56 protein-coding genes, 1 tRNA gene and 1 riboswitch (2 of these 58 only partly in view) are annotated in these 56,449 nt (G+C 58.2%); of the genes, 26 read left to right on the top strand and 31 right to left on the bottom strand.

Annotated features, from left to right (window positions below):
• The 3 genes from VOI23_RS02615 to VOI23_RS02605 all read right to left on the bottom strand — a co-directional run.
• Positions 1–599 carry the 5' portion of an acetyl-CoA C-acyltransferase family protein gene (locus VOI23_RS02615; RefSeq protein WP_323781106.1) on the bottom strand. It extends 577 nt beyond the left edge of the window, so only the first 599 of its 1,176 coding nucleotides appear in the window; it begins with the start codon at positions 597–599; the stop codon falls past the left edge of the window.
• Positions 600–695: 96 nt separating this feature from the next.
• Positions 696–1,424 carry a metallophosphoesterase family protein gene (locus VOI23_RS02610; RefSeq protein ID WP_323781104.1) on the bottom strand — a complete coding sequence of 243 codons (729 nt, stop codon included), beginning with the start codon at positions 1,422–1,424 and terminating at the stop codon, positions 696–698.
• Positions 1,425–1,457: 33 nt separating this feature from the next.
• Positions 1,458–2,423 (bottom strand): LysR family transcriptional regulator, encoded by a 966-nt coding sequence (locus VOI23_RS02605; RefSeq protein ID WP_323781102.1) that lies wholly within the window; start codon positions 2,421–2,423, stop codon positions 1,458–1,460.
• 209 nt (positions 2,424–2,632) lie between these two features.
• On the opposite strand from VOI23_RS02605, the gene VOI23_RS02600 reads away from it, so the two are divergent.
• Complete coding sequence (locus VOI23_RS02600) at positions 2,633–3,157, top strand: hypothetical protein (protein ID WP_323781099.1); 525 nt, start codon at positions 2,633–2,635, stop codon at positions 3,155–3,157.
• Between the two features lie 59 nt (positions 3,158–3,216).
• Here the strand turns inward: VOI23_RS02600 and serA are convergent, their stop codons facing one another.
• Entirely contained in the window at positions 3,217–4,812 is a 1,596-nt protein-coding gene (gene serA / locus VOI23_RS02595) for a phosphoglycerate dehydrogenase (protein ID WP_323781096.1), read from the bottom strand.
• A gap of 105 nt (positions 4,813–4,917) precedes the next feature.
• Complete coding sequence (locus VOI23_RS02590) at positions 4,918–6,063, bottom strand: phosphoserine transaminase (protein WP_323781093.1); 1,146 nt, start codon at positions 6,061–6,063, stop codon at positions 4,918–4,920.
• A 157-nt stretch (positions 6,064–6,220) separates the two neighbouring features.
• Between VOI23_RS02590 and serB the strand changes: the two genes are divergently transcribed.
• On the top strand, positions 6,221–7,099 hold the full coding sequence (serB, locus tag VOI23_RS02585) for a phosphoserine phosphatase SerB (protein WP_323781091.1): 879 nt from the start codon (positions 6,221–6,223) through the stop codon (positions 7,097–7,099).
• Between the two features lie 476 nt (positions 7,100–7,575).
• Entirely contained in the window at positions 7,576–7,890 is a 315-nt protein-coding gene (locus VOI23_RS02580) for a hypothetical protein (protein WP_323781089.1), read from the top strand.
• A gap of 67 nt (positions 7,891–7,957) precedes the next feature.
• On the opposite strand, the gene VOI23_RS02575 is transcribed toward VOI23_RS02580, so the two are convergent.
• Entirely contained in the window at positions 7,958–8,392 is a 435-nt protein-coding gene (locus VOI23_RS02575; RefSeq protein WP_323781086.1) for a 6,7-dimethyl-8-ribityllumazine synthase, read from the bottom strand.
• Between the two features lie 73 nt (positions 8,393–8,465).
• Positions 8,466–8,615: riboswitch (FMN riboswitch) on the bottom strand.
• A 31-nt stretch (positions 8,616–8,646) separates the two neighbouring features.
• A complete protein-coding gene (locus tag VOI23_RS02570; protein WP_323781083.1) occupies positions 8,647–9,936 on the bottom strand; it encodes a lytic murein transglycosylase in 1,290 nt (429 codons plus the stop codon).
• 133 nt (positions 9,937–10,069) lie between these two features.
• Between VOI23_RS02570 and VOI23_RS02565 the strand changes: the two genes are divergently transcribed.
• Complete coding sequence (locus tag VOI23_RS02565) at positions 10,070–10,465, top strand: DUF1801 domain-containing protein (RefSeq protein WP_323781080.1); 396 nt, start codon at positions 10,070–10,072, stop codon at positions 10,463–10,465.
• A 4-nt stretch (positions 10,466–10,469) separates the two neighbouring features.
• Here VOI23_RS02565 and rnr read toward each other — a convergent pair whose 3' ends face one another.
• Both rnr and VOI23_RS02555 read right to left on the bottom strand, forming a co-directional pair.
• Positions 10,470–12,725 (bottom strand): ribonuclease R, encoded by a 2,256-nt coding sequence (gene rnr / locus VOI23_RS02560; protein ID WP_323781076.1) that lies wholly within the window; start codon positions 12,723–12,725, stop codon positions 10,470–10,472.
• A gap of 111 nt (positions 12,726–12,836) precedes the next feature.
• Entirely contained in the window at positions 12,837–13,496 is a 660-nt protein-coding gene (locus VOI23_RS02555) for a TetR/AcrR family transcriptional regulator (RefSeq protein ID WP_323781073.1), read from the bottom strand.
• 132 nt (positions 13,497–13,628) lie between these two features.
• Between VOI23_RS02555 and VOI23_RS02550 the strand changes: the two genes are divergently transcribed.
• The 5 genes from VOI23_RS02550 to VOI23_RS02530 are packed head-to-tail and all read left to right on the top strand — an operon-like array spanning position 13,629 to position 18,274.
• The gene (locus tag VOI23_RS02550; RefSeq protein WP_323781070.1) at positions 13,629–14,687 is read left to right on the top strand and encodes a C4-dicarboxylate TRAP transporter substrate-binding protein; all 1,059 of its coding nucleotides are present in this window, start codon (positions 13,629–13,631) and stop codon (positions 14,685–14,687) included.
• Positions 14,684–15,220, top strand: a complete 537-nt coding sequence (locus VOI23_RS02545) for a TRAP transporter small permease (protein ID WP_323781067.1) — start codon at positions 14,684–14,686, stop codon at positions 15,218–15,220. Before VOI23_RS02550 ends, VOI23_RS02545 begins: the two co-directional genes overlap by 4 nt.
• Complete coding sequence (locus VOI23_RS02540) at positions 15,220–16,521, top strand: TRAP transporter large permease (RefSeq protein ID WP_323781064.1); 1,302 nt, start codon at positions 15,220–15,222, stop codon at positions 16,519–16,521. Before VOI23_RS02545 ends, VOI23_RS02540 begins: the two co-directional genes overlap by 1 nt.
• Positions 16,522–16,547: 26 nt before the next feature.
• Positions 16,548–17,333 (top strand): cyclase family protein, encoded by a 786-nt coding sequence (locus VOI23_RS02535; protein WP_323781061.1) that lies wholly within the window; start codon positions 16,548–16,550, stop codon positions 17,331–17,333.
• Positions 17,330–18,274, top strand: a complete 945-nt coding sequence (locus tag VOI23_RS02530; protein WP_323781058.1) for a fumarylacetoacetate hydrolase family protein — start codon at positions 17,330–17,332, stop codon at positions 18,272–18,274. Before VOI23_RS02535 ends, VOI23_RS02530 begins: the two co-directional genes overlap by 4 nt.
• Positions 18,275–18,371: 97 nt before the next feature.
• Here the strand turns inward: VOI23_RS02530 and VOI23_RS02525 are convergent, their stop codons facing one another.
• From VOI23_RS02525 to dapE, 4 genes are all read right to left on the bottom strand, one after another.
• On the bottom strand, positions 18,372–18,998 hold the full coding sequence (locus VOI23_RS02525) for a hypothetical protein (RefSeq protein ID WP_323781055.1): 627 nt from the start codon (positions 18,996–18,998) through the stop codon (positions 18,372–18,374).
• Positions 18,999–19,177: 179 nt separating this feature from the next.
• The gene (locus VOI23_RS02520) at positions 19,178–19,765 is read right to left on the bottom strand and encodes a TIGR04282 family arsenosugar biosynthesis glycosyltransferase (RefSeq protein WP_323781838.1); all 588 of its coding nucleotides are present in this window, start codon (positions 19,763–19,765) and stop codon (positions 19,178–19,180) included.
• A complete protein-coding gene (locus VOI23_RS02515) occupies positions 19,765–20,187 on the bottom strand; it encodes a GNAT family N-acetyltransferase (RefSeq protein ID WP_323781051.1) in 423 nt (140 codons plus the stop codon). Before VOI23_RS02515 ends, VOI23_RS02520 begins: the two co-directional genes overlap by 1 nt.
• Positions 20,184–21,344, bottom strand: coding sequence for a succinyl-diaminopimelate desuccinylase (gene dapE, locus VOI23_RS02510; protein WP_323781048.1), 1,161 nt, complete (start codon positions 21,342–21,344; stop codon positions 20,184–20,186). Before dapE ends, VOI23_RS02515 begins: the two co-directional genes overlap by 4 nt.
• Positions 21,345–21,642: 298 nt before the next feature.
• Between dapE and VOI23_RS02505 the strand changes: the two genes are divergently transcribed.
• Together VOI23_RS02505 and VOI23_RS02500 are read left to right on the top strand one after the other, a co-directional pair.
• The gene (locus VOI23_RS02505) at positions 21,643–23,358 is read left to right on the top strand and encodes a Hint domain-containing protein (protein ID WP_323781045.1); all 1,716 of its coding nucleotides are present in this window, start codon (positions 21,643–21,645) and stop codon (positions 23,356–23,358) included.
• Between the two features lie 129 nt (positions 23,359–23,487).
• Positions 23,488–24,456, top strand: coding sequence for a Hint domain-containing protein (locus tag VOI23_RS02500; RefSeq protein WP_323781042.1), 969 nt, complete (start codon positions 23,488–23,490; stop codon positions 24,454–24,456).
• A gap of 62 nt (positions 24,457–24,518) precedes the next feature.
• Here VOI23_RS02500 and VOI23_RS02495 read toward each other — a convergent pair whose 3' ends face one another.
• From VOI23_RS02495 to VOI23_RS02480, 4 genes are all read right to left on the bottom strand, one after another.
• Positions 24,519–24,860: a hypothetical protein gene (locus VOI23_RS02495; protein WP_323781039.1), complete on the bottom strand. Its 342-nt coding sequence runs from the start codon at positions 24,858–24,860 to the stop codon at positions 24,519–24,521.
• A gap of 142 nt (positions 24,861–25,002) precedes the next feature.
• On the bottom strand, positions 25,003–25,830 hold the full coding sequence (gene dapD / locus VOI23_RS02490) for a 2,3,4,5-tetrahydropyridine-2,6-dicarboxylate N-succinyltransferase (protein ID WP_323781036.1): 828 nt from the start codon (positions 25,828–25,830) through the stop codon (positions 25,003–25,005).
• Positions 25,831–26,010: 180 nt separating this feature from the next.
• A complete protein-coding gene (locus VOI23_RS02485; protein ID WP_323781033.1) occupies positions 26,011–26,592 on the bottom strand; it encodes a biotin transporter BioY in 582 nt (193 codons plus the stop codon).
• Positions 26,593–26,708: 116 nt separating this feature from the next.
• A complete protein-coding gene (locus tag VOI23_RS02480; protein WP_323781030.1) occupies positions 26,709–27,332 on the bottom strand; it encodes a GntR family transcriptional regulator in 624 nt (207 codons plus the stop codon).
• Between the two features lie 142 nt (positions 27,333–27,474).
• On the opposite strand from VOI23_RS02480, the gene VOI23_RS02475 reads away from it, so the two are divergent.
• A complete protein-coding gene (locus tag VOI23_RS02475) occupies positions 27,475–28,320 on the top strand; it encodes a TIGR00730 family Rossman fold protein (protein ID WP_323781027.1) in 846 nt (281 codons plus the stop codon).
• A 45-nt stretch (positions 28,321–28,365) separates the two neighbouring features.
• Here the strand turns inward: VOI23_RS02475 and VOI23_RS02470 are convergent, their stop codons facing one another.
• The 3 genes from VOI23_RS02470 to VOI23_RS02460 form a co-directional block, all read right to left on the bottom strand.
• Positions 28,366–28,581 carry a hypothetical protein gene (locus VOI23_RS02470; RefSeq protein WP_323781024.1) on the bottom strand — a complete coding sequence of 72 codons (216 nt, stop codon included), beginning with the start codon at positions 28,579–28,581 and terminating at the stop codon, positions 28,366–28,368.
• A 168-nt stretch (positions 28,582–28,749) separates the two neighbouring features.
• Entirely contained in the window at positions 28,750–29,943 is a 1,194-nt protein-coding gene (gene rlmN, locus VOI23_RS02465; RefSeq protein ID WP_323781020.1) for a 23S rRNA (adenine(2503)-C(2))-methyltransferase RlmN, read from the bottom strand.
• 124 nt (positions 29,944–30,067) lie between these two features.
• Complete coding sequence (locus VOI23_RS02460; protein WP_323781017.1) at positions 30,068–30,595, bottom strand: invasion associated locus B family protein; 528 nt, start codon at positions 30,593–30,595, stop codon at positions 30,068–30,070.
• Positions 30,596–30,770: 175 nt separating this feature from the next.
• On the opposite strand from VOI23_RS02460, the gene VOI23_RS02455 reads away from it, so the two are divergent.
• Positions 30,771–31,766 (top strand): asparaginase, encoded by a 996-nt coding sequence (locus tag VOI23_RS02455; protein WP_323781014.1) that lies wholly within the window; start codon positions 30,771–30,773, stop codon positions 31,764–31,766.
• A 114-nt stretch (positions 31,767–31,880) separates the two neighbouring features.
• On the opposite strand, the gene VOI23_RS02450 is transcribed toward VOI23_RS02455, so the two are convergent.
• The 7 genes from VOI23_RS02450 to VOI23_RS02420 form a co-directional block, all read right to left on the bottom strand.
• Complete coding sequence (locus VOI23_RS02450; RefSeq protein WP_323781011.1) at positions 31,881–32,363, bottom strand: RNA pyrophosphohydrolase; 483 nt, start codon at positions 32,361–32,363, stop codon at positions 31,881–31,883.
• 141 nt (positions 32,364–32,504) lie between these two features.
• Entirely contained in the window at positions 32,505–33,842 is a 1,338-nt protein-coding gene (locus VOI23_RS02445) for a S41 family peptidase (protein ID WP_323781008.1), read from the bottom strand.
• Between the two features lie 3 nt (positions 33,843–33,845).
• Positions 33,846–34,979, bottom strand: a complete 1,134-nt coding sequence (locus VOI23_RS02440) for a peptidase M23 (RefSeq protein ID WP_323781005.1) — start codon at positions 34,977–34,979, stop codon at positions 33,846–33,848.
• Complete coding sequence (gpmI, locus tag VOI23_RS02435) at positions 34,976–36,493, bottom strand: 2,3-bisphosphoglycerate-independent phosphoglycerate mutase (RefSeq protein ID WP_323781003.1); 1,518 nt, start codon at positions 36,491–36,493, stop codon at positions 34,976–34,978. The genes VOI23_RS02440 and gpmI overlap by 4 nt, the downstream gene beginning before the upstream one ends.
• Positions 36,494–36,552: 59 nt before the next feature.
• Positions 36,553–37,023: a 23S rRNA (pseudouridine(1915)-N(3))-methyltransferase RlmH gene (gene rlmH, locus VOI23_RS02430; RefSeq protein ID WP_323781000.1), complete on the bottom strand. Its 471-nt coding sequence runs from the start codon at positions 37,021–37,023 to the stop codon at positions 36,553–36,555.
• Entirely contained in the window at positions 37,023–37,388 is a 366-nt protein-coding gene (rsfS, locus tag VOI23_RS02425) for a ribosome silencing factor (protein ID WP_323780997.1), read from the bottom strand. Before rsfS ends, rlmH begins: the two co-directional genes overlap by 1 nt.
• 208 nt (positions 37,389–37,596) lie before the next feature.
• Complete coding sequence (locus VOI23_RS02420) at positions 37,597–38,934, bottom strand: mechanosensitive ion channel family protein (protein ID WP_323780994.1); 1,338 nt, start codon at positions 38,932–38,934, stop codon at positions 37,597–37,599.
• Positions 38,935–39,155: 221 nt separating this feature from the next.
• On the opposite strand from VOI23_RS02420, the gene leuC reads away from it, so the two are divergent.
• From leuC to VOI23_RS02400, 4 genes are all read left to right on the top strand, one after another.
• A complete protein-coding gene (gene leuC, locus VOI23_RS02415) occupies positions 39,156–40,562 on the top strand; it encodes a 3-isopropylmalate dehydratase large subunit (protein ID WP_323780991.1) in 1,407 nt (468 codons plus the stop codon).
• 12 nt (positions 40,563–40,574) lie between these two features.
• Positions 40,575–41,180 carry a 3-isopropylmalate dehydratase small subunit gene (leuD, locus tag VOI23_RS02410; protein WP_323780989.1) on the top strand — a complete coding sequence of 202 codons (606 nt, stop codon included), beginning with the start codon at positions 40,575–40,577 and terminating at the stop codon, positions 41,178–41,180.
• A 368-nt stretch (positions 41,181–41,548) separates the two neighbouring features.
• Positions 41,549–42,376, top strand: a complete 828-nt coding sequence (locus tag VOI23_RS02405) for a hypothetical protein (protein ID WP_323780987.1) — start codon at positions 41,549–41,551, stop codon at positions 42,374–42,376.
• 11 nt (positions 42,377–42,387) lie between these two features.
• On the top strand, positions 42,388–43,401 hold the full coding sequence (locus VOI23_RS02400; protein WP_323780984.1) for an endonuclease/exonuclease/phosphatase family protein: 1,014 nt from the start codon (positions 42,388–42,390) through the stop codon (positions 43,399–43,401).
• Positions 43,402–43,404: 3 nt separating this feature from the next.
• Here the strand turns inward: VOI23_RS02400 and VOI23_RS02395 are convergent, their stop codons facing one another.
• Complete coding sequence (locus tag VOI23_RS02395; RefSeq protein ID WP_323780982.1) at positions 43,405–44,307, bottom strand: epimerase; 903 nt, start codon at positions 44,305–44,307, stop codon at positions 43,405–43,407.
• Positions 44,308–44,400: 93 nt separating this feature from the next.
• Here VOI23_RS02395 and VOI23_RS02390 point away from each other — a divergent pair, with 93 nt between their 5' ends.
• Positions 44,401–45,294: a LysR family transcriptional regulator gene (locus VOI23_RS02390; protein ID WP_323780979.1), complete on the top strand. Its 894-nt coding sequence runs from the start codon at positions 44,401–44,403 to the stop codon at positions 45,292–45,294.
• A gap of 57 nt (positions 45,295–45,351) precedes the next feature.
• A complete protein-coding gene (gene leuB / locus VOI23_RS02385) occupies positions 45,352–46,458 on the top strand; it encodes a 3-isopropylmalate dehydrogenase (RefSeq protein ID WP_323780976.1) in 1,107 nt (368 codons plus the stop codon).
• 85 nt (positions 46,459–46,543) lie between these two features.
• Here the strand turns inward: leuB and VOI23_RS02380 are convergent, their stop codons facing one another.
• Together VOI23_RS02380 and VOI23_RS02375 are read right to left on the bottom strand one after the other, a co-directional pair.
• Positions 46,544–48,712: an ATP-binding protein gene (locus VOI23_RS02380; RefSeq protein ID WP_323780973.1), complete on the bottom strand. Its 2,169-nt coding sequence runs from the start codon at positions 48,710–48,712 to the stop codon at positions 46,544–46,546.
• A gap of 127 nt (positions 48,713–48,839) precedes the next feature.
• Positions 48,840–51,023 carry an ATP-binding protein gene (locus VOI23_RS02375; RefSeq protein ID WP_323780970.1) on the bottom strand — a complete coding sequence of 728 codons (2,184 nt, stop codon included), beginning with the start codon at positions 51,021–51,023 and terminating at the stop codon, positions 48,840–48,842.
• 303 nt (positions 51,024–51,326) lie between these two features.
• Between VOI23_RS02375 and VOI23_RS02370 the strand changes: the two genes are divergently transcribed.
• The 3 genes from VOI23_RS02370 (at position 51,327) to VOI23_RS02360 (ending at position 52,813) form a co-directional block, all read left to right on the top strand.
• Positions 51,327–51,403: transfer RNA gene (locus tag VOI23_RS02370), tRNA-Pro, on the top strand.
• Between the two features lie 425 nt (positions 51,404–51,828).
• Positions 51,829–52,443 carry a TetR/AcrR family transcriptional regulator gene (locus VOI23_RS02365; RefSeq protein ID WP_323780968.1) on the top strand — a complete coding sequence of 205 codons (615 nt, stop codon included), beginning with the start codon at positions 51,829–51,831 and terminating at the stop codon, positions 52,441–52,443.
• A complete protein-coding gene (locus VOI23_RS02360; protein WP_323780965.1) occupies positions 52,436–52,813 on the top strand; it encodes a hypothetical protein in 378 nt (125 codons plus the stop codon). Before VOI23_RS02365 ends, VOI23_RS02360 begins: the two co-directional genes overlap by 8 nt.
• 248 nt (positions 52,814–53,061) lie before the next feature.
• On the opposite strand, the gene VOI23_RS02355 is transcribed toward VOI23_RS02360, so the two are convergent.
• Positions 53,062–53,478: an Rrf2 family transcriptional regulator gene (locus VOI23_RS02355; protein ID WP_323780963.1), complete on the bottom strand. Its 417-nt coding sequence runs from the start codon at positions 53,476–53,478 to the stop codon at positions 53,062–53,064.
• Positions 53,479–53,796: 318 nt separating this feature from the next.
• Between VOI23_RS02355 and VOI23_RS02350 the strand changes: the two genes are divergently transcribed.
• The 4 genes from VOI23_RS02350 to VOI23_RS02335 form a co-directional block, all read left to right on the top strand.
• Complete coding sequence (locus VOI23_RS02350) at positions 53,797–54,162, top strand: hemerythrin domain-containing protein (protein WP_323780960.1); 366 nt, start codon at positions 53,797–53,799, stop codon at positions 54,160–54,162.
• A gap of 46 nt (positions 54,163–54,208) precedes the next feature.
• On the top strand, positions 54,209–54,916 hold the full coding sequence (locus VOI23_RS02345) for a 5-formyltetrahydrofolate cyclo-ligase (protein ID WP_323780957.1): 708 nt from the start codon (positions 54,209–54,211) through the stop codon (positions 54,914–54,916).
• 261 nt (positions 54,917–55,177) lie between these two features.
• Positions 55,178–56,386 carry an NnrS family protein gene (locus VOI23_RS02340; RefSeq protein WP_323780954.1) on the top strand — a complete coding sequence of 403 codons (1,209 nt, stop codon included), beginning with the start codon at positions 55,178–55,180 and terminating at the stop codon, positions 56,384–56,386.
• An 11-nt stretch (positions 56,387–56,397) separates the two neighbouring features.
• Positions 56,398–56,449, top strand: the 5' portion of a protein-coding gene (locus VOI23_RS02335; RefSeq protein ID WP_323780951.1) for an NnrU family protein. Its footprint extends 617 nt past the window's final position; the window shows 52 of its 669 coding nt (coding positions 1–52); it begins with the start codon at positions 56,398–56,400; its stop codon lies off the right edge, out of view.

Here is a 56,449-nt window from a genome sequence, read left to right as displayed (position 1 = left end):
ACGATCTGCGATTTGAAATACCCCGCCTTGATGGCGGCGGCCGCGCGGTTCTGACTTTCCATGGCGAAGGCGTCCATGTCTTCGCGGCTGACAGCGTGTTCATCGGCAACGTTTTCCGCGGTGACGCCCATATGACCGGTGCCGAACGGGCAGTTCAGTGTTCCCAGCATCATGTCGAGTGTCTGAATGTCGCCCATCTTCTGACCCCAGCGTTGCGCAGGCACGATATAGGGGGAGCGGCTCATATTCTCGGCACCGCCCGCGACGGCGAAATCGGCGTCGCCCAGCATCAGGCTTTGGGTTGCCGATACGATCGCCTGCGCGCCGGATCCGCAGAGCCGGTTCACGTTCATCGCCGGGGTACTGTCGGGAATACCGGCCTCCATCGCTGCGACGCGACTGAGATACATGTCGCGAGGTTCGGTGTTGATCACATGGCCAAAGACCACGTGACCAATCTGCGCAGGGTCTACACCGGCGCGCGCCAGCGCTTCGCGGGTCGCGATGGCCCCGAGTTGGGTCGGGGGAACACCGGCCAGCGATCCGCCAAAAGTGCCGATAGCGGTGCGTGCACCGTCCAGGATTACGATGTCGGTCATTGTTTTTCTCCAACAGAATTTTGTGGCAAGGCTAACGGATCAGAGGCGCAATGACAGCGAAAACGTTCCGTCAAGTTGTGGCTTTGGTCGTTCTAATTAGGATGTCAGTTTTTCACGACCGAACGGCGTCAGGGTCCAGGCTTTGCGTCCTTCGAGCACGGCGGCGGTGATCGGGCGGCCATAGCCCGCCCCGCTGTCGAGGTTGATCCGGTTGCCGCGATGTTCGGCGGTCGGCCGATGGGTGTGGCCATGCACCACCAACCAGGGATGCGGATCGGTGAAGTCAAGAAATTCGTTGCGAATCCAGATCAAATCCTGGGGATCTTGTTGGCCAAGCGGACATTCAGGGCGTATGCCGGCGTGAACGAAGAGAAGATCCCCCACTTCGAGGCTGAAGGAGAGGGATTTCAAGAATTCCAGATGCCGATGCGGGACGCGTCCCAAACTGTCCTTCCACAAAGCCTTGAGCGGGCGTTGCAGGTCTTCCACCCCATAAGACGCCAAAGTGGCGAGCCCGCCGATCCGTTCGCTGGGCCAAGTGATGCCGGAGCGGATGCGATAATGTTCCCCGGTTCCGGTTTCGAGAAAATTCATGAACATCTCGTCGTGATTCCCGCGCAGCACGGTCCAGTTCCGGCCCGCTGCTATACCGGCCATCAGGCGATCGATCACTTTGCGGCTGTCAGACCCCCGGTCTACCAGATCCCCAAGGAAGACAACCTGCGCATTCTTCCCGCCGTCTTTTTCGATCAGGTCGAGGGCCCAATCAAGCTGATCGAGATAACCGTGGATATCGCCAACGGCGTAGATCGGGGTGTCTTGCATGTCCTGTCCTTCGCGCTCGATTTATGCCGGACGCTAACTTGGTTTTTTCTGATCTGAAAGGGCGGGCGGCGAAGACTTGTTTTGCAATAGCTGAGCAATCTGATTGCGCAGCCAGATATGGGCCGGGTTGTGACTGGATCGGCGGTGCCAAACCATGCAAATTTGCGCCCGTCGGACCGGCATTGGCGGTGGGTAGAGGGCGAGATCAAGACGGGGCGCGACCCTGCGGGCCAATTGTTCCGGAATCATGGCAATCAGATCGCTGTTGGCGACCGCGTTATAGACGCCTGAAAAAACCGGCATGGTCATGACCACCCGTCGTGATCGTCCCACCGCAGCCAGTGCCGTGTCGCCCATGCCTTTGAGGTTTCCCTCGGGTGAAAAGAGGATGTGACCCATGTCGCAGAACAGGTCGATGGGAATATCGTCGCCTTCGTGCAAACCTATTCGGGCGAAGCGTTGGTTGCCTTTGTGCGCAATAATGGTGAACCGCGAGGTTAAGACCTGTTGATGATCTGCCCATAATGGGAAATCCATTTTGGGTATCAACGCGATATCAATGTTATAGCGGCCCAGCGTATCGAGATAGTTATCGGGAACAAGATCGACCAGTTGGACCCGCATTAGTGGAGCATGCCGGGATAAATGGTCGGCCAGTTCCGGCATCAATAATTCCGCAAAGAAATCGGACGCTGAGAGTTTGAAGCTCAAATCCGATTTCAAAGGGTCGAAATGATCATTTCCTGCCAGAAGGGTTTCCAGTTTTTCCAAGCTTTGCCGCAGCGGATCGCGGATCGCTAGCGCATAGTCTGTGGGGTGCAGACTGCGCCCTTGCCGTATCAGGATCGGATCGCCCAAATGGGTGCGCAGACGCGATAAAGCGGCTGAGACAGCGGGTTGCGACATCCCGAGTGCCTTTGCTGCTGCAACAGTAGATCCGTTTTTCAACAGAGCGTCCAGCACGCGCAACAAGTTAAGATCGAGGGTTCTGAAATTCACCAGGCTGATATTAGAGATATTATCTATCTATTTCAAATATTGAGCTGTCCCTGTCAGTCTGAAGTTGAAACAAAAGAGGAAGGTGGAGAGGATCCAATTGGTGGGCCTGTATGCAATGCCTGGGGCGATGACGCGTTTGGCAGGGTCGGTACCATTTACCGGGTTGTTCGATTTTCTGACCAAACGTTGCAGCGTCAGGACTTCGTCTGGTGCGTGCCTCGCCCAGTGGGACACCCCGGCATATCTTCGGTGATGAGGAAGAAAGTATCGTTATTTTGTCGCGAGAGGTAGAATTGGCCATCCAGTCACTGAAGATGGAGGTCAAATCAGATAACTTTTTTCACAAGGAGGGAACGCGAATGAAAGGTATATCGGCTTATTTTATGGTGCTGGCGGTTTTGTCAGTGACGATTGGCATGACATGGGGGATTCAAATGTCGGCATCGCATAATCACATATTGTCGCCAGCCCATGCTCATTTGAACTTGATTGGCTGGGTCACCATGTCGATCTTTGCATTCTATTATCATTTGGTGCCCGGGGCGCAGGACGGGATATTGCCTAAGCTGCATCTGACGGTTGCTGTTTTGGGATTGATTACCATTGTTCCGGGGATCGTCATGGCGATCCGTGAAAGCGGTGAAACTCTGGCCAAAGCAGGTTCGATGCTGACCCTGTTGTCGATGTTGTTGTTTTTGGCGGTTGTGCTGAAATCCGTGCGCGCCAGGGCGTGAACGGATAAGGGCACCGCTTGGTGATAAGCGGTGCCCTGAGTTTTCAATCCAGCTACAGATCAGGCTACGTCGAAGGACAATGGCTTGATCTGCTTGAACAGGCCGGTCGCGGCCAGTTCGTCCAGAACTTTCTGTTCCACTTCACCGTCGACATAGAGCAGGGCGATGGCTTCGCCACCCGCCTGCGCCCGGCCGAGGGTGAAGTTGGCGATGTTCACGCCGTTGTCGCCCAGCACCCGGCCCAGCGTGCCGATGATGCCCGGCACATCTTCGTTGGTGGTGTAGAGCATGTGGCTGCCAACTTCGGCGTCGATGTTGATGCCCTTGATCTGGATGAAGCGCGGCTTGCCATCGCTGAATACGGTGCCGGCAATCGACCGTTCGCGTTCCGGGGTAACGATTGTGACCTTGATGTAGCCATCAAAAGCGCCCGATTTGTCCTGATTGGTGGTCGATATCTGGATGCCGCGTTCTTTGGCGACGACCGGGGCCGACACCATGTTCACATCTGGGTTCACCTTCTTCATGATCCCCGCCACCACAGCGCAGTTCAGCGCCGGCAGGTTCATGTCCGATACAACGCCGTCATAAAGAATGTTGATTGCCTTGATCGGTTCATCGGTCAATTGACCGATATAGCTGCCCAGATGCCCGGCCAGAGCGACCCACGGGCCCATGACCTTGGCCTCTTCGGCGGTCATCGACGGCATGTTCAACGCGTTTTCAACCGCACCGTCCAGCAGGTAGTTTGCCATTTGCTCGGCCACTTGCAGCGCGACGTTTTCCTGTGCTTCGGTGGTTGCCGCGCCCAGGTGCGGGGTGCAGACCACGTTGGGCAGGCCAAACAACGGGTTTTCCTTTGCCGGTTCTTCCGAGAACACGTCAAAGGCGGCACCGGCCACATGGCCCGATTTCAACAGTTCGGCCAGCGCTTCTTCGTCGACAAGGCCACCGCGGGCACAGTTGATGACGCGCACGCCCTTCTTGGTTTTGGCCAGGTTTTCGCGGCTCAGAATGTTGCGGGTCGTATCGGTCAGCGGCACGTGCAGGGTGATGAAATCGGCGCGCGCCAGCAACTCGTCCAGCTCGACCTTTTCGACCTGCATCTTTTCGGCTTTTTCCTGGCTCAGGAAGGGGTCATAGGCGATGACCTTCATTTTCAACCCGCGGGCACGGTCGCAAACGATGCCGCCGATATTGCCGGCCCCAATCACGCCCAGCGTCTTGTTGGTCAGCTCGGTGCCCATGAATTTCGACTTTTCCCATTTGCCAGCATGGGTCGAGGCGCTGGCCTCGGGCAGTTGGCGGGCGGCGGCAAACATCATCGCGATGGCGTGTTCGGCGGTGGTGATCATGTTGCCGAACGGCGTGTTCATCACGATCACGCCTTTTTTGCTCGCGGCTTCCTTATCGACGTTATCAGTGCCGATCCCGGCGCGGCCGATCACCTTCAGCTTGTCAGCCTTTTCGAGGATGGCCGGTGTCACCTTGGTGGCCGAACGGATCGCAAGGCCATCATACTGACCGATGATTTCGGCCAGCTTTTCCTTGTCCTTGCCCACGTCGGGCAGGAAATCCACGTCGATGCCGCGATCGCGGAATATCTGGACGGCGGTTTCGGACAGCTTGTCGGAGACGAGTACTTTGGGAGCCATGGTTTAGGTCCTTTTCAAAGAATGTAAGGGGGGTGTTTGGCGGGCTGAAGCCCGCCCTACCAATTCTGTCATAGGCCGGGCATCCGCCCGGGGCATGTCGCGGGATTAAGCCTGAGCCTCGATCTCGGCCTGGAAGGCCCATTCGAGCCAGGGCAGCATCGCCTCGATATCCGAGGTCTCAACCGTGCCGCCGCACCAGATGCGCAGACCCGCCGGAGCGTCGCGGTACGCGCCGATATCCAGCGCCGCGCCTTCGGCTTCCATCCGCTTGGCCACCGACTTGGCAAACGCTGCGCCGTCCTTGATCCGCTCGTCAGTGAACTTCAGGCAAACGGAGGTGTTCGACACCGTGGCCGGGTCATGGGCCAGGAAATCGATCCAGTCGTGCAGTTCGACGAAATCGGCAATCGCCTTGGTGTTGGCGTTGGCGCGGCCAATCAGGCCCTGCAACCCGCCAACCGAACGCGCCCAGTCCAGCGCAACGAGGTAATCCTCGACCGCCAGCATCGAAGGCGTGTTGATGGTTTCGCCACGGAAGATGCCTTCGATCAGCTTGCCGCCCTTGGTCAGGCGGAAGATTTTCGGCATCGGCCATGCCGGGGTGTAGCTTTCCAGCCGTTCGACAGCGCGCGGGCTGAGGATCAGCATGCCGTGGGCCGCTTCGCCGCCCAGCACCTTCTGCCAGGAGAAGGTGGTCACGTCGAGCTTGTCCCAGGGCAGGTCCATCGCGAAAGCGGCCGAGGTGGCGTCGCAGATGGTCAGGCCTTCGCGGTCATCGGCGATCCAGTCGCCGTTTGGCACCCGCACGCCCGAGGTGGTGCCGTTCCAGGTGAACACAACGTCGTTATTGCAATCGACCGAAGCGAGGTCGACGATTTCGCCGTATTCGGCGGTTTTGACCTCGGCGTCGAGTTTCAGCTGTTTCACCACGTCGGTGACCCAGCCCGAACCGAAGCTTTCCCAAGCCAGCATCTCTGCCTTGCGTTCGCCCAGAAGCGACCACATGGCCATTTCGACCGCGCCGGTATCCGAGGCGGGAACGATGCCGATCTTGTAATCTGCGGGGATGCCCAGGATTTCGCGCGTACCTTCGATGGCCGCTTTCAGCTTGTCCTTGCCCACGGCGGCGCGGTGTGACCGGCCCAGTGCGGCATCGGAAAGCTTGTCCAGGGTGAATGTGGGGATCTTGGCGCAGGGGCCAGAGGAGAAACGCGGGTTTGCCGGCCGCGTTGCCGGTTGTTCAATAGCCATGAATGCTATCCTTCCAGATAAGCGCCTCTCGTTGGGGAGAGGTGTCCCGCTATCGGAAATAGTCGGGTTCTCACGCTTTCACAATGGTCAAAATGCCGCTATAGCGCCGCCTGACAGTCGAATTGCGACGCAAACAGCTACGATCGGAAACTTTCCCATGCATGTCGTGACCATCCTGAGCAGTCCCAATGAGCCGCATCTGGAGGCATCGTTGCTTGATTCTCTGCGCAATGCCTGGGGTGGCGGCGACGTGGTCTGGCTGGCCCCGGACGAGGCGGCGGAATTCGAAATTCCGCAGGTGCCGGATAACCGCTGGGACGTTTGGGAAGAGGTCCAGCGCATGGGACTGGACATGGTGGTGCAGCCGGTTGAGGGGCGGCAGAAAAAGATGCTGCTGGCTGATATGGACAGCACGATGATTCAGCAAGAATGCATTGACGAACTGGCCGACGAGGCTGGGGTGGGTGATCGGGTGGCTTCGATCACCGCGCGGGCGATGAACGGTGAGCTGGATTTCGAAGATGCGCTGTTGGAACGCGTGGGTTTGCTCAAGGGTTTGCGGGAAAGCGTCATCGACAAGGTTCTGGTCGAACGCATCACCTTCATGCCCGGCGGGCGCGAATTGATCGCGACGATGAAGGCGGCGGGCGGTTACGCGGCGCTGGTGTCGGGCGGTTTCACTGCTTTCACCCGGAAGGTCGCCAAGGAACTGAATTTCGACGAAAATCACGCCAATATTCTGCTGGTCGAGGACGGCATCCTGATCGGCGACGTGGCCCGCCCGATCCTGGGGCGCGAAGCCAAGGTCGAGGCGCTGGAACGGATTTCAAAGCATCTGCAGATCGAGGAAAGCGACGTCATCGCGGTGGGCGACGGCGCCAACGATCTGGGCATGTTGGGCCGTGCCGGAACCGGCGTGGCGCTGCACGCGAAACCCACTGTGGCGGCGCAATGCGATGTGCGGATCAATTTCGGAGACCTGACCTCACTGCTTTACGTACAAGGCTACGCCAAGTCCGAATTCATCGGCAGCTAGTGCTCAGTCATCGCGATAAGCGGTGAAAATGCTGACGGTTGCAGCAAAGGCGATCTTTGCGCCAGCGCGATCGTGACAGGCTGATCCACCCGTGCGAATTCTGGCAGGCCGGGCGGGACCTGTTGCACAATGTCCTGCCGCGGCACCGGGCGGGCCTTGCTGGTTCGTTCGAATGTGACGCCCCGGCCTTGCATCACGTGAGCTCCCGCCTGTGAGAACGCGACTCAATCTGCTATAGTAAGAAATAACCGGATGCGGAGCGCACTCTGTAACAGCCTTGATTTGTTGCGGTTTTGGGCGCGGCCGTCGGGAGATGATCAAAGTCAAAAGACCGCTTGCCGAATTTTTCGACCAGGCGGCAAGCCACGTTTCGTAAAAGGCGACCAGTTTCAAATGGGCTTGGGCCAATGATGACATCGGCGGCCACCTTGAGCCGAGAAAGCTTTTTTGACCAAGATCATACGAGGAGGATTCTCATGCCAAAATTCATGTTCATATATCACGGCGGCGGTCGGCCCGAGACCCCGGAGGAAGGCGAAAAGGTCATGAAAGCTTGGACCGGCTGGATGGCCGGGATCGGTTCCGATTTGGTCGATGGCGGCAATCCTGCAGGGTCGTCGAAAACCGTCAGTTCCAGCGGGGTCGAGGATACCGGTGGACCGAACCCGGTTTCAGGTTATTCGCTGGTCAATGCCGCGGATATGGACGCCGCGATCGCTATTGCCAAGGGGTGCCCGATTCTGGACGGCGGCGAGGGGACAGTAGAAATCGCCGAAGCGATGGCGATGTAATTGTGCTGGCCCTGTCCGTTCGGCAAACGGGCAGGGCGATGTTCCGTTTCTTTTCGGTACGCTGATATCAGGCCGCCAGACTTTGGCGGGTTTTGCCGATCATAAGCGCCGCTTGGGCAGCTTCGCGGCCCTTTTCCACAAAATGCGCGCGGTAGATCGCGTTGTGATGATCGGTGTCCTGATACTGGTGCGGGGTTAGTGACACCGACAGCACCGGAACGCCGGAATCCATCCCCGCGCGCATCAGCCCGTCGACCACGGCCTGAGCCACGAAATCGTGCCGGTAGATGCCACCATCGACCACGAAGGCGGCCGCCGCCACGGCGACGTAACGCCCCGATGCGGCCAGATCGCGCGCCACGAGCGGCATCTCGAAGGCGCCGGGCACGTCGAATACATCGACCTGTTGAGCGGGAATCAATTCATTGAAACCGACAAGCGCCTGATCGACGATATCGGAATACCAGTTGGCCTTGACGAAGGCATAGCGGCTGAGTGTCATGCGTTTTCCTTTCCTATCGACACATGTCACCCAAGGCGGCAGACGACAGGAAAGGGCCGGGAAACCGGTCCTCTGTCGTTCTCTTCCATCCGGACTGTGACCGTCGGCTCTGGAATCGCACCAGATCTGCTGACCCTCGGCGGACAGGCCGCCAAGGCGCTCGCGGGCTTGGGGTTTCCCCCTTACCGCCGGTGGGGAATTTCACCCCGCCCTGAGAACGGTGTGACAGTGGCAAGAGGCGGTGGATTTGGCAATCAGTTTCGTCGCAACCTTTGCAGAGTATTGAGCGAGGAATAACCATCAGGTTGCATCCCGATTGTGCGTTGATAGCCGCGCAGCGCCTGAATTGTCAGCGGTCCTATCTTGCCATCAACGCCCTTGGTGTCGAAGCCCCTCTTCGTCAGAAGTTTCTGCATTTCCTTGCGTTCTGCAAATGTCAGCGCCCGGTCACCGCGGGGCCATTTCGATTTGATCTTTGGGCCGCCCTTCAGCCGGTCGCTCAGATGGCCGACCCCGATCACATAGGCGTCGGCGGTATTATAGCGTTCGATCACCGAAAAATTCTTGAAGATCAGAAACGCAGCGCCCTGCGCCCCGGCGGGTAGCAGCACCGAGGCAGTGCCGTAATCGCGCACCGGGCGGCCGTTCATGTCGGTCACACCCATCCGGGCCCATTCCGAAGGCATTTTCTTAATCTTGCGGTTGGCCAGCTCATAGTTGAACCTGCTCGGCAATTGCACCTCGATCCCCCAGGGCTGCCCCTTGATCCAGCCGTGCCGGGCCAGATACGCGGCGGTGGAGGCCAGCGCATCAGAAGGGTCGTCGGACCAGATATCGCGCCGCCCGTCGCCGGTGAAATCCACCGCGAAGGCCTGGTAGGACGTGGGGATGAACTGGGTATGGCCCATCGCGCCGGCCCAGCTGCCGGTCATATTGTGCGGCGAGGTGTCGCCCGATTGCAGGATTTTCAGTGCGGCGATCAGCTGCGCCTCGAAAAACCGCCCGCGCCGCCCGTCATAGGCCAGCGTCGCCAACGCCTCGATCACGTTAATCGACCCGCGGTAACTGCCATAGGCGCTTTCCAATCCCCAGACAGCGGCGACCACTTCTTTATCAACGCCATATTTGGCCTCGATCGCGCGCAGGGTTCGGCCATGCTGGCGCAGTGCCTTCTTGCCGTTTTTTACCCGCGTGTCCGAGGCGGCGCTGTCCAGGTATTCCCACAGCGTCTTGGTGAATTCCGATTGATTTCGGTCTTTCTGGATCACGTCGGCATTATATCGCACCCCTCGAAAGGCCCGGTCCAGCGTTCTGTCGCTGATCCCTTTGGCGTGGGCGCGTTTGCGAAAGCCTTGGAGCCAGCGCTGAAATCCCATGTTCTTACTGGAAACTTGCGCCGGGTCCCCTGCAACGATGATCTCTGCTTCGGCAGTGTCGCCAGAGCGCATCTGCGGCCGCAGAGATTGATCTACCGTTCCCGCCATCGCCGTTTGAGACAGAATCATCATGCCCGCCACCGCGGCCAAATATCTGCGAATTTCCATTGCTCGAGCCCTGTTCTTTTACTGAACTTGGGTGCGATGGTAGACTGCTATTGCCGCATACGGAAGGTATCACCGGCGAACAGGCGAAATTTGGCAATACCATGCTGGGATAAGAAAACGCTGGGGCGAACACGTGACTGAATTTACCAACCCTAATGTTCAAGCGGCATTTGACGCCTTTCCACCCGAAGCACAAAGCGGATTGATTCGACTGCGCGGGCTGATCTTTGCGACGGCTGAGGATCTGCCCGAGGTAGGGCCGGTGGAGGAGGCGCTGCGCTGGGGGCAGCCGGCCTATCTGACCCCGGTCAGCAAATCGGGATCGACCTTACGTTTAGGTGTGCCAAAATCAGGCGGTTTCGCGCTTTATGCCCATTGCCAGACCACAATCATTTCCGCTTTTGCTGCGGCGTTCCCGGGGCAGGATCGAGTCGAAGGCAATCGGGCGATCTTGTTTAGTGATGCCAGTCAGATCGACCCTGAGCGGCATCGCTTGCTGATAAAGCACGCACTGACCTATCACCTTTGACCCGTCAACGGCGGGTCCGCTTGACCTTGCGCTTGGCACGGTCGGCCTTGCGCTTTGCATTTACCGCACGGCGCTTGGCGGGTTTTCCACGGCCGTAGGACGGACCCCGCGTGACCGCTTCGCCGTCCAGAGTGATCAGTTCCAATGCGATGCCGCCTGTGACCGGGGTGGCTTCGGTCAGTTTTACCGTCACCCGTTGACCCAGCGACAAGGTCAGGCCGGTATCGGATCCCATCAAGGTGCCGTTGTCGGGGTCGAAATGAAAATATTCGTTGCCCAGCGACCGGATCGGGATCAATCCGTCCGCGCCGGTCTCGTCCAGCCGGATGAAAGCGCCGAATTTTGCGATACCACTAATCCGGCCTGTGAACTCATTGCCGACCCGTTCCGACAGAAAGGCTGCCAGATACCGGTCATTGGTGTCACGTTCCGCCATCATCGAACGGCGTTCGGTTTCGCTGATGTGGGTGGCGGTCTGTTCAAGGGTCTCGGCGTCGGCGGGGGTCAGACCGTCCTTGCCCCATTTATGTGCCGAAATAAGTGCCCGATGCACGATCAGATCGGAATACCGCCGGATCGGCGAGGTGAAATGCGCATAAGCCTGCAACGACAGGCCGAAATGACCAAAATTGTCGGGGCTGTAATAAGCCTGCGTCATCGCGCGTAGCGTCGACATGTTAATCAACTCGTCGTAATCGGTGCCCTCGGCAGCGGCGAGCAGTTGGTTGAGGTGCCGGGTTTGCAGCACCTGCCCCTTGGCCAGCACGAGGCCAGAGGCCTGGGCGGTTTCACGCAGCGCGTCCAGCTTTTCGCTGCTCGGTTCTTCGTGGACCCGGAACAGCAGGGGCGATTTACGGCTGATCAGCGTTTCGGCGGCGGCGACATTGGCGAGGATCATGAATTCCTCGATCAGTTTATGCGCATCCAGCCGGTCACGAAAATTGACGCTCAGCACCTTGCCTTCGTCACTCAGCACGACCTTGCGCTCGGGCAGGTCCAGATCCAGTGGCTGCCGCCTGTTGCGGGCCTTCATCAGCAGCGCGTAAGCCTCGTAGAGCGGATTGATCACATCTTCCATCAAGGGTGCGCATTTGTCGTTGGGATTGCCGTCGCGGGCGTTTTGCACATCCTGATAATTCAGCGACGCGGCGGATCGCATAAGCCCGCGCACGAAACGGTGGCCGATCTTGTTGCCGGTGGCGTCGATCTGCATCCGCAATGCGATACAGGCACGTGGCACGCCTTCGTGCAGCGAACACAGGTCGCCCGACAGCCGGTCGGGCAGCATCGGCACCACCCGGTCGGGGAAATAGCTGGAATTGCCACGCTTGCGCGCTTCGCGGTCCAGCGCGCTGCCCGAGGTCACGTAATGGGCCACGTCGGCAATGGCGACCCAGATGATATAGCCGCCTTCGTTCTTGGGGTCGTCATCTTCATGTGCCCAACAGGCATCGTCATGGTCGCGGGCATCCACCGGGTCAATGGTGACCAGCGGCATATCGCGCATGTCTTCGCGCCCCGACAGGGTCGCCGGTTTCATCTTGTCGGCCTCGGCGATGACTTCATCGGGAAAATCATCCGGGATTCCATGTTGATGAATCGCGATCAGCGACACCGCTTTGGGGGCTGACGGGTCGCCCAGCCGGGTCACGATCCGCGCCCGCGGCAGACCCATCCGCCCTTTGGCGCCGCTTTGTTCGGCCTCGACCAATTCGCCATCCTGCGCGCCGCCGGTGGCGCCGGTGGGGACTTGCCATTCCTTGCCGTCCCCTTTGTCGATCGGCAGGATGCGGCCGCCTTCAGCGGTTTTCTTGAACACGCCCAAGACCTTGTGCGGGTTGGTGCCGATCCGGCGGATCAAACGCGCTTCGTATTGATGCGCGTCGCCTTTTACTTCGGTCAATCTGCCAAGGATGCGGTCGCCTTCGCCCAACGCGGGGTCCGAGGCGCGGGGGATCACCAGAATGACGGGTTCCTTGCCGTCCCCTTGCCATTCCAGCGGTCGGGCAAAAAGATCGCCATCGCCATCCGCGCCAGTGATCTGCAACACGCTGACCGGAGGCAGTTTATCAGGATCGCGATAGGTTTTCTTGCGCTTTTGCAGATGACCTTCGTCTTCAAGCTCTTTCAGGATGCGCTTGAGATCGATCCGCGCAGCCCCTTTGATGCCAAAGGCCTTGGCAATATCGCGTTTAGAGGTGAGGGTCGGGTTGTCCGAAATCCATTGCAGGATTTCGTCCTTGGTTGGCAGCTTGCTCATGTGATCTGAGTAACACGCGCTGACGGTGCCGTCACGCGGGAACAGCGCATCTTTGGACCGCGACCGACCGGTGCGGTCGTAGCATGGCAGACCGGGAAATCATGCGCTTCGTTATTCGATTGCCCGGGCCAACCCGCCGCTACAGAAATCCAGCAGTACTTTGCGATATTCAAGCGGGGTCGTGGGGGCCGGTTTGCCTGCCAGAGCCTCGACACGGATACTGCTTGCGACAATCGACAGCATAGACGACACCGTCAGGGTCAGAACGGTGGCCAAAACCTGACGGTCGGCGTTCGGTTTGAGATCGATCATCGCATCCAGAAATTCGCGCGCAACGGGATCATACAATTCCCGCACTTCCGGGAAGTAGCGATCGTCCGACACCAAACGCGCGATCAGTTGCGCATAGGCGCGCCACTGCGGGTCGCCGCGCGATGCGATTGTCAGGTATGGCGTGATATAGGCGTCAACCAGGTCGTCCAGTGTGTAGTCTTCGGTTTCACGCAGCGCTTTGAGCGCTTCACGCCGCAGCTTGTTCAGGGCCTCGGCCCGCCGGCTCAGCACAGTCAGGAAAAGCTCTTCCTTGCTGCCGCCATGAAACCCCACGACGCCAAGGGTCACGCCGGATTCCGCCGCGATCTGTCGGATCGAAACCGCATCGAATCCCGTGGCGGCAAAGCAGCGTTCGGCAGCGTCCAACACTTTGGCACGGGTCATTTCCCCGCGCGCGACGCGCCCGTCCGAACTTGGTTTTTCAGCTTGTTTAGCCATGTCTGATTCGTGCCCTTTGCCGCTCTGTCATAGGTTTGGACGAAACTGTTGACTTTTTATACATACGTACAGATAGTTTTGAGAAATTCAAGAATGCCGGAGAGGAGACACCGGCGCAACCGGGAGGAAACAATGAAACTGACGAAACTTTTGGCCAGTGCTTTTCTGGCCGTCACCCTGACCCCTGTGGTTCATGCCGATACCGTGGATGTGACTACCGTCGCAGGGCACCCACCGGTGTTCCTGTGGGTAAAAACGATAACGGACACCTTTATTCCTGCCGTCAATCAGGCGCTTGAAGGATCGGGGACCGATATCGATTGGACCGAAGCCTATGGTGGCACGCTGGCCAAGGTCGGCGGCGAAGTCGAAGCTTTGGAAGACGGGTTGGCGCAGGTTGGAATCGTTGCCTCGCTATTCGAGCCTTCGCTGCTGAGCTTGCAGAACGTGACCTATGTCAGCCCCTTTGGAACCGCTGATGTGAATCTTGTGCTGACATCGGTCGACGAAATGCACGACGAAATCCCGGCGATGCGCAAGATGTGGGAAGATCTGGATCTGGAATATCTGGGAGGCGGTTTCGCGCTGGAGGATTATCTGTTGATGACGTCCTTCCCTGTCACCTCGATTAAAGATCTTGAGGGGCGCAAGATCAATGCGCCGGGCGCTGCGGTGAACTGGCTCAAGGGCACGGGCGCAGTTGGCGTGGCGGGTAATCTGACCACTTACTACAATGATATCAAAACCGGAGTCGCCGAGGGCGTGGTCGTTTTCCCGACCGCCGCCGCCGCTGCGAAACTGTACGAAGTGGCCCCCTATGTGACCCGGGTCCATTTCGGGGCCCAATATGCCGGTGGGATCGTGGCCAAGAAAAGTTGGTTTGATGACCAATCGAGCGAGGTGCAGGATGCCCTCCGCGCCGGGGCCACGGCCTATGCTGCGGCTTACGCAACAGGATTGAACGGTCGGGTGGCGGCTGCATTTTCTGCAATGGAAAAGGGCGGCGCGACAATCACTGAACTGAGCGATGAAGCACGGCTTGCCTGGGCAAACGCCTTGCCGAATCTTGCACAGGATTGGGCGGCTGCACTGGATGCCAAGGGTCTGCCCGGCACAGACGTGATCGAAAGCTATCACAGGCGTTTGAAAGAGGCTGGAACCGATCTGCCGCGTAACTGGGCGGAAAAATGAACCATCTGCCCAGCGTCGCCGGGCCGACCCGCTTGGGGAAAGCCGCAGTTGCGCTAATGGGAGTTGCCAATGTCGTGGCAACTCTCTGGATCCTTGGATTGATGGTGCTGATCGTGGCCGACATTCTGGGACGGGAACTGTTCGCACACCCCATCGCGGGCGTGCCGGAAATGGTCAAATACTCGATTGTCGGAATTGTGTTCTTACAGATATCCCATACCCACCGTGCCGGTCAGATGATCCGTTCGGACGGGATTTTGGGAATGGTCCGCAAGGCACGTCCCAGACTGGCCGCAGCGATGGATCTGATCGCTCAGCTCTGCGGTGCGGGATTTGCGGCAATGCTGTGCTGGGCCGTCTGGCCGAAAGCGGTGCGCGCCTATATGCGCGGCGAGCTGGAAGGGATTTCCGGTCATTTCACCCTGCCGGTCTGGCCGTTTCTCGGGCTGATCGTTCTGGGGTCCGCGCTTTTATCGGCCTCTTTCCTGATGTCCGCTGCCGCGGCAGTCCAACAGATAAGAAAGACATCCTGATGGATCCGGTCACCGTAGGGTATCTGTCGCTGATCGCCATTGCGATTGCGATCTATGCGGGGCTTCATGTGGCCATCGCGCTGGCAGGTATATCGCTGTTTAGTGTCTGGGCGATCACCGGCAAGCTAAAGCTGGCAACAAGTTTTGTGGCGCTGGCAGCGACCGACAGCATAGCGGAATACACCTTTGGCGTGGTGCCGCTGTTCGTTCTGATGGGACTGGCCGTTTCAGAAAGCGGCCTTGGGCGCGATACCTTTGCCATCATCGCGCGCGGACTGCAGCGCTGGCGGGCTGGGCTTAGCGTGGCGACGGTGCTGTCGAACGCTGTTTTTGCCGCCATCACAGGCGTTTCAATTGCGTCCGCAGCGGTTTTTTCCAAGGTCGCCGTCCCAGAAATGGTGCGTGCGGGCACATCGCGCAGCATCGCGGTGGGCGTCGTGGCGGGGTCGTCGGTATTGGGAATGTTGATCCCGCCGTCCCTGCTTCTGATCCTATTCGCCATTCTGACGGATTCATCGGTTGGCGATCTGTTCATCGGTGGCATCGGGCCCGGCCTGTTACTGGCCTTTGCCTATATTGCCTATCTCAGCATCCTTGGATTTTTGCGCCCTGATCTGTTCAATATGTCACGCGAATTCGAAAGCAGTGATCACGTTCCGACCCGTGCCATGTTGCCAATCCTTGGGTTGGCGGCAACGGTTCTGTCGGGCATCTATCTTGGCTTCTTCACCCCGACCGAGGCAGGTGCCGTAGGAGCCGCAGCCGCGTTGATCATCGGGGTCGCGATGCGCCGTATCGGTCGCCGCGAAGGCTGGCAGATCGCGGTGCAGACCGGCCATATCACCGCTGCGGTCAGTTTCTTGATCATCGGGGCCTCGATCTACAGTCGGATGCTGGCCTTTTCCGGACTGCCTGCGGCGATCACACAGGCTGCAATTGACACGGGCATAGGGCCGACCGCATTTCTGCTGGTGTTCGCGGCTATTCTGATCGTGCTTGGCACAGTGCTGGATTCATCGTCGATCATGCTGGTGACGGTGCCTTTGGCGTTTCCGATCACTCAGGAAATGGGCATCGACATCGTTCATTTCGGACTGATCACAGTTCTGGCCGTCGAAGTGGGCCTGTTGACGCCGCCATTGGGGCTATCGGTCTTTGTGGTGCACGCAACCCTGCGCGACACTGGCATTACACTGGGCGAGGTGTTTCGTGGCGCGATACCTTTTGCCTTGATCATGGCGGCATCACTTATTGCCCTGATTTTCTACCCGCAAATCGCCACCGGTCTTCTGGGCCGCTGATAACAGATACAAAGCAAGGATCACCCATGCAACTGATTGACCTTTCTCGTCCGCTTGAAAACACCGAATACGCCGACCCACCCGGCCTGGCCCCGAAAATTACCTATTTCAACCATGATCAGACGGCAGAGCAGATCTTGCAATTCTTCCCGGGCGTCTCGCGTGATCAGCTTCCCGGTGGCGAAGGCTGGGCCGTGGAGCAGGTTGCATTATCGACCCATAACGGCACCCATCTGGATGCGCCTTATCACTACCATTCGACGATGGACGGCGGGAAGCGCGCCATTACCATCGACGAAGTGCCGTTGGAGTGGTGCCTTGGGCGCGGGGTCAAGCTTGATTTCCGGCATTTCCCCGATGGTCATGTGGTCACGGCCGAAGAAATGGCTGCTGAATTCGCGCGGATCGGACATGATCTGAAGCCCGGCGATATCGTTCTGGTGAATACCTCGGCGGCGGCCAAATACGGTACGCCGGGTTATGTGCCTGCCGGTTGCGGGATCGGACGCGCGGCAACCAATTGGCTTACCGAACGGGGTATGCGGGTTTGCGGCACCGATGCATGGAGTTGGGACGCGCCTTTTACCTATACGGCACAGAAAGTGACCGAAACCGGCGATGCCTCTCTGATCTGGGAGGGTCACCGCGCTGGCATGGACCGGGGCTATTGCCATATGGAAAAGCTGGCGAACCTTGATCAGTTGCCCGATACCGGCTTCGAGGTTCAGTGCTTTCCGGTCAAGATCAAGGGGGCGTCTGCCGGATGGTGCCGTCCCGTGGCGATATTGCGAAACGAGGAGGATCAGGAATGAAGCTCGCAACCTTTGATGCAGGCGAGGGTCAGCGTCTTGGGGCGTTGACGGCGTCGGGTGATGCGCTGGTTGACCTCACATCGACCGGACAGGCCGATCTGGCGTCGATGCAGGCCCTGATTGACGCGGGTGATGCCGGGCTTGCAAAGGCGCGGGCCGCCCTTGAAGCGGGGGATCCAATTCGATTGCAGGACGTCAAGCTTCTGGCACCGCTGCCCTGTCCGCCACAGATTCGCGATGCATCGACTGCGCCGCGCCACATCATGAATGCTCCGGTAGGGATGCGCCGTCTTGCTGCGTTGTTGCAGGATCAGCCCGATCCAGGTCCGGCGGAAGGGTCCATTCCCGACATTTACCGGGCGCAGCCGATTTTTTACATTACCAACCGTTTTTCCGTAGCCGGACATGGGGCGGATATCCAGTGGCCGGGATATTCCCGCTATATGGACTACGAACTTGAGGTCGCGGTTGTGATCGGTAAGGGCGGTCGTGACATACCGGCAGCTTCGGCCATGGATCACGTGTTCGGTTTTACCATCTTCAATGATTTTTCGGCCCGCGACACCCAGCTGCGTGAAATGCAGGGGATGCTGGGTCCGGCCAAAGGCAAAAGCTTTGACGCGGGCAATGTCTTTGGTCCGTGGATCGTCACCCGCGACGAAATCGCAGATTATCGCAATTTACGTTGTACCGCGCACATCAACGGGCGGTTGGTGACGGACAGCCGGTTGGGTGAAATGCTGCATGGGTTCGAAGACATGATCGCCTACATCTCGGACAGCGAAACCCTTCACCCCGGCGAAATCATTGGAGGTGGGACCGTTGATGACGGATGCGGCCTGGAACGATGCGAGTTTCTCAGCGATGGGGATGAGATTTCCCTGACCGTTGAGGGGATCGGCTCCTTGGTCAACAAGGTGGTGGCAGTAGGGCAGCGTTGACAGGTTGATATTATAGGGTGGCTGCGGGATGCGCGCGTGCGGCCATTCGTTTCAGTCTATCGTTTGCGGGGGATCTGCTTTTCGCATCGTGGCGGTCCTAATGCGCGTGCTGGCCACGCGCGATCGCCAAATGATGTTCTTGATGATGCGCACCCAAAGCCATCACGCCGAAAAATCCAAGGCTGCGAATTTTGGCGAATTCGGCTTTGTCCGCCTGGACATTCAGCGTGGCACCCTCATCATCGATTTGGTCTGCGGCTAGGGTCCAGCCAAAGACACCGTTCATCACAGTTGCATGAGCGGAGACCATTCTGCGGATGGATTCAGAGACCGCTGGATCGTCCGAGGTCACCCGGAATGACAGAGTGTTTTCGGTTTCCAGCGTTTCGACATCGGCATTGAGAGTGACATTGTTCATATCGACAAGATGCGCGCGCAGCGCGTCAATATTGACCTTGGACCAATCTGTTGCAGGGTCGGCAATCAGTATGTCCACGATTTCCTGAATCGCGGCAAAGGCCGATTGACCCGGTTCACGAGGGCCAGATTGACCGGTAACAGCCCCCATATGGCTGTCATGGCCTGCGCCATGATCCATCAAATGGGACGGAGTTTGCAGCGTGCCATGCATCGCGTGGTCGCCATGGGCCATAGGCATTGCCTGTTCGGAAGAAACGGGTGCCGCGAATAGCGCAAGGGTGAAGGCAAGGAAGTAAGGGCGCATGGCTGACTCCGATTGTGATAGGTTTCAAGATTGGCGCATTTCCCGACTCTCTGGTAGGACAAAATCCATTCCAAGGCCGTTCTCACCGATTGTTGATTTCGCGAAACTGGCAGATTTGACCGTGAAAGGATCCGTCGGGACATTGTGCAGCGATGCGCTGGGCGTTTCAAAAACGCGCGTCATCCGATTCGGTTGATCGGCAAATCCGCCGCGCGATCCACATCCGCCAATTCATCAATCAGGGCGATATTTTGGCCCGGCAGGGTGGCGATGCTGTCGGACAGTGCCCGGTCGGTCGACCAGCGGACATTCTGAAACAGAGTGGCGGGCGGCGGTGCGATCCGTTTCAGCCCGACCAGCCAATAGCCACCATCCGGGGCCGGTCCGAAAACCGCGTCATGCGATCCCAATGCGGCGAAGGCGCGGGTAATATGCTCTTTCTCGATGCCGGGAATGTCGGCGCCTATTATGCAGACCGGGCCGGGTGGCAGGCTGCGAAATATCCGCGCCATCCGGTCCCCCAGATTGCCCTGACCTTGTGGCAGACGATCCAGATGGTCGGGCCAGATCCGAGACACCAACCCTTCGTGATCCGGTGTGACGGCCAAGGTGATGCGCCAGCGTGGGTCTTGCACACGGCGCAGCAGTGCCGCGGTCTGACGCCGGAACCACCACGCGGCTGAGGTCATGCCGATATCGCGCCCCAACCGTGTTTTTACCCGCCCTGGGCGCGGTTCCTTGACCATGATAACCAGTTGGCGCCGGATCACAGCGGGCGTTCCATGTCCCGATGCGGAATGCCAGCATCGTCATAGACTGGCCCACAAACCGAAAAACCCAGCTTCTGATAGAACCCGATTGCATATTCCTGTGCGCCAAGCCGGGCGGTGGTCAAATTTGGATGACGGGACAGGTGATCAATTCCTGCCTGAACCAAAGCCGCCCCCAGCCCGGTACCACGCTGCGATTTGACGACGCAAACGCGCCCTATCTTACCCACGGACCCGTCTTTCAGCAGCCGCGCCGTTCCGACCGGCGCGTCATCGAGGCTGGCCAGAAGATGAACGGCTCGTTCATCCAGATCGTCCCATTCATCCGTTTCGGCAATGCCTTGTTCTTCGATGAAGACGGCGCGGCGCAGGGCGTGGCAGGCCGCGATATCAAAGGTTTCGGAAATCTTCCAACTCATTTGAAATAATCTGACAGAATGCGGGCGTATATCGACTTCAATTGATGAATCTGGGCGACGGGAACCCGTTCATCCACCTGATGCATGGTCTTGCCCACCAACCCGAATTCGACCACCGGGCAGTGATCCTTGACAAAGCGCGCATCCGACGTGCCGCCCGAGGTGGACAGCACCGGTTTGACCCCGGTTTCTGCTTCGACCGACGCTGCGACCAGATCGGATAATGGCCCGGGCGGAGTCAGGAAGCTTTCCCCAGATACCTTGATTTCCATGTCGACTTCTATCCCGGTTTCCTGCGTGATCCTGTTCGCCTCACCCTGCAGCCAATCGGTCAGGCTGTCGCCGGAATGGGTATCATTAAACCGGATGTTCACCGTCGCGGTACAGCGCGCGGGGATCACATTAGTCGCCGGGTTGCCGGTATCCATGGTCACCACCGCCAGGGTCGAGGGATCAAAATGATCGGTGCCGTCGTCCAAAACATGGCTGGACAGCCGATCCATCAGCCGTGCCATTGCAGGTAGCGGGTTGTTGGCCCGATGGGGATAGGCGGAATGGCCCTGAATACCGGTAAAGCTGAACCAGACGGTCATCGATCCGCGCCGCCCGATTTTCATCATCTCACCCATTTCATCGGGGCAGGTGGGTTCACCGACCAGACAGGCCGACATCTGTTCGCCCTGATCGTCCATCCAATCCAGAAGGGCCGTGGTGCCATCCAGTGCGTCGCCTTCTTCGTCCCCGGTGATCGTCAACACGACGGCACCGTCGGGCGGCGTTTCGCGCACGAAATCCACCGCAGCAGCCGCAAAAGCGGCGACGCCCGATTTCATATCGGTCGCGCCGCGTCCCCAAATCATGCCATCCTTTTCCGTCGCGCTGAACGGACCGACGGTCCAGGCCGCTTCGTCCCCCACGGGCACCACATCGGTATGACCGTTGAAACCGAATGTCCGTTCGTGCGCTTTTGCGCCCCAGCGGGCGAAAAGGTTTGCGATGCCATTGCGATCGACCCTTGTACAGGTGAAACCGGCGTCTTCCAGCAAAGCTTGCAGCAGTTGCAATGCGCCGCCTTCTTCCGGCGTCACCGAGGGGCACCGGATAAGATCTGCGGTCAATTTTGCTGGGTCGACAGGCGACGGATGGTTTTTGCTCATGGCGCGCTCCCTTGCTTGGGCAAAGGGGGTAGCGTGAATTCAGCCGAACCGCAATCGGCGGCCACTGGGATGTTACCGGATTGCATCTTTTTGGAAGCCTGTGAAATGGCTCGGTAAACAAACACTTAACATCGTTTGGAAATTGCGGTTATATGGGCGCAATAATGACCCGAGGCAGGGCGCAAGACCAACGAGGCCGAAAATGGCCCGAGTGAGCAGATCAATACGAAACTGATGATCGAACGACATGTTCGGTCTGCTTGCGATGCGTGCTGTCCGATAAGAGGTGGGGCAGAGCATGGCAACGGCACAAGAGCTACCGATCGATACAGGTGCGTCGGCCATTGAAATGGCCGAGGAAATCTTTGGCGACGGTGTTACCGTCGTCAGCGCCAACTATTTCGGCGATAACCAGTCTTCGGGCATCTATTCCAATGGTGACAGCGTTTCGGCTGAAACCACGCCCGGTGACACAGGTGTGATCCTGTCGACCGGGAACGCGACAGAGTACACCAATAGTGGCACCAATAGTGGCACCAGTAGCGGTAACTGGGGTGGCTGGAACGGCTGGAACGGTTGGGGCAACAACGGCAATAACGGTAACTTTGGCAATAACGGTAACGGTAATGGTGGCAACTGGGGTGGCGGAGGTGGCACCAGCACTGACACCAACCAAGCCAGTAACACCTCGACCAACACCAGCGGTGTCAACAACAATGCCGATTTCAATGCAGCGGCTGGTACGAACACTTATGACGCCTCGTTCTTGGAAATAGACTTCATCCCCGACGGCGATACGATGACGATCCAATTCGTTTTTTCGTCCGAGGAATATCCTGAATATGTTGACAGCCTGTATCAGGATTTCATCGGCGTCTGGGTCAATGATGAATTTGTCGAACTGGGTCTCGGCGATGGCGATATCGACCCTAACAATATCAACAGCGGCAACAACGAAAGCCTGTTCATTTCGAACCTGAACGACGAATACAATACGGAAATGGACGGGTTCACCGCTACGATGACGCTGAACATGTCGGTCAATGCGGGAGAGGTCAATTCGATCCGGATCGGGATCGCGGATGTGACGGATTCCAGCTACGATTCCAATCTGCTGATCGCGGGCGGCAGTATTCAGACCGCTTTGATTGCTCAGGATGATGAAATCAACGTGGCACTTGACGGGACCCAAACCGTCGATGTGATGGCGAATGATGACGGGCCATCAGGCAGTACGCTGACTCTGACACATATCAACGGCCAAGAGGTGTCGGCGGGATCGACGGTTACGCTGTCCACCGGTCAGGTGCTTCAGGTCAATGCCGACGGAACCATTACGGTCACCGCCGACAGCGACGTAGAAAGCACAACATTCTCCTACACCGTGGAATCGGATACGGGAGTTTCAGACACAGCTTTTGCGACCATCAATCAGGCCCCCTGCTTTGTCGCGGGGACCAAGATTCGCACACCCGACGGTGCGGTTCCGGTGGATCAATTGATGCCAGGCGATTTGGTCCTGACCAAGGATAATGGCGCACAGCCGGTCGCCTGGATCGGATCGCGTGAGGTCGAGGCCACGGGCGACTACGCGCCAGTGCGGATCGCACGTAATACCTTCGGGAACCATCGCGAAATCTGGGTGTCTCCACTGCACCGCGTTCTGGTGCGCGACAGTCTGGCCGAGCTTCTGTTCGGCACCGCCGAAGTTCTGGTCGCCGCCAAGGAATTGGTCAATGGCCGTTCGGTTCGGCAAATCGAAAGCGATAGCGTGACTTATGTCCATCTGATGTTCGACGAGCATCAGATCGTCTGGTCTGAAGGGCTGGAAACCGAAAGCTTCCTGCCAGGGCCGCAGATGAACAACAGTTTCGAACGCGACACCATGGCCGAGATTTGCCAACTGTTTCCCGAGCTCGATCCGGATACCGGCGAAGGGTACGGTCCGGCAGCACGGCGCACCTTGCGCGGATACGAAGCCCGGCTGATTGCTCCTGTTACGGAGGTTGCCTGAATGGCCTGGATCGCGGTTTCGGATCAGAGCAGGCAGTTTTTTAACCTCTCGGGCATAGAGCAGGGCCGGGGTCAAAGCCTGATACAACAGGATTTGACTCCGAACAGCCTGCTGACACGGGGCAGCATCTTGTTTGAAACAAAGCTGCCCGGCGATGGCCGGCCCCGCCGATTGATCGGGTATCACCGCGATCACCCTTGGGTCAGTAGTCTGTCGGTGCAGGAAATGCCGTCGGGTGGGATCGTTCTGGTAGTGACGCAAGGCAAGGATGTATTCCATACCGTGCTTGAACACGGGGCTGTGGCGCAAGCCGAAGAATTGCGGGTAACCTATTCCTGGGATGCCCCGGCGCGTTGGGGCCGATTGGCGGTGGAACGGATCGCTTCGGGGCAGGTCTTTGTCAAGGAATTGCGCAATCCGAAACCTTTGTTGTTGTCGGATTTGCGGATCATGACGCTGGACCCACTGCAACGGCAGATGGATCGCGGCGTCAGGTTTTTCGCGATCTCGACCGATATTGAACCGGTCGGGCCAATGCCTGGGCTGTCCACCGTGACACCGGTGCTGACAGCCCAAGGATACCGCTCCGCCGGGCAGATCCGGCGCGGCGATCTGATCCGGTCGCCCGGACACGGGAGCCTGCCGGTTCTGAGTGTGGTCCGGCGGACTGTTCCGGCGCGCGGGTCGTTTAGCCCGGTGCGGCTGCGGGCGCCCTATTTCGGGTTGCAGCAGGACATTATCGTCGGAGCAGAACAGCGGCTCCGGATCGGCGGGTCGGCGGTGGAGTACCTGTTCGGTAAACAAAATGTGCTGGTACCGGCCGGTCATCTGGTGAACGGGATTTCAGCAATCCGGTATGATCAGTCGGAAATCGTGACCTATTGTCAGGTCTTGCTGCCCGGAAACGAACCGCTTCTGGCGGCGGGTGCACCTTTGGAAACGCTTTATCTCGGGCGATTGCGGCGCAAGCCAACCTTGGTCAACGCCGGGCTGCTGGCGGGATATGACCGGTCGCGCCTGCCCGAACACGCCGCCCCGGCTTTTCCGGTGCTGGATCACTTCGAAGCGAATACTCTGGCTGAACTGCGCGCGGCCTAGCGGTGGCCTGCGGGGTTTATTCCGCGCCGGGTTAATGATGCCGTCCCACCTGTCTTTGGTTTTTAGGTGTCTTCGTAAAACGGTGTCATCTGCGCTACGATCACAGAGTTTTCAATCAGAGCCCGGTTCATCAATTCGCGTTCTTCGCTATTGATGTCATGCCCTTGCTCTAACCGTTCATCCAGTGTCCCATAGCCGGTTACGTCAAGCGGCGCTACATCGGCTTGCTTCAGAATGGCGACGGTTTCGCGCACCGCTTCGGCTTCGTCCACGCCGCTGGAATAGATCATCAGCGCCGCCCCGGTCGCCCCGTCGGGCAGACCGTCGCCATCTTTGCGCCCGACCTGTACCAGCAAGGTGTAAACTTGCTGCCGGGACGGTTTCTTTTGCTTCTTTTCGCTCATGCCCCGCCAATACGCTGACCGGCGCGGGCGATCAAGGCCGGTTGGTGAAATCCGCTGTCGAGCGGTTGGGGCAAATTGCCTGCTTGAAAAAGTAAAGGACGGCTAGTGCCGTCCTTTTTTCAAATACATGAATGGTGCACGATCAGTCGCGCAGCAACTCATTGATGCCAGTTTTCGACCGAGTTTTGGCGTCCACCCGCTTCACGATCACCGCGCAATACAAGCTGATGCCATTTTTCGACGGCATCGACCCAGACACTACCACGGAATAGGGCGGTACTTCGCCATAGGTGACTTCGCCGGTTTCACGGTCGACGATCTTGGTCGACTGGCCGATATACACGCCCATGCCCAGAACCGACCCTTCGCGGATGATGCAGCCTTCAACGACTTCCGACCGGGCACCGATGAAGCAATTGTCTTCGATGATGGTCGGACCGGCCTGCATCGGTTCCAGAACGCCGCCGATGCCGACGCCACCCGACAGGTGCACGCCCTTGCCGATCTGGGCACAGCTGCCCACGGTGGCCCATGTGTCGACCATGGTGCCTTCATCGACATAAGCGCCAAGATTGACGAAGGACGGCATCAGCACAACGCCCGGCGCGATGAAGGCCGATTTGCGCACGACGCAGTTCGGCACCGCGCGGAAGCCCGCAGATTTCCAATGTGCTTCGTCCCAGCCCTTGAACTTGCTGTCGACTTTGTCCCACCAGCCGGATCCTTGCGGGCCGCCATCCTGGATTTCCATATCCTTCAGGCGGAAGCCCAGCAGAACGGCCTTCTTGGCCCACTGGTTTACGTGCCAATCGCCGTTGTCCTGACGCTCGGCCACCCGCAATGAACCGCTATCCAGCGCGTTCAGGGTGGCTTCGATGGCGTCGCGGCTTTCGCCGGTGGTGGCAGGGGTGATGGTGTCGCGGGCGTCCCAGGCGGATTCGATGGCCTGTTCCAGTTGAGCGTTCGACATGACTCGCGGTCTCCTTCGGGAATTCGGTTGCGCTGTCTTTGGCCGATTTATGGGCTCGGCTCAAGACGCAATACGACGCGCCCCGGACTGTGCGCGCCATGAGTAATCATTGTAAACAGAAGGAGGCGCCAAAGCGCCCCCTCGTCGTTGTCGTTCAATCTGAACCTGTGCGGGGTCCGATCAGATATTCAGATCGGTTCCGCGCAGCTTGGCCAGCAGCGCTTTGGGTGCGCCCAGAAACAGAATGGCGGCCAGTACGGTTTTCACCAGATCGCCAGCGATGAACGGGGTAAACCCATAGGCCAGCAGTTTATCGCCCGGCACCAGTTGTGCCAGCCATCCCAGACCCAGAGCGTAAAGCGCGACCAGACCCAGACCCATGGCGGGCAGAATCGCCAGTTTCGGCAGGCGGTCAGCGGCGAAGCCCACGATGATGGTCGCGGCCAGGAACCCGACCAGATAGCCACCAGTGCCGCCAAGCATGTAAGCCAGGCCGATCCCCTTTTCCGGGGTGCCTGCGAAGACCGGCAGTCCGGCTGCGCCGACGGCCAGATAGGCCAGCATGGTCGAGGTGCCCATCCGCAAACCATAGCTTGCCGCGAGGAACATGATTGCAGCCACTTGCAGCGTCATCGGCACCGGCCAGAACGGTACCTGAATTTTAGCGCTGGCGGTCAGCAGTGCTACACCTGCCAGAACACGCAGCACCTGGCCGGTCAGTTTCAACCCGGCGACGGATTGGGTTTCTTGCGTGGAGTTCATGTCACGTCCCTTTTATAGATAGAATTTGTTCCGCATTGCAGCATATCATCGCGTTCATAGATAATTTTGCAAGACTTAAATTGACCGCAATGCGATAGACGATGAAAATCAGAGTGTTAGCGCTTGGTGATCCGATCTGCACGGCGCAGATGACGGCACAGCAGGTCGCAGGCGGCGTCGACGTCGCGTCGCCGCATCTGCATTAGAATCGCCGCGTGGTCCTTATCTTCATGCTGTTGCCAGCCAACTTTCCAACTCGACAGCAGGTGGCGGGCGCTGGCGATATGCAGATCGTCGATCGCTGAGATCAGCCGGGGCATGTCGCACGGCGCCAGAATGGCACGGTGGAAAGCGCGGTTGCGGGCTTCCCAAGTGGGTAGGTCACTGGCCGCGTCGCAGGCTTTGCGTGCAGCATCGGCATTGGAAAAATCTTCGCTGGTCATATGAAAACAGGCATGTTTGAGGGCCAGTTCTTCCAAAACCACACGCATTTCAGTGATTTCGCGTATTTCAGCTGTGTCCAATGCCGAAACCCGCATACCGCGCCGGGGTAGGCTGACGGCCAGGCCGTGAGCCTGTAGTTTCAATAACGCTTCACGCACCGGTACGTGGCTGGTTTCGAAGTCGCGCGCTATATGATCCTGACGCAGCTTTTCTCCGGGGATCAGGTCCCCACGGATGATGCGCTGTGACAGGTCGTTATAGATGCGGTCGACAGTGGTAGCGGAAGTTTCGGTCATGAATTATCTATAATTTTTCCTGCACAAGTTCACAACCAGAATTTGACCTTGGCAACTGGATTGCGCCTGGGCGAGGCCTTGCTGGCGTTGGCGTCGATTTCGGATTAGGACAGCAGCAAAAGCCCAGCAAGGACTTCAAGTGATGAACGACGACCGCCGCAGCCCATTCCGTGATGCCCATGCAGATGTCACAACATCGCGCGAAGTCCCCGATACGAAACAAACGCGGGCCCCGTCCTATAAGCTGGCTTTCAACGATGATGCGTTTCTGTGCCGGGATGAATTGCGTCCGGTACGTTTGCAGCTGGAATTGCTGAAACCGCAGATGCTAATGGATGAATACGGAGTGGAAAGCACTGTCGTTCTGTTCGGCGGGGCACGCATTCCCAGCCCTGAAAACAAGCACAAGGCGCAGACTGAAACCCTAGCTGAACTCAGCAAATATTACGACGAAGCGCGGGAATTTTCCCGCTTGATGACGCTGAAAGGGCTGGAAAGCGACGGTCATGATTTCATCATCTGCACCGGTGGTGGCCCCGGCGTGATGGAGGCGGGTAATCAGGGGGCTGCCGAAGCGGGCGGAATTTCAATCGGGTTGAATATCGTGTTGCCGCATGAACAGGCACCGAATGAATACGTGACGCCGGATCTGTGTTTCAACTTCCACTATTTTGCCATTCGCAAGATGCATTTCCTTATGCGCGCCAAGGCGGTCTGCATCTTCCCTGGCGGATTTGGAACGCTGGACGAAATGTTCGAAAGCCTGACATTGATTCAGACCGGCCGCATGGAGCGGGTGCCGTTTTTGCTGTTCGGCGAAAGCTTCTGGCGTCGCATCATCAACTGGGAGGCGCTGAAGGATGCGGGCACGATTTCGCCCGATGATCTGGACTTGTTCCGTTTCGTTGAAACCGCAGAACAGGCGGTCGAGGCGATTTCGACCTGGGAACATGCCGGAACCAAGCGCGAATTCATTCCAGGGCGCTGACGCGACGGGTCGCGGGGTTTTTCTGTTGCGCGCCTGAATCGCCGATCAGTGCAGAAGTTCAACCGGAATTTCGCAGATTTCTTCCTGGGACCCGAATTTGGCCAATACATCGCCGTGGTCGGTATTCTTGACAGAATAGCCATAACCGACAAGACGGTGTTTCCATTCGCGCACAGAAACAGATTTCTCACGTTCCGAACGCAGCAATGCCAGAACGTCGTCATTACCTGCGGCGGGGATAGTCATTTCATTGATAAACATGGCAGAACCTCCTGCTAATCTAAATCCTGCAGGATTGATGCCAGCCGACTAAGGCTGAAACAGATCTGGAAAAAGGCAATTGTATGAAAATTTTACACAATCGCCCCAGAGGTGGGCGATTGTTGCGATTTCGGGCTTGCGGGTCCTAGACCGCCAGGGGGCTGACGTTCAAGCCTGATCAGCAAGACCTGCTTCCGCAGCGATCTGCGCCCGCGATTTCCGCGCCCGTTCGGTGGCCGATTTCAACTGTCCGCAGGCGGCCATGATATCTTCACCCCGCGGCGTGCGGATCGGGCTGGCATAACCGGCCTTGTAAATAATGTCGGCGAATTTTTCGATCCGTTGCCAATCGCTGCGCTGATAGGGTGACCCGGGCCATTCGTTGAACGGGATCAGATTGATCTTGGCCGGAATGCCCTGGATCAGCTTGACCAAGCGACGGGCGTCTTCGTCGCTGTCATTCACATCCTTCAGCATCACATATTCAAAGGTGATGCGTTCGCTATTCGACAGCTTGGGATAGCTGCGCAGCGTGTTCAGCAGGGTTTCGATGTTCCAGCGTTTGTTGATCGGTACCAGTTTGTCGCGCACTTCGTCCGTAGTGGCGTGGAACGACACAGCCAGAAGGCAACCGATTTCTTCGGCGCATTTGGCAATCTCGGGAACGACACCGGAGGTCGATAGGGTGATACGGCGGCGCGACAGGGAAATGCCTTCGCCATCCATCGCGATTTTCATCGCATCGCGGACATTGTCAAAATTATAAAGCGGTTCGCCCATGCCCATCAGAACGACATTGGACAACAGGCGCGGACCCGCGTCACCAGTGCCAACGCCCGGCTGCGGCCATTCGTCCAGATCGTCGCGCGCCATCATGATCTGCCCGACGATTTCACCTGCCGTCAGGTTGCGCACCAATTTTTGTGTGCCGGTATGGCAGAAAGAACAGGTCAGAGTGCAGCCGACCTGAGAGCTGACGCATAGCGTGCCACGATCGGTTTCGGGGATATAGACGACCTCGACCTCGTGCCCGCCAGCGATGCGGACGAGATATTTACGGGTACCGTCGGCGCTGACCTGTTTCGACACCAGTTCGGGTATTTCGATAACGAAGTGATCCGCAAGCTGGGCACGGTAGGCCTTGGCCAGATTGGTCATCTCGGCAAAATCGCGCACACCCCATTGATAGACCCATTGCCAGATCTGGTTCACCCGCATCTTGGCCTGTTTTTCCGGAGTGCCAATGGCGATCAGCGCCTCGCGCAGCTTGTCACGGGTCAGACCGACAATGTTAACTGGTCCCTCGGGCAGTTTCCGGGGGATCGTCATTACATCCTGAGTGATCGGTGCGTCAGCCGCCATTTTCGCAATCCTAGTGAGGGTGAATGCGCTTCATATAGGATTCGCGAGGCAATGCCAAAAGATATGTTCGACATGAAAAAAGCCGCCCCTCAGAGGCCGCTGTCACTGATCCAGCGATCACGACTTACTTGCAGCGCTTATCTGCCTCTTCCACGGCGGCGGTGAAACCCAACAGCGAAAAAGTATCCTTGGTGAGTGTACCACGCGCGGATCGGGCGGAAAGGACCGCCGACTGCCCACGTTTCATTGCGGTGATGATCTTGGCATCGTCGGCAGGGGTTGCAGGCCAAGCCCATTCGCCTTCGGTGAACAATTCGAAACTGCTGTCGTCAATGGTCAGATTGACGTTCGAGCCCGGCGCGAACGGATAACCGCCGGTAAAGGTGATCTGTCCGCTGACCCCGGCCCCGGGTCGGAAAAACGCCATCAGCAATATGTCGCTGCGGCGTACGGCCACAACGCGCCCATCCTTGGTGTTGACCGTTTCCTTGGGCGACGACACCGCCCAGCATTCTTGCGGATTACTCTCTTCGAAGACGCTCCAGTCGGTTTTGGCAGCAACCTGATTATCGCTCGTTTGCTGCGCCCATGCGCCCGTGGCTGCCAGTACCAAAAGGGCCCCGGCCATGCCGCGAAGAAAACGTGAAAACATCTAATCCAGCCTCCAGCTGTCTTTGCCTCAATCTCTGCTTGCGTTTCGCCCGCCTTGCAACGACGTTTTGTGCGAAATGCGCATTTTGTGCTCAACAATGATACATTAGCCTAAAAGCCGCCAGTGACGAAAGGGCCATTGGCGGAAAATCGCACAGAGTAAGGTGAGGCAAGGAATGACAAAACCAATTCCGATGGCAGAAATCTGGCGCGGCGAATTCTTGGAAAGCGTCCATCTGGGTCATGCGGTGATCTGCGACGCGACCGGCCAGATCGTCGAGGCTTGGGGTGATCCCGAAGCCGTGGTCCTGCCGCGGTCGTCGTCGAAGATGATTCAGGCGCTGCCGCTGGTTGAAAGCGGCGCAGCGGATAAGGTTGGGCTGACCCAAGAACACCTGGCGCTGGCCTGTGCGTCGCACAATGCGGCGGCGATCCATATTGACCGGGTGCAGGCTTGGCTGGATCATATTGGCTGCGACGACGATGATTTTCGCTGCGGTCCGCAGCAGCCGCGCGATATCGAGATCCGCAATCAGCTTATCCGGGCGGAGCAGGAACCCTGCCAAATACATAACAACTGTTCGGGAAAACACACAGGATTTCTGACCTTGGCGCAGCATCTGGGAGCGGGGCCGGAATATGTCGATATCGACCATCCGGTGCAGAGGGCCATTCTGGAGGCGTTCGAGGATGTCGCCGACGAAACCAGCCCCGGTTATGCAATTGACGGCTGTTCGGCGCCGAACCATGCGTCCAGCCTGCATGGCATGGCGCGTGCAATGGCGTTTTTCGCCGCGGCCGAGGCGGGGCAGGGCCGACGGGCCGAGGCCGCGCAACGGTTGCGTCAGGCGATGGTTGCCTATCCCGAACTGGTGGCGGGCGAAGGCCGGGCCTGCACCGAACTGATGCGCGCGACAAAGGGTCGTGTGGCACTGAAAACCGGGGCGGAAGCGTTTTTTATCGCCATTGTACCGGACCGCAAACTGGGCATTGCGTTGAAGATTGTCGATGGCACAACGCGCGGGGCGGAATGCGCGATCGCGGCAATCTTGGTCAAGCTTGGGTTGCTCGATCCGAAACATCCGGCGACTTTGAAACGGATGAATGCGCCGATTCGGAATTGGCGCGGGATCGAAACAGGGTTTATTCGCCCCGCTGACGGGTTCTGCTGACCCTGAAAAGGGCGGCGCGTGTGCCTTGGTGCCAATGGCAAGGACCGGCCCGCGCCGCAAGCCCGGCGTAGCGCGCCTGCGCCTTCGGCGAGAGTATTTATGCCAAGATGAAGATCAGATCCGGTCGCGAAAGGCCTTGAGCACCTCGGCATAGACTTCGCGTTTGAAGGGCACGATATTGTCGACCAGATCGTCGGGTGACAGCCAGCGCCACTGGGAAAATTCCGGGTGCTCGGTCGCGATGTTCACATCGGCGTCGCGGCCCTGAAACCGGGTGAGGAACCATTTCTGTTGTTGACCGCGATAGCGGCCCTTCCAGATTTTTGGCACAAGATCATGCGGCAGATCATAGGTCAGCCAGCGTTCGGTTTCCGCTTCGACCTGCACCAGATCGGTGGGAACGCCGGTTTCTTCCCAAAGTTCGCGCAGCGCAGCGTTGCGCGGGGTTTCGCCTTTGTCGATGCCACCCTGAGGCATTTGCCAAGCCGGTGTGGGGGTGTCGATTCTCTGGCCGACGAATACGTGGCCATCAAGGTTGACCAGCATGACACCGACACATTGGCGATAGGGCAGCTTGGCGATTTTTTCAGGGGTCATGGGACGGGCCTTGAAATAGTGGTTTCGGCGCGACGTTACCGTGCTTCGCGGTGCTGTGAAAGGCCGCCACGGGGAAATAGCAAAACGCCCCCGCAAGCCGGTTGCGAGGGCGTTTCGAACTGGCAGTGCTGCAAGCAATGATCAGTTCTGATCAGCGATCGCTGACAGACCCTTGAGGAGGTCGATCGCATAGGCGAGCTGATAATCTTCTTCGCGCAGCTTGGCGGCCTCATCGGCCTTGGCGCGTTCGTCTTCGATCTGCTTGATCTCGTCTTCGCTCAGGCTGTCATTGGACAGGCTGCCGCGCAGATCGGCTTCAGACCGGGTGCGGCGGGCCGCGCTTTGGTCTTCGGCTTCGGCCTCGGGGGCGCGGCGCGGCTGGGCCACCACGATATCAGGTGATACGCCAAGATTCTGGATCGACCGGCCTGACGGGGTATAATAGCGCGCCGTGGTCAGGCGCATTGCACCGTCACCGCGCAGCGGCATCACGGTCTGGACCGATCCCTTGCCGAAGCTCTTGGTGCCGACAACGATGGCGCGGTGATGATCCTTGAGCGCACCGGCAACGATTTCGGAGGCCGAGGCAGAGCCGCCATTGATCAGCACCACCATCGGTTTTCCCATCGTCAGATCGCCGGGGGTGGCGTTATAGCGATCACCATCGGCCGGATTGCGACCGCGTGTCGACACGATTTCACCGCTGTCAAGGAAGCCGTCGGAGACCTGAATCGCCTGTGTCAGCAGACCGCCGGGATTGTTGCGCAGGTCCAGCACGATGCCGTTGACCTTGTCTATGCCACCCAGATCCTCAATCGCCTGTTTTAGCCCATCCTCCACTCCGGGATAGGTTTGATCGTTGAAGGTGGTAATCCGCAGCACGACGGTGTTGCCCTCGGTCCGGGTCCGTACCGGGCGCAGTTTGATGGTGTCGCGGATGATCGAGATGTCGAACGGTTCCGCCGTGCCTTCGCGTACCACGGTGATGATGATTTCGCTGCCCACCGGGCCGCGCATCAGGTCGACCGCATCGTCAAGACCGAGACCCAGCAGGCTTTCGCCGTCGACATGGGTGATGAAATCGCCCGATTCGACCCCGGCTTCGTCGGCCGGGGTGCCATCAATCGGCGACACAACTTTGACAAAACCCTCTTCCTGAGTGACCTCGATGCCGAGGCCACCGAACTGACCGCGGGTCTGGACCCGCATATCGGCAGCGTCATCCGGCGAAAGGTAGCTGGAATGCGGGTCGAGTGACGTCAGCATGCCGTTGATTGCCGCTTCGATCAGTTTTTCTTCGTCCACCTCTTCGACATATTGGGCGCGGATGCGTTCGAAAATATCGCCGAACAGGTCGAGCTGTTCATAGACATTCGTCTGTTTTGCCGCTTCTTGCGCCAGTAGCGGACCAGCCACCTGCGTGGTGGCGATAATCCCGGCCAGCGTGCCGCCAAGCGCGGCCATGACGAATTTCTTCATCGCTCAGTTGTCCTTCCCGGTTACGAACCACGTCGCCGGATCGACCGGCGCGTTATCTTCTCTGATCTCTATATAGAGCGTTTCTGTCGCCTCGGCACCAGCCCCCTTTCCGGCCTGTGCCAGAATTGCGCCGATTTCTGCGTCTTCGCCGCCCATCAGGCCGATCGGGCTGCCTGCGGGCAGGACCTGGCCTGTTGTTCCATAAACCACATCGAGCCCGGCGAAAATGAACAGAAGCCCGGCTTGGGGTTCAAGGATTATCACATTGCCGTAATCTAGCAGCGGTCCCTGATAGCGGATGGTGGCTGCGGTCGGGGTGCTGACCAAAGCGCGCGGGCGGGTGGCCAGAATCAGGCCAGGGCGTGCGATGCCAGTGGCGTCGGCTTCACCGGCGCGGCGCAGAACCACGCTTTGTACCGGCAAGGGCAACGTGCCTTTGCGGTGGGCGATGTCGGGCAGGCTGCCGGGGGATTCATTATCGGCAATATCTGTCAGGCCGCTGGCAAAACCGGTCAGCGTTTCGGTCGAAGCGATCAGGATCGCGGTCTTGACCGGATCCTCGGTAAAGCGACGCGGCAGGTCGGTGCGGTCGGCCACGGCCTGGCTCAGCCGTGTCCGGGCCTGCTGCACACCGTCGAGCCCCTTTTCCAGCGTGGAGACAGCATTTTGTTGCAGGCTGCGCAGGGTCGAAACTTCGTCCAGCTGCGTCCGCAGCTGGGCGGCCTTTTCGTTCAGTGCCGGCGTTACATCGGCCAATAACATACCAGACCGGGCCGTGCCGGTGGGGCCATCGGGATGCAGGACCAGAACCGGTGCTGGCGTGGCCGATATCGATTGCAGGACACCCAGCAACTGGGCGATTTCGGTTTCGCGGGCCTGCAACGCGTGTTCCAATTGCGCTTCGCGCAAGGTCACCCGGCGCAACCCTTCGCGCATCGCTTCCAGCCCGTCTTCGTACGCGCGCAGTGTTTCCGACAGGGCTTTGACCCGATTACGGGCGCTGTCGGCGCGGTCCAATTCCATCGCAGCCGTTTCAAGGCGCTTTGCCGCCGCCTCGGCCAACGCAGCCGGATCGGGGTCTGCCCAAGCAGGCAGAGCGATGGCAAGGCAAAGGACGGATAGGACAGTGCGGATCATTCCAGCAAGCTTTTCCCGGTCATTTCCGTCGGCTGCGGCAGGCCCATCAATTCCAGCAATGTTGGGGCAAGATCTGACAAGCGGCCCTGACGCAGTTTCGCATCTTCGGGCCCACCGATCAGAATGACAGGAACCGGGTTGATCGTATGGGCCGTATGGGGTCCACCGGTTTTGGGATCAATCATCATCTCGCAATTGCCGTGATCGGCGGTGACAATCATGGCTCCGCCAGCTTTTTCCAGCGCTTCGATCACCTGACCCAGACCCTGATCCACGGCTTCGCAGGCCTTGATGGCGGCACCCAGATCGCCGGTATGGCCTACCATGTCGGGGTTTGCGTAATTGGTCACGATCAGGTCATAATCATCTTTGATCGCCTTTACGAAATGTTCGGTCACTTCGGCGGAGGACATTTCCGGCTGCAGATCATAAGTGGCCACCTTGGGCGACGGCGCCATGTAACGGTCTTCGCCCACCTCAGGGTCTTCCTTGCCGCCATTGAGGAAGAATGTGACATGGGGGTATTTTTCGGTCTCGGCCAAGCGGAATTGCCGCTTGCCCTGCTTGGCGACCCACGCACCCAGAGTATTGACGATGTCGCGCGACGGGAACACGGTTTCCATATAGGCATTATGGCCTTCGGAATATTCCACCATGCCCAGCAGCGCCGTCCAGTCGGGGCGCGGACCGGTGTCGAAATCGCTGAACCCCGGCTCGCCGATGGCGCGCAGGATTTCCCGCGCCCGGTCAGCGCGGAAGTTCAGGCAGAAGAACCCGTCGCCATCCTTGGCGCCCGCATAATCGCCGATCACCGTGGCGGTAATGAATTCGTCCGATTCTTCGCGTTGATAACCGGAGTCGACGGCAGCATGGGCATTGGCTGAATGGCCGCCCTCGGCTTTGATCATCGCGGCATAGGCTTCGGACACCCGTTCCCAGCGGTTGTCGCGGTCCATGGCGTAATAACGCCCGGTGACGGTTCCGATTCTGGCCCCGTCCGGCAGCGCGTCTTCCAGTTCCTCGAAATAAGTGAAGGCCGATTTCGGTGCAACGTCACGGCCATCGGTAATGGCGTGCAACACAACCGGCACACCACCCTCTGTAATTGCCTTGATCGCTGCAATGATATGGGTGAGATGGCCGTGCACCCCACCATCAGACACCAGTCCCATCAGATGCGCGGTGCCGCCCGAGCTTTTCAGCTTGGCGATGAAGCCCTGTAACGCTTCGTTACTGAAGAAACTGCCGTCTTCGATCGCCAGGTCGATCTGGCCCAGATCCATCGCCACCACGCGACCGGCGCCGATATTGGTGTGGCCAACTTCGGAATTGCCCATCTGACCGCTGGGCAGGCCGACATCGGGGCCGTGGGTGATCAGCTGGTTGTGCGGGCATTCCGACATGATCCGGTCGAAAACAGGCGTGTTGGCCAGCAACGGGGCATTCGCCTTTGGATCGGCGCTAAGGCCCCAGCCATCAAGAATACACAAAACAACTGGTTTGGGATGTGTCATGAGCTGCCCTTCGTTAAGTTACCTGCTATCTAAGGGGCCAATCCACAAGGGGCAAGCATTCAGGCCCGGTGATAGGGGCTTCCGGCGAGAATCGAGGCCGCGCGATATAATTGTTCGCACAGCATTGCCCGCGCCAACATATGCGGCCAGACCATTTTGCCGAAGGACAGGGAAAAATCCGCCTTGGCGCGCAAAGCCGGATCGATCCCGTCTGCACCGCCGATGACAAAGGCCAGATCGCCACGTCCGGCGTCGCGCCAGCCAGCCAGTTTATCGGCAAAGTCGGGCGAACTGAGCAGTTTGCCGCGCTCGTCCATCGTGCAGATTACCGCGCCTTTGGGGATCGCACGATCCAGCAGGACGGATTCTGCGGTCATTCCGCCGCCTTTCTTGTCTTCGACTTCGTGAATGGTCAAAGGCCCCAGCCCCAAACCACGGCCGCTACGGTCGAACCGGGTGAGGTAATCGTCGATCAATGCGCGTTCGGGGCCGGAACGCATCCGACCCACCGCGCAGATATGTACCCGCATCAGGCCTGTGCAGGCGGTGCCCCGGCGGGCTGCCACATTTTTTCGATCTGGTAGAAATCGCGCACTTCGGGCCGGAAGATATGCACGATCACATCGGCAGCATCAATCAGAACCCAGTCGCCGGTATCCTTGCCTTCAACCCGGCTGACACGGTTGAAGTCATGTTTCAGCCGTTCCACCAGTTTTTCCGCCATCGCAGAAACCTGGCGGCTGGACCGACCGGAACAGACGACCATGTAGTCGCCGATCGACGATTTGCCGCGCAGATCAATCTGCACGATGTCTTCGGCTTTGTCATCCTCGAGAGAGCTTAGGATACGGGCAAGCAGGTCTTCGCTTGACACATCTGCAGGGGCGCCGGTCACGGCTGCCCCCAGTTCAGCGGCGCGTGCCGCATCATGGCTAAGAGACAGGACATTGTCCTCCTTATTTCATGCGCCGCAAAGGTCCCGGCGCCAGACTCTTTCAGAATACCATTGGATATGTGAAATCTCAATGTCCGGTTCAAGGGGTCTGGAACGACCGCGCCGGAAGGAGGAAAGCGCCCGGCTCAGAACGGGCGCTCGGCAAAGATCATTCTGGCTTGGTTTGTAATTGCGAACCGGGCAGCATCGTGACTTCGCGCTGCGGAAAGGGAATGGAAATGCCGTTTTTCTGAAACCCATCCCAAAGCGCCAAAAACACGTTGCCGCGAATATTGGTCAGCCCGCCGGTAGGGTCCTTGATCCAGAACCGCAGAACGTAATCCACCGAACTGTCGCCGAAACCGATGATGTGGCAGACCGGCGGCTTGAAGCTCAACACCCGGTCGACGCTTAGGGCGGCCTCGATCGCGATGGCGCGCACCTGATGCGGATCGTCGCCATAAGCGGTGCCAAATTCGATGTCGAGCCGGACATAGTCGTTGGAATGCGACCAGTTCACCACCTGGCCGGTGATCAGGTCTTCGTTGGGGATCAGGAATTCCTTGCCGTCGCGGGTGACGACACTGACATAGCGCGCGCCCAGCGCTTCTATCCAGCCAAAGGTTGATCCCAGCGAAATCACATCACCGGGTTTTATCGATTTATCCATAAGGATGATGATGCCCGAGACCAGGTTTGACACGACTTTCTGAAGCCCGAAGCCGAGGCCCACACCAATCGCGCCGGACAGGAATGCCAGACCGGTCAGGTCGAAGCCGACCGCCTGTAACCCGATGAAGACCGCCGCGCCATACAGTAGCACCTGAAGGAACTTCACCATCAGCACCTGCATTGAAGGGCTGATTTCCTTATTCTTGCGGATGCTGTCGCTGCTGGCACGCGACAGAAACCGGGCCAGCGTGAACAGTACTGTCAGCGACGCTACTGCCTGCAACAGCAACCACAAGGAAAGATGGGTGCCGCCCAGATTGATCGCGGCGCTATCCAGCAGCAGCCGGGTATCTTCTGTCAGATTCAGGATCGACAGAGTGACCCAGATCCAGCCACAATAGCGCACCACCTGACGCAGCAGTGTGTTTTTGATAACCCGCGTCAGAACGGCGATAATCAACCAAGCAAAGGCAAGTTGTGCCAGAATGCTCAGCATATATGACCGGCTGGGCCAGGTGACTTCGCGCATGATCCAGACGGTCGGCCAGATCAATGCAACAAAAATGATCAATTGCAGCCGCCGATGCAGAATCACCAAAATCCGCAACCGCCATGTGGCCCAGTGCCCCTTGCTGCGCATCCAGCCGTGGATATGAGGGCCGATGAAGCGGGCCAGCAAATAGGCGACCAGAGCCAGGCCGAGAGCAATGAGAAACTGATAGCCGCTCCACGGGCGCATCAGACTGGATAGAAATCTCTCAACATCGGACCAGAGGCCGAGAACCAGTTCCTCGGTGCTTTGTGGCGGGGCGGTTTCGACCTGTGTTTCCTCCATGCGAGCAGGTTTGCATGGGCGATGCAAACGGGCAAGGGCCTTGTCAGACTCGCAGAGAGCCTGTATCTGCCCCTGCATGACACGGATTTTCGACATGGATGATCGCGCGCGCCTGCCCTGGAGGTTCTTTGGCGCCACGCTTACTGTTCTGGCACGCCTATAAAGCGCGCCCATTCCTGTCACTGCCCATCATTTCCAAAGACAATCCACGGGAGAGGACCATGACCGCCCCGAAGACACTCTATGATAAAATCTGGGACGCCCATGTCGCAGATGAATCCGAAGACGGCACCTGCCTGCTGTATATCGACCGCCATCTGGTACACGAAGTGACCAGCCCGCAGGCGTTCGAAGGCCTGCGCCTGGCCCATCGCGCTGTGCATGCGCCCGACAAAACCATTGCCGTGCCGGATCACAACGTGCCGACCACACTGGATCGCGCCAAGGGTATCGAAAACGAAGAAAGCCGTATTCAGGTTGATGCACTGGACAAGAACGCCAAGGATTTTGGCATTCATTACTATCCGGTTTCAGATGTCCGTCAGGGTATCGTGCATATCGTTGGCCCGGAACAGGGCTGGACCTTGCCGGGTATGACCGTGGTTTGCGGCGACAGCCACACCGCGACCCATGGTGCGTTCGGTTCGCTGGCGCATGGGATCGGTACGTCTGAAGTGGAACATGTTCTGGCCACTCAGACACTGATCCAGAAGAAGTCGAAGAACATGAAGGTGGAAATCACCGGCAAACTGAAGCCGGGCGTGACCGCCAAGGACATAACCCTGGCCGTGATCGGTAAAACCGGCACCGCAGGCGGCACCGGCTATGTCATCGAATATTGCGGCGAAGCGATCCGCGACCTGTCGATGGAAGGCCGGATGACCGTCTGCAACATGGCGATTGAAGGCGGCGCGCGCGCCGGTCTGATCGCGCCGGACGAAACGACTTTCGAATACGTCAAAGGCCGCCCTCACGCCCCGAAAGGGGCTGCTTGGGAACAGGCGCTGGCCTATTGGAAAACGCTTTACACCGATGAAGACGCGCATTTCGACAAGGTCGTGACGCTGAAGGCCGAAGAGATCGAACCAGTCGTCACCTGGGGCACTAGCCCCGAAGACGTGCTGCCGATTTCCGGTGTGGTTCCCAGCCCGGAAGATTTTGAAGGCGGTAAGGTCGAGGCGGCCAAGCGCGCCATCGACTATATGGGCCTGACCCCGGGCCAGAAATTGACCGATATCGAGATCGACACCGTTTTCATTGGATCGTGCACCAATGGCCGGATCGAAGATCTGCGCGCGGTGGCCGATTTGGTCAAGGGTAAGAAGATCAAGGACGGCATTCGTGCGATGATCGTTCCCGGATCGGGTCTGGTCCGGGCTCAGGCGGAAGAAGAAGGTCTGGCCGATATTTTCTTGGATGCCGGTTTCGAATGGCGTTTGGCGGGCTGTTCCATGTGTCTGGCGATGAACCCGGACCAGCTGTCAGAGGGCGAGCGTTGCGCCTCGACCTCGAACCGCAACTTCGAAGGCCGTCAGGGCTACAAGGGCCGTACCCACCTGGTCAGCCCCGCCATGGCAGCCGCTGCTGCACTCACCGGTCATCTGACCGATGTGCGTGAATTGATCTAAGGAGCCAGCGAGATGGAAAAGTTTGAAAAACTCCAGGGTATCGCAGCGCCTATGCCGCTGGTGAATATCGACACCGACATGATCATTCCCAAAGTGTTCCTGAAGACGATCAAGCGGTCCGGTCTGGGCGTGAATCTGTTCGATGAAATGCGCTATGATCGTGAAGGTAACGAAATCCCCGATTTCGTGCTGAACAAGCCGCAATATCGTGACGCTCAGATTCTGGTGGCGGGCGATAATTTCGGCTGCGGGTCGTCGCGCGAACACGCGCCTTGGGCGATTGCCGATTTCGGCATCAAATGCGTGATCTCGACCAGCTTTGCTGACATCTTCTTCAGCAATTGTTTCAAGAACGGCATCCTGCCGATCGTCTTGCCGCAGGATCAGGTCGACACCCTGATGGCCGATGCCGAAAAAGGTGCCAATGCACGGATGACCATCGATCTGGAAGCGCAGGAAATCACCACTTCGGATGGCGAAGTTTTCCCGTTCGAAGTGGATGCGTTCAAAAAACATTGCCTGCTCAATGGCTTGGACGATATCGGTCTGACGATGGAAAAGGCAGACGCGATCAAGTCGTTCGAAGACAAGATGGCGATGGAGCGTCCCTGGGTCTGAAACTGGCCTGAGCCAATTGAAAAGCCGCCCCAGTAGGGGCGGCTTTTTTCATTTTCGGCTGTTGGATTGCTGATTTTTCGCGATGTAAATGGAGCGGAGGAGGTATTTTCACATTGCGATCCGGTTCGGACATGACACCAAATATGGGGGCGGAGCGGAATTATGGCGGTTCCGATGATGCAATCGGGCACCACTTCACCCTGTAAGTGAGTGAGATTGCAACGATTTCGGTAAGCCACGGTTGAGGCTTAGCAGCAAACAAGGCAAGATTGGGGCAAGAATGAGGCAGTCCGCCCAACGTGGCGGTATCAAGTTGGAACCAGAATGCGGCAAAGAATTGCATTCGGCCAAGTTGAAGGGATCGGGTCGTGATCGAACGTGTGACAGGCGCGGCAAGCCGTGCATTCTTCATGGCGTTGCTTGTCGCTATGCCGTCCATGTTTTTTCCAGAAACAACGGGCGATGCGACCGCATTGGTTGCGCTGGTGGCCATGCTTGCCGCTATTATGACCTTTTTCGAATATTTTGCCGAATACCCGTCGGTTCTGGAGTTCCGCGATGCGGCACCTTTCAACCGGTTTCGCTTTGTCACGGTTTTTCTGGTGGTGCTGGTGCTGGGCGTGGTTCTGCATGATCCGGGCCGGTCTTCGGAGTTGGTGCAGGTCGTGACCGCGCTTGCGCGGTTCGGCGGCGATTTGGCCGATTTCCCCTACTCGCCGGTACGTTTGGTGCTGCTGACTTTGCCGACGGATGTTCCGGCGACTGCCGTCGAAAACCTGCGTATCGCTGCGGCGATGGCCTATGTGATTTCCGGATTGGCGGTGCTGGGCTTCTTTGCGCTGGTGCAACTGAGCAACTGGCCGATGGGCAATGGTGCGTTCAATGTCTGGGTTAATCTGCCAATGTTCGACCCGACCAAAGGCGACGTGCTGATCCGGCTGACCCGGGATGCTAGAATTAACGTAATGTTAGGCTTCATTCTGCCATTCTTGATCCCGGCGGTAATCAAGGGGACGTCTGGATGGATTGATCCCAGGACCCTGATGGGACCGCAGACAATGATATGGTCGATGACGGTATGGGCCAGCTTACCTGCCACGCTCATGATGCGCGGAATCGCGTTGGGACGGATCGCCGAAATGATTGGCGAAAAGCGGCGTCGCGCCTATGCAGAGGCCAATCTGCATACTGTCTGATACCGATCCTGTTGGCATGGTTTGTCTCCACATCGGCGCGGGCTGACACACTCCGCATTGCCAGTTTCAACACCGAACTTGCACGCCAAGGTCCGGGCCTGTTGCTGCGCGATATCCGCAAGGGGGATCGACAGGTGCGCGCGGTGCAGCAGGTGATTAGCCGGGCCGCGGCCGATATCATGGTGTTGCAGGGGATTGATTACGATTTCAACGCGGCGGCGGTTTCGGCACTGAGGGATGGTGTTTCTGATTTGGGGCAAGATTATCCGTATCTTTTCGCTCTAAGGCCCAATAGCGGTTGGCAGAGCGGGATTGATCTGGATGGTGATGGCCGCATTGGCGGGCCGCGCGATGCGCAGGGCTATGGTCGCTTCGCCGGTGAAGGGGGTATGGCGATCCTGTCGCGTTTCCCCATACTGACGAATGAGGTGGTCGATTTTTCCCGGTTGCTCTGGGCTGAACAGGATTGGGCCGAGGGGCCGCGCGCACCGGGTGTTGTGCGCGCCGAAGCGGCGGGGTTGCAACGGCTCAGCTCGGTTGGGCACTGGGTGGTGCCGGTTGAGATGCCGGGTGGCGGGCGGATAACGGTACTGGTGTTTCACGCCACGCCACCGGTTTTCGACGGGCCGGAAGATCGCAACGGATATCGCAACGCAGATGAATTGCGGTTGTGGCTGGCCTATCTCGATGGGGCTCTGGGCGCGCCGGTGTCGGGGCCGTTTGTTGTGGCGGGGGATGCCAATGCCGACCCAGTGCGCGGTGAAGGACGCAAAGCGGCGCTGTACGCGGTGTTGCACGATCCACGGCTGCAGGATCCGGTACCGCTGTCGGCCACTGGAAATACCGATACGGTTTTCTGGAAACAGACCGGGCCGATGCGGGTCGATTACATCCTGCCTGCGTCCGATCTGCCAGTATTGGGGTCCGGGGTGATGTGGCCCCGGCCCGAAGATCCGTTCGCGCCCGTGGTGAATCAGGCCAGCCGTCACCGGCTGGTCTGGGTCGATATTGCACTGCCGGAATGACGATCAGGCAGCGATACGGCTAAGCCGGGCCGAGGCTTCAGCAGGCAGGATTGGCGCGATCGCATTGGCCAAAGCCTGTTCGACCGGCGTGTGTTCAAAGTCCGGCAGCAGCCGATCGAAGGTTGATCCGTCCATATGGTGTGGCAGGTTCCAAAGGTAACGCATCTCGAACACCCCATTCAGCATCGGCATGAACGGACGGACGAAGTTCATCGGCCACCAGACCATTTTCTTCATCGTGATCGTCCGACCGGTGATTTTTGAAATCACCGCCACGATTTCCTCGGTGCTGAGCGTATAGCCGGCGAAAGGAATGTCGGCGTAGCGATCCAGCGTATCCCGTTTTTCTGCCAAGGCAACGGCCGCCCGGGCAAGGTCAGGCAGATAGCCCCAAGAATGGGGGATGTCGCCGCGACCGGGTGAGGTGAAAATGCCCTTGTTCAGCGACTTGGCCATGAAGCCGTCGAACCAGTTGCCCGAGGCGCTGGTATCCAGAAAATCGCCCGAACGCAGCAGAATGGTTCGCACACCTTCGCGGCGATAGGCGTCTTCCATCTCGATCCGAATCCTACCCAGCGGGTTTGTTGCCAGATCCGGCGTGTCGCGGCCCCACGGCAGCGGTGCATCCGGCCCGAACACATAAACATTGCCTGGGAGGATTACCGTCGCGTCATTCGCCAGCGCCGCCTTGCGCACAGCGGCATGCAGCGCCGGGACCTGTTTGGCCCAATCCTGATAGGGCGGGTTCCAGGCGGCGACGATGACATCGGCACCCTTGGCTGCCCGTTCCAGTTGGTCGTGGCTGCGGTCGAATTTGCGCACATTCCATCCGGCGGCGGCAAAGGCGTTGGCGGCATTGGTTCCGAAGCGACCATTGGCACCTAAAATCAAGACTGTCTGTTCCATTGTCTAATCCTTTCTGAACTTTCCAAGAAAGATTATGCTCTTCTGATTTGAATGGGTATTGCCCAAATATGCAGATTATGTATTCAATTTAGAATGGCAAACCTGGATCAAACCGATTGGGCGCTGGTGCGCAGTTTTCTGGCGGTGGCGGAACTTGGGTCATTGTCGGCGGCGGCGCGAAAACTGGGTGTCAGTCAGCCGACACTGGGGCGGCAAATCCGGCAGATCGAGACCGACCTGAGCGCGGTTCTGTTTACGCGGCAGCCGCGTGGTTTCGACCTGACCGAGGCGGGGCAGTTGATTCTGCCGGCCGCCAAGCGGATGGAGGAGGCCATGAATGACATTGCCCTGACCATCGCAGGGCGCGACGCTACCACCACCGGCAGCGTTCGGATTACCGCCAGCGAGGTAATGGCGCTTAATTATCTGCCTGGGATCGTGGCAAATATTCGCGCCGCGCTGCCCGGTATTTGCATTGATCTTGTTGCCAGTGACAGCAGCGACAATCTGTTGTTCCGCGAAGCCGATATCGCAGTGCGCATGTACCGGCCCGAACAGTTAGAGATTGTCACCCGCAAGCTGGGCGAGGTCAGGTTGGGGGTCTGTGCCGCGCGATCCTATCTGGAACAGCACGGTCGTCCGGAAACGGCGCAGGAAATGATGGATCATGCGCTTGTCGGCTATGACCATAGCGAACTGATCCTGCGTGGTATGCGGGCGATGGGGTGGTCGGCTACGCGGGATTGGTTTGCCACGCGTAGCGACGATCAGAATGTATATTGGGAACTGATCAGGTCGGGGTGCGGCGTGGGGTTTGGACAACACAGGATGATCGCCGCCGACCCGGATGTCGAACTGTTGAATATCGGGGTGGAAATCCCGCCCTTGCCAGTCTGGTTGGCGGCGCCGCAGGCGGTGCGGCACACCCCGCGGATCGCGGCGGTCTGGGACCAGTTGTCCGAAGGTCTGGCACCCTTCGTTTCTTGACCCTTGGGGCCTCAGGGGATAGGCGTTTTCCAGATTTGTAAACCGAGGACCTGAGTCATGACCAACCCTTCGCTTCTTATTCTGCCCGGTGACGGGATCGGCCCCGAAGTTATGGCCGAAGTGCGCAAGATCATCGACTGGTACGGCGCTAACCGTGACATTGTTTTCGATGTCAGCGAAGGTCTGGTTGGTGGTTGCAGCTATGATGCGCACGGTACCCCGCTGACCGACGAAACCATGGAAAAGGCACAAGAGGTGGACGCGGTCCTGCTTGGCGCCGTGGGCGGCCCGAAATACGACGATCTGGATTTCAGCGTGAAGCCGGAACGTGGGTTGCTGCGCCTGCGCAAGGAAATGGATCTGTATGCCAATCTGCGCCCGGCGCAGTGTTTCGACGCGCTAGCCGACTTTTCTTCGCTGAAAAAGGACGTTGTGGCCGGTCTGGACATCATGATCGTGCGCGAACTGACCTCCGGTATCTATTTCGGCGAACCGCGCGGCATCTTCGAAGAAGGCAACGAACGGGTCGGCATCAACACCCAGCGGTATACCGAAAGCGAAATCGAGCGCGTGGCGCGTTCGGCCTTTGAACTCGCGCGCAAGCGCAACAACAAGGTTTGCTCAATGGAGAAGGCCAATGTGATGGAATCGGGCATCCTGTGGCGCGCCGTTGTGTCGGAAGTGCACGAAAAGGAATACCCCGACGTCGAGCTGAGCCACATGTACGCTGATGCCGGCGCGATGCAGCTGTGCCGCTGGCCCAAGCAGTTCGACGTGATCGTCACCGACAACCTGTTCGGCGACCTTCTGTCGGATGCCGCCGCGATGCTTACCGGTTCGCTGGGCATGTTGCCCTCGGCCAGCCTCGGCGCGCCGATGGCCAATGGCCGCCCGAAAGCTCTGTACGAACCGGTTCACGGGTCTGCTCCCGACATCGCCGGCCAAGGCAAGGCAAACCCGATTGCTTGCATCCTCAGCTTCGCCATGGCGCTGCGCTATTCGTTCGACAAAGGCGATGAGGCCGATCGGTTGGAGGCGGCAGTCGAAAAGGTGCTGGCCGACGGCATGCGCACGGCAGATCTTTTGGCTGACGAAGGTGTAACGCCGGTTTCGACCGGTGAAATGGGCGACGCCATCGTCGCGGCGCTGAGCGCCAGCCTGTAAGAAAAGCCAACGGGGCAGGGCGTCGAGAGCCGCCTTGCCCGGAGGCAATTTCATGCGAAGCGGACGCGTTCCGGGACCAGCGCCCCTATTCCGTCCTTGGTGGTCGGTCCCCGGACCCCGACCCGGAATGCGAATGCTGCTGTTCGTTTAGAAGTTTGAGCATCTTGGATTTGAGTGCCTCAAGTTCGACCGGTTTGGCGAGATAGCTATCCATCCCAGCAGCAATGCATTTTTCGGCCTCTCCCTCCAGCGCATTTGCAGTGATTGCAATGATTGGAACAGGGGGTTTCTTCTTTGTCTGCTCTTCCGCACGGACTGCTGCGACCAGCTCGAAACCGTCCATACGCGGCATATGGCAATCGGTCAGGATTAGATCGAATTCCCCATTTTGCCATTTCGAAAATCCTTCCATCCCGTCGGATGCCAGTTCATGCGGGTAGCCCAGAATTTCCAATTGTTTACTGAGCACTGTCTTGTTGATTTCATTGTCCTCGACGACCAGAACGTGATGGTTTTTGGGATTTAGATCGGGCTGGGTGGTTTCGGAACCTGACCTCGTGACAGCAGGATGCCGCGGCTCCTTGCCACTCAGAATCGCCAGTGCTTGGTAAAGCTCGCTCGTCATCATCGGAAAGATTTGAATCCGATAGGTGTTTTGCGAAATCAGCCCGAACCTTTCAGATCGTACCGGGCTGCAATGGATGAAACAGAGATCGGGAGAAAGGTCTTCGAATCTTTTTTGGTGCTGAGTGCGTTGTTCATCATCCATTGGAGGGAAAATTACGACCGTCGGATTTGTGAGTTCGGGAATCTGCTTTTGGGCCTGATCCATATCATCGATGAATCTGTTAACAATTCCGCCGGAGCCCAGTGTGTGTTCCAGACCTTCGCGGACTATTTCGTCCTCGACGCCGTAGCAAATCACGTTCAGGCCGGTCAGGTCTGGAATGCGGCTTGGGCCGTCGGCAAGTTCCAGCGGCAGGGTGATAGTAACCTTGGTGCCTTCGCCCTGTTGGCTCTCGACCTTGATTCTTCCTCCCATCAATTCAGTGAGGTTCTTGGAGATGACCAGGCCCAGCCCAGTCCCACCGACGCGGCGATGGCTGGATTGTTCGCCTTGCATGAAGGGTTCGAATAGTTTGGCCCGAACCTCGTCGTTCATCCCGACTCCGTTATCCTTGATCGTGATGACAAGCTGTTTGTTGCGGTAATATCTCGAATTCAGAATGACCATGCCTCTGTGGCCGCTCAGATCTTTGGCAGAGTATTTGATCGCATTGCTGAGCAGGTTCAGCAGGATCTGCCGTAGACGTCCTGAATCTGCCCATATCCATTCCGGAATCTTCTGGTCGATCAGCAGGCGGAGTTCGGTTCCTTTTGCCTCGGCCATGGGTTGCAGTGTTTGCGATACGCCTTCGAGCAGTGGGCGAATCTCGACCTTGGTTTTTTCGACATTCAGTTTGCCCGCCTCGATTTGGCTGGCGTCGAGAATGTCGTCGAGAATCCGCAACAATGAGAAAGCGGAGTTCCGTATGGTGCCGACCGATCGCGCCTGCTGAGAATTAAGGTCCATCGTCTCGAGCACCTCGATCATGCCGATCACACCGTTCATCGGGGTTCGGATTTCGTGGCTCATATTGGCCAGGAATTCACCCTTGCTGCGGGCGGCGTAGTTTGCATCACTCAGGGCCTTGCTCACCTCGACCTGTGAGCGGCTGTTTAGCCATGAGAAATAAAACATCTGAACCAGAAGCAACGCCGCGACGGTGATGCGGATGCCCCATTCGATGGACTGTATCTGCGTTTCACTCAGCGGGGTGACGGTTCCTCCACGGGGGATGTCGAGGAAATCCATGCTCAGTGCGAACAAACTGAGTGTTGTTTGTAATATAACGGCTATAAAAAGGGTTTTTCGTTCTTCGACCCAAGAAAACAAAAGGAACGGCAGGCCGAGCATGAAAAAGAAGAAGTATTCGGGTGAAACGTCTTTGCCGTAGGCAATCGATATGGTCAGATACATAGAGGAGATCGCTATGTTCCAGACCACCCGCGCGAGGTAATCCCATCGTAGTAGATGCAAAAGGGCGGTGGGAAGGAACGACGCGCCGACCAGTAGAATCACATAGAAGTGTTCGGTGCTGCCGATCCAGGCTAAATAGCTCAGCCACAAGACGACCAGTATCACGGATTGGAGCAGGGCAAACTTACTGAACCTGATCCGTTGCTCAACATCAGAAAATCCGGCGGATTTCATTCCTTGCATCAAGGCTATACCGCTCCAAGACTTTGATTAAACACGGGTCCTCCTAATTCGTAATATACGTCCATGTCGCAACGTGTTTTATACATCCTGACAGCTTTGGAAGCCTGTGTCGTCTGTTTCAGTTGATCTTTCTAAGATGAGCATTGGTACGCAAAAATACGAGTTGGTCGAGTTTTTTCGTCAATGAATTCAAATCCACCGGTTTCGACAGGTAATCGTCCATCCCGGCATTGAGACATTTTTCTGCCTGGCCGTCCAAAGCGTTCGCGGTGATCGCAATGATCGGGATGGGCACGGAATTTGTTTCCTGTTCGGCCTTGCGGATTTTCGCAGTCAGCTGAAAGCCATCCATAATGGGCATTTGGCAATCGGTCAGAATGGCGTCAAAATGTGTGCTCTGCCATTTCTCAAACCCTTCCCGGCCGTTTGAAGCGATTTCGTGCGGATAGCCCAAAAGATCGAGCTGATGGGACAGAACGATCTGATTGACGGCATTGTCTTCGATAACGAGTATCTTGGCCCCTTTGGGGGCGTTCGGCGCAGGCCTGTTCAGTTCACCGGTAACTCGTAGCGTTCTGTCGGTTGATCCGCTCTGTTGGGCGTCGGTATCGCGACCACTAAGCACCATGATTGCGTGCAGAAGTTCGCTGGTCATCATCGGAAAAATCTGGATCAGGTAGGTACTGTCGTCCTGCATCCCGAAGCGGGCCGATCGGGAGGGCGAAAATTGAACGAATTTGGCCTGCGGGATCATCCCGGCCACAGATGATTTCAGCTTGGTGGCCTGTGCGTCATCTTTTGCGGGCAGAAGAACGATGGGATGGTCTGATATGGAGTCGCGGGCAGCAGTCAGTTCATCTATCGAACGGACATAGACAAGGTGCGCACCCGAATTTGTGATCAATCGCTCCATTCCGTCGCGGGCGGCGTCATCGAGCAGATCGAAACACACAATGTCCAGACCGCCGAGATTGGGTTTGCGGCTGGGCCCGTCCGTCTGCTTCAGCGGCAGGATCAGCGTTACCGTCGTGCCTTGTTCGGGAGTGCTGGCAAAGGAAATGCTGCCGCCCATCAGTTCAACCAGGCTTCGGGTGATCACCAGACCGAGCCCGGTGCCGCCGACCAACCGGCTGGAGGATGGATCGCCTTGAAGGAATGGATCGAAAAGTTTCGTCTGAAATTCTTCGTTCATCCCAGTCCCATTATCGGTAAAAATAAAGCGGATCTCATTTTCGGACCCTTTTTCCGCCAGAAATTTTACCTCTCCCGGTCTTCCGGTCAGTTGCCTGGCGGAATATTTCACTCCATTGCTGAGCAAATTGAGAAGAACCTGCCGCAGCCGCCCGGGATCCGATAAAACCCATTCCGGCAGCTCGGGGTCGATCAGCAGCCGAAGCTGGACGTCCATCGTGTCCGCCATTGTCTGTAACGTTTGAGCGACGGATTCGATCAGCGGATACAGTTCCACCTTGGTTTTTTCCAGATCAAGCTGGCCCGCTTCGACCTTTCTGGCGTCCAGAATGTCGTTGATAATCCTGAGCAGCGCAAAGGCCGAGTTGCGGATCGTTCCGACCACCCGGTTTTGCTGATCATCCAGGTCGGTGGTTTCAAGCACCTCGATCATCCCCACCAGCCCGTTCATCGGAGTGCGGATTTCGTGGCTCATATTGGCAAGAAAATCCCCCTTCGCCTGTGCCGCCGCATGCGACCTTGCCAATGCGATATTCGCCGCATCGGTGGCTTTGGACGCCGTCCATTCTGAGTAGCCGAGTTCGAGCATGACCAGAATTGCGACAGAAAGCTTTATTCCCAGTGATACGAGTTCAGGAGAATCGGCCGGGCTACTTGGAGAGTTGAAAAATACCGAACGCAGCCCATGCAGGTTAAAAAGGTGCGTTGTGATAGCCATGAGCACTATAGCTGTCAGGAAAACAACCAGAGTTTTCTGTTCTTCCTTCCAGGAGAAAAACATAAAAGGCAGGCTCAACAAACCGATATACAGAACATCGACGCTGCTTGAACCGCTGAAATACAATGTTGCGGCGGCAACGATGACGATGTGAGACATGATGTGAACTACACGTGCCGGATAATGCCATTTTATCCGGAACAGGATCAGCGCGACCATATGATTTATCATCATGATCAAGATTACAGAAAATCTTCCGAAATCTTGCGCATAGAGAAAATAAAGAGACCAGGGAAACGTTGCCGCAAGCCAGATCATGACTGTGAACCGGCTGATGTTGATCCGGCGATCAAGATTCTGTTTGGACTCTTGGGACATCAGCGGCAGCGCCATTCAGGTTTCTCTCAGGTCCAATGTTTGCAACCTGCCGGCTGATGATCGCGTGGATAGCAGGCAGAGCCAAGCGGTTTTTACCCAATGCCAAGGCGGGTGGCTTGGAAATCTCCGCCGCGCGGGGCCGGGCAGAGACGATTTCGAAGCGCCAAGAACCGCGCTCTTGCCAACCCGCGACTCCTGTAGGCTTTTCCATGGCCGAGCGCTTGACAATGTCCGGTGAATTGACGATAGAGCGACGACTTCAAGATCGCCGACAACAAGCCGTCCCGAGTTTGTTTATCGAATGCCGGCGATCTGGATCGGAGTGTAGCTCAGCCTGGTAGAGCACTGTCTTCGGGAGGCAGGGGCCGGAGGTTCGAATCCTCTCACTCCGACCATAAAAACAAGGCGCCTTTGGGCGCCTTTTTGGGTTTTCGGGAGAGTGGCCGCAACGGGATTTGCAGCGTTTCGTGTGGCGACTGTGATCGTTTCGTTCGTAGGCGGTCGGATTCGATCGCTGGGCAAACATCTCAAATATTCAAGCTCTTGATCCCGGCAGCGTTCTTCGGCGTGTCCGGGCTGTAGGAGAGGCAGGCCTTCTATAGGCCTCTCGCAAAGGTGGCGAGGTAAGCAGTTGCGTCCTCCAGCGTCATGCCGTGCATGAACGCCCAGCTTGCACGCCGCCAAGGTTGTAGGCGTGTGGCAAAGAACCCGTTTCTTTAACGCGCCGGGGACGTGCGTTTGGACATGATTGTGAACTGACAGATGTTGCAACAAGTGAATTATTTTGTTAGTTAGTTATCACTAACAAATGGGTGAGTGCATGTCCGGGCGCCAGAATGCAGAAGACCGGAAGTCACAGATTATCGCCGAAGTGCTTCGGCTGGCTGACGAAATCGGTCCCGACCGCCTGAGTACGACGCATGTGGCCCGTGCCGTCGGGCTGAGCCAGCCAGCGATCTTTCGGCATTTCCCGACCAAGGGGGCATTGTGGCTGGCTGTCGCCGAAAACGTCGCCGCGCGCTTGCACGATGCCTGGACCTCTGCCGAGGCGTGCGCCGGTACATCCGAGGCGCGGTTGCGGGCGCTGATCCGCGCGCAGCTAAACGCCATTGCAGACATCCCGGCCCTGCCTTCGATCCTGTTCTCGCGGGAGTTGCAGGTTGACAACCCGCCTCTGCGGGATGTTTTTCACCGGGTTCTCGGCAGGTTTCAAGCTCGTCTCGTGGCTGCAATCCGAGATCAGCAAGCAGAAGGCAGCTTGTCCCTCGATGTCAGCGCGGAGGATGTGGCCATGTTGCTGACCGCGCTGGTTCAAGGCGTCGCGATCCGCTGGACGCTTGGTGCGCGCGGATTTCGCGTCGTCGAGGAAGGGCTGAGGCTATTTGATGTTCAAATGGCGCTATTGCGCAAAAGGGAGGATGTATCCCATGGCTAAAACAGGTCTTACAATCCGTATCGCGGGCGGCTTTGCTGTCGTATTTGGTATGCTGACGTTGGTTTCGGGAGGTTCCACATTAATGGGAACGCTCGACATGGGCGCGGTCGTGCCCTTCGTGCTTTGGTTCAATACCTTGGCAGGTTTGGTCTATATCGTCGCCGGTCTGGGGCTCTGGCAGGGCAGAACATGGGCCTTCCCCTTGTCGATTGTGATCTTCGCTGCGACGTTGCTGGTCTTTGCGGGATTTGGTGTGCATGTCGTCCGTGGCGGCCCGTTCGAAATGCGGACTGTTTTCGCGCTCGCACTGCGAAGCGCTGTCTGGGGCGTCATTGCACTTGTTGCGCGTCAGATCGCTGCCCGGCGTTAGGAAAAGTCGGCCCATGTGTCGCAGGGCTACGTTTGGCAGGTATTATCGCGTTTCTCGCCATTTGTTCGCCGCCGCCACCATCGCGAAATGCCTGACTGCCGCATGGTTCAAAGCACTGAAGGATTTGGTGCTTTCGGCTTAAACCAGGCGTAGCTTTTTGTGACGCACGGAGTCCTGTCGGATCATCCCCAAAGAACGCAGGTTTGAGGCGGCGGTTTCGCGCGGCGCAGTCGGCCAGTCCGGACGTTTTAGTCCAAAATCATCGGGTCGAGTGCGATGTCAGCGAGAGTCGAGCAGTCAAGTTCGGCCAGAAAGATTGCCTCGGCTGAGCGCAGGCGTGCCTTGAGACGGCAACGACCATCAAGCGAGCAAGTGTTGCCTTTCGCACTCAGGCACTCGACAAGTGGCTGGCCCTCTTCGAGCGAGCGTATGAGGGAACCGAGCGGGATCTCGTTGGCGGGGCGGGCAAGCGCTGCGCCGCCACCGCCACCACGCCGGGTCTCGATCAATCCGGCACGGGCGAGGTGCTGGATGATCTTGGCCAGATGGTTGCGTGACAGTCCTAATTCCTCGGCAATTTCGGCAGTCGAAAAGGCGCGTTCCGGGGTGCTTGCCATGCGCATCAGCATTCGCAATCCGTAATCTGTGAAGGACGTGAGGCGCATTGTCGTTGTATTTCATCTTTGAATTGGTATTTACAATACCTATTAACAAACATACCCTCGGTCGCAAGCGTGAAATGATGGACCTTTCATGGATATGCGCACCTTGTCACCATCAATGTTCCCGGCCCGGCGCAGCTTCAGCCATCCAAGTGATCGCGTGCAGTCTCCTCGTTTTTTTGACGAAAGGATGTCCAAATGGTCGACTGCCTTCCTCCCTCTGACGCTACCGAACTCATCCGGCTACATCGGAATGCGCTATCACGCGCGTCATCGCCAACAGCTACCAGCGTTGGTAGCGATGGCCGAGAAAGTGAATTCATGCATTTCGGCAATAAAGACCTGCTGGAAGGCCGGTCCAGTCTTCTGCGCCGGTTGATCGGAGAGATCGAGGGTCATATGAAGAAAGTAGAACTGATCTTGTTCCCAGTTATCCGCAAAGGCGACGGTCCGGGCATCGGAAACCCGACTGCCGCGATGCGCGCCGATCATGACGATCACGACCGCGCGGTTGAACAGGTTTGTCGTCTGACCCGCGACATGTCTCTTCCTGAGGGCGCATGTGGCACTTGGATCCGGCTTTGCGTTGGTTTGGACGACTTCATCGAAGACCTGCTCGAACACATACGGTTGGAAAATGAGGTGTTCTTTCCGAAATTTGAACCCTCTGCTCGCGCCGGGGTCTGAGCGGGACAGGATGACGCAAAGGCAGGGCACAGAAAGTGAGCTGGCAATGACAGGTCGAGACACCGACGCAGCGGGCCGCTACGCTTCTTCGCCTTGCATGGCGTCCGACGTTGCCCCTGACTATTTCGACCCGTTGGGCGTCGATCCCGAACAGGCGCGCGACGTGGCGCGCTGGCGCTGTGCGGAACGGACACGGCTGGCCGGGTTGAGAGAGGGCCTGGGCCAGACCGGGCGGGCAGAGGTTTCAGCGAAGATCGCCCAGCATCTGAACAGGGCGCTGGCTGCACACGGGGTCGGGCGGGGGTCTGTTCTGTCCGGCTACTGGCCGATCAAGGGTGAACCCGACCTGCGCCCGGTTCTGACCGCGTTGCATCATGCGGGTGTCACCATTGCCCTGCCGGTTGTGGAAACCCGCGCGACCCCTCTGGTCTTTCGCCGCTGGACGCCCGAGACGCGCCTGACGCGCGGCGACTGGAATATTCCCGTGCCCCCGTCGGACGCCGAATTGCTGACGCCCGACGCGACGTTGGCGCCCTGCCTGGGCTGGGACGGTGGCTGTTACCGATTGGGTTGGGGCGGGGGATATTTCGATCGGACGCTCGCGGCGCTGACCCCGCAACCCTTGGCTATAGGCATTGCGCTGGCAGCCGCCAGACTAACCACGATCTACCCACAACCCCATGACATCCCCCTCAATTCTATCGTGACCGAGGATGGAGTCTCAGCCAAAAGGACGGTCAATCATGAGCTCTGACATTCGCAGCGCGCCGATACCCCACCATCTGCAAGGGACGCTACATCGCGCCAAACCGACCCGAGCGGTATTATGGCTTCGAGGAAGCGATCAGTCTGAACCTGTTGCGGCTCTTGGCTGCTGACGGCGTCACCCGTCTGCGGCAAATGCAGCAGGATGTGGATATGGCCGCGACCGAAGAAGACCTGAGCGACGGTACAGGCTTCAGCACCGGATTGCCCCGGTGACGGTCACTTGGATTTCTGGCAAGGAGGGTTTGAAATGGCGACGACGACGGCAGAGCAGATGCGCGCCTGGAGGGGGCCCGCGATCCTGACTTACGGGTTCCGCCCGTTCTTTTTCGGGGCGGCTGTGTGGGCCGCGCTGGCGATGGTGCTCTGGGTCCCGATGCTGTCGGGGCATCTGACGCTGCCCACTGCATTCGATCCGATCAGCTGGCACGCTCATGAATTCCTATACGGATATCTTGGTGCCGTGGTCGCGGGGTTCCTGCTGACGGCTGTGCCGAACTGGACCGGGCGGCTGCCGATCGTTGGCTGGCGCTTGGGCGCGTTGGTGGTTGTCTGGTTGGCGGGACGGTTGAGCGTGGCTGTATCGGCCGGGCTGCCTGCGGGGCTGGTGGCGGCCATTGATTTGGCCTTTCCGGTCCTGTTTGCGTTAGCGATCGGACGCGAGATCGTGATGGGGCGTAATTGGCGCAATCTGATCATACTGGCGGTGCTGTCTGTCTTTGCGGCCGGAAACGCCCTGTTCCATCTGGAAGCGGCGCGAGGAGCCTATGCCGCGCAAGGCGCGGGGCTCAGGCTGGGTCTTGGTGCCGGTATCATGATGATTGCGGTCATCGGCGGCCGGGTCGTGCCGTCCTTCACCCGGAATTGGCTGGTGAAGCGGCGAAGTGCAACACTGCCGGTGCCTCCGATGCAACGGTTCGACAAGGTGTCGTTGATCGCACTGCTGATAGCGCTTGTCTTGTGGGTTGTCTTTCCGTTGCACGCGCTGACGGGGGCCGTGCTTGGCCTTGCCGGGATATTGCATGTCATCCGCCTTGCCCGCTGGGCCGGGCATAGGACGGTGCCTGAACCGCTGGTGGCGGTGCTGCATGCCGGCTATGCGTTTGTGCCGCTCGGTGCCTTGGCATTGGCGGCTGAAATCCTTGCGCCGGGGGCATTCGCTATGGCGGGCGCACAGCATCTGTGGATGGTTGGGGCCATCGGACTTATGACACTGGCCGTGATGACCCGGGCCACATTGGGTCACACTGGGCAGGCCCTGACAGCAGGAGCGGGTACGATGATCATCTATGCGGCTCTTGTTTTGTCCGTGGCGGCGCGGGTCGCCGCGGGCCTGTGGCCTGATCTGGCCAATTCGCTTCTCACGGTTGCGGGTCTTGGCTGGATCGCGGCGTTCGGCGGCTTTGCGGTTGTCTATGGCCCTCCGTTGCTGCGTCTGCCTGCAGCCAAGCGGGTCTGAGGGGGGCGACTATGATGGCGTGGTTAGAATTCTGTGCGGCTTTTGCAGTGTTTTTCCTGTCGC

Origin of the sequence: Thalassovita sp., from assembly GCF_034670005.1 — a bacterium.
In the GTDB taxonomy this organism is placed as follows: Bacteria; Pseudomonadota; Alphaproteobacteria; order Rhodobacterales; family Rhodobacteraceae; genus Thalassobius.
Note: the sequence above shows the minus strand (reverse complement) of the source record. Positions and strands in the feature narration are given on the sequence as shown.

Coding starts and splice junctions, on each gene's coding strand:
- VOI23_RS02475 (WP_323781027.1), top strand. CDS start 27,475: ATGAACGACGACCGCCGCAGCCCATTCCGTGATGCCCATGCAGATGTC.
- VOI23_RS02340 (WP_323780954.1), top strand. CDS start 55,178: ATGGCGACGACGACGGCAGAGCAGATGCGCGCCTGGAGGGGGCCCGCG.
- serB (WP_323781091.1), top strand. CDS start 6,221: ATGCATGTCGTGACCATCCTGAGCAGTCCCAATGAGCCGCATCTGGAG.
- VOI23_RS02445 (WP_323781008.1), bottom strand. CDS start 33,842: ATGAAGAAATTCGTCATGGCCGCGCTTGGCGGCACGCTGGCCGGGATT.
- VOI23_RS02590 (WP_323781093.1), bottom strand. CDS start 6,063: ATGGCTATTGAACAACCGGCAACGCGGCCGGCAAACCCGCGTTTCTCC.
- rnr (WP_323781076.1), bottom strand. CDS start 12,725: ATGAGCAAGCTGCCAACCAAGGACGAAATCCTGCAATGGATTTCGGAC.
- VOI23_RS02395 (WP_323780982.1), bottom strand. CDS start 44,307: ATGGAACAGACAGTCTTGATTTTAGGTGCCAATGGTCGCTTCGGAACC.
- rlmH (WP_323781000.1), bottom strand. CDS start 37,023: ATGCGGGTACATATCTGCGCGGTGGGTCGGATGCGTTCCGGCCCCGAA.
- VOI23_RS02365 (WP_323780968.1), top strand. CDS start 51,829: ATGTCCGGGCGCCAGAATGCAGAAGACCGGAAGTCACAGATTATCGCC.
- serA (WP_323781096.1), bottom strand. CDS start 4,812: ATGGCTCCCAAAGTACTCGTCTCCGACAAGCTGTCCGAAACCGCCGTC.
- VOI23_RS02420 (WP_323780994.1), bottom strand. CDS start 38,934: ATGGAGGAAACACAGGTCGAAACCGCCCCGCCACAAAGCACCGAGGAA.
- VOI23_RS02455 (WP_323781014.1), top strand. CDS start 30,771: ATGACAAAACCAATTCCGATGGCAGAAATCTGGCGCGGCGAATTCTTG.
- rlmN (WP_323781020.1), bottom strand. CDS start 29,943: ATGGCGGCTGACGCACCGATCACTCAGGATGTAATGACGATCCCCCGG.
- VOI23_RS02610 (WP_323781104.1), bottom strand. CDS start 1,424: ATGCAAGACACCCCGATCTACGCCGTTGGCGATATCCACGGTTATCTC.
- VOI23_RS02575 (WP_323781086.1), bottom strand. CDS start 8,392: ATGACACTCAGCCGCTATGCCTTCGTCAAGGCCAACTGGTATTCCGAT.
- VOI23_RS02555 (WP_323781073.1), bottom strand. CDS start 13,496: ATGGCTAAACAAGCTGAAAAACCAAGTTCGGACGGGCGCGTCGCGCGC.
- VOI23_RS02350 (WP_323780960.1), top strand. CDS start 53,797: ATGCATTTCGGCAATAAAGACCTGCTGGAAGGCCGGTCCAGTCTTCTG.
- VOI23_RS02355 (WP_323780963.1), bottom strand. CDS start 53,478: ATGCGCCTCACGTCCTTCACAGATTACGGATTGCGAATGCTGATGCGC.
- VOI23_RS02460 (WP_323781017.1), bottom strand. CDS start 30,595: ATGTTTTCACGTTTTCTTCGCGGCATGGCCGGGGCCCTTTTGGTACTG.
- VOI23_RS02530 (WP_323781058.1), top strand. CDS start 17,330: ATGAAGCTCGCAACCTTTGATGCAGGCGAGGGTCAGCGTCTTGGGGCG.
- VOI23_RS02390 (WP_323780979.1), top strand. CDS start 44,401: ATGGCAAACCTGGATCAAACCGATTGGGCGCTGGTGCGCAGTTTTCTG.
- VOI23_RS02485 (WP_323781033.1), bottom strand. CDS start 26,592: ATGAACTCCACGCAAGAAACCCAATCCGTCGCCGGGTTGAAACTGACC.
- VOI23_RS02580 (WP_323781089.1), top strand. CDS start 7,576: ATGCCAAAATTCATGTTCATATATCACGGCGGCGGTCGGCCCGAGACC.
- VOI23_RS02495 (WP_323781039.1), bottom strand. CDS start 24,860: ATGAGCGAAAAGAAGCAAAAGAAACCGTCCCGGCAGCAAGTTTACACC.
- VOI23_RS02545 (WP_323781067.1), top strand. CDS start 14,684: ATGAACCATCTGCCCAGCGTCGCCGGGCCGACCCGCTTGGGGAAAGCC.
- leuB (WP_323780976.1), top strand. CDS start 45,352: ATGACCAACCCTTCGCTTCTTATTCTGCCCGGTGACGGGATCGGCCCC.
- VOI23_RS02535 (WP_323781061.1), top strand. CDS start 16,548: ATGCAACTGATTGACCTTTCTCGTCCGCTTGAAAACACCGAATACGCC.
- VOI23_RS02505 (WP_323781045.1), top strand. CDS start 21,643: ATGGCAACGGCACAAGAGCTACCGATCGATACAGGTGCGTCGGCCATT.
- VOI23_RS02540 (WP_323781064.1), top strand. CDS start 15,220: ATGGATCCGGTCACCGTAGGGTATCTGTCGCTGATCGCCATTGCGATT.
- VOI23_RS02450 (WP_323781011.1), bottom strand. CDS start 32,363: ATGACCCCTGAAAAAATCGCCAAGCTGCCCTATCGCCAATGTGTCGGT.
- dapD (WP_323781036.1), bottom strand. CDS start 25,830: ATGTCGAACGCTCAACTGGAACAGGCCATCGAATCCGCCTGGGACGCC.
- leuC (WP_323780991.1), top strand. CDS start 39,156: ATGACCGCCCCGAAGACACTCTATGATAAAATCTGGGACGCCCATGTC.
- VOI23_RS02480 (WP_323781030.1), bottom strand. CDS start 27,332: ATGACCGAAACTTCCGCTACCACTGTCGACCGCATCTATAACGACCTG.
- VOI23_RS02345 (WP_323780957.1), top strand. CDS start 54,209: ATGACAGGTCGAGACACCGACGCAGCGGGCCGCTACGCTTCTTCGCCT.
- VOI23_RS02440 (WP_323781005.1), bottom strand. CDS start 34,979: ATGATCCGCACTGTCCTATCCGTCCTTTGCCTTGCCATCGCTCTGCCT.
- VOI23_RS02515 (WP_323781051.1), bottom strand. CDS start 20,187: ATGAGTTGGAAGATTTCCGAAACCTTTGATATCGCGGCCTGCCACGCC.
- VOI23_RS02550 (WP_323781070.1), top strand. CDS start 13,629: ATGAAACTGACGAAACTTTTGGCCAGTGCTTTTCTGGCCGTCACCCTG.
- gpmI (WP_323781003.1), bottom strand. CDS start 36,493: ATGACACATCCCAAACCAGTTGTTTTGTGTATTCTTGATGGCTGGGGC.
- VOI23_RS02470 (WP_323781024.1), bottom strand. CDS start 28,581: ATGTTTATCAATGAAATGACTATCCCCGCCGCAGGTAATGACGACGTT.
- leuD (WP_323780989.1), top strand. CDS start 40,575: ATGGAAAAGTTTGAAAAACTCCAGGGTATCGCAGCGCCTATGCCGCTG.
- VOI23_RS02375 (WP_323780970.1), bottom strand. CDS start 51,023: ATGGCGCTGCCGCTGATGTCCCAAGAGTCCAAACAGAATCTTGATCGC.
- VOI23_RS02570 (WP_323781083.1), bottom strand. CDS start 9,936: ATGGAAATTCGCAGATATTTGGCCGCGGTGGCGGGCATGATGATTCTG.
- VOI23_RS02360 (WP_323780965.1), top strand. CDS start 52,436: ATGGCTAAAACAGGTCTTACAATCCGTATCGCGGGCGGCTTTGCTGTC.
- dapE (WP_323781048.1), bottom strand. CDS start 21,344: ATGAGCAAAAACCATCCGTCGCCTGTCGACCCAGCAAAATTGACCGCA.
- VOI23_RS02380 (WP_323780973.1), bottom strand. CDS start 48,712: ATGAAATCCGCCGGATTTTCTGATGTTGAGCAACGGATCAGGTTCAGT.
- VOI23_RS02525 (WP_323781055.1), bottom strand. CDS start 18,998: ATGCGCCCTTACTTCCTTGCCTTCACCCTTGCGCTATTCGCGGCACCC.